The sequence below is a fragment of the Salipiger sp. PrR003 genome, from assembly GCF_010500785.1.
GTDB classification, from domain to species: domain Bacteria; phylum Pseudomonadota; class Alphaproteobacteria; order Rhodobacterales; family Rhodobacteraceae; genus Salipiger; species Salipiger pacificus_A.
In genome coordinates, this window is record NZ_JAAGOV010000028.1 from 1 (window position 1) to 56,972 (window position 56,972).

Below are 56,972 nucleotides of genomic sequence, written 5' to 3' on the forward strand. Positions count from 1 at the left end.
GTAGCTCGTCAGGCTCATAACCTGAAGGTCGCAGGTTCAAATCCTGCTCCCGCAACCAACACCACCAAAAAAACACCCCGCACAGCGCCCCAAGGGGCGCTTTTTGCGGTCAAGCGCGAAGGGCCCGGGCGATTTCTGTTGCCGAGCCTTGGCTCTGCACCAGGTGCTTTTTGGAACTCGTCCGTAAGGCCTCGAAGGCCTCGGGTTGCAAGAGTTCGCATCCACTCAGGTTTGTAAGCGCTGTCACCGCGGCACGCCTGTTCAGCTTGACGGGTTGAAGTTCCATGGCAGGAGCTCGTCGATCCTGCTGGCGGGGTGACCGGCGGCGATGGCTTCGAGGGTCGCCTTGATGTAGGCGAAGGGCTCGACGCCGTTGATCTTCGCGGTGGCGATGAGGGAGGCGATGCGGGCCCAGGTGCGGCCACCCTCGTCGTGGCCGGCGAAGAGAGCATTCTTCCGCGTGAGCGCAATCGGGCGGATCAGGTTCTCGACGGCATTGGAGTCGATCTCGACGCGGCCGTCGTGGAGGAAGGTCTGCAGCCCGCCCCACTGGCGGTGGATGTAGGTCAGCTTCTCGCCAAGGCGCGACTTGGCCGAGATACGCAGGCGCTGTGCCTGCAGCCAATCACCGAACTCGGCCACGAGGGGCACGCTGCGGGTCTGGCGGGCCGACAGGCGTTGGCCCGGGCCCATGCCGCGGATCTCGGCCTCGATGCGGTAGAGCTCGGCAATGCGGCGCAGCCCCTCGGCAGCGATCTCGGATCCATCCCGGTCGAAGACTTCCTTCAGCTTGCGGCGAGCGTGTGCCCAGCAGTGGGCAACCGTGATCGGCGCGCCGCCCTTGCGGGACGTGCGTGTGAGGCGGTCGTAACCGGTGTAGCCGTCGAGCTGGAGGGTGCCGCCGAAGCCCTGGAGGATCTGCTCTGCATGCGCCCCGGCGCGGCTGGGATGGTAGGTGAACACGACACCGGGCGGGTCTTCTCCGCCCCATCCGCGGTCATCTCGGGCAAGCGCCCAGAAGTATCCCGTCTTGGTTCGCCCTCGGCCTGGATCCAGCACCGGGGCCGTGGTCTCGTCCATGAACAGTTTGCCAGAGGATTTGAGATGCTCGGTTAGCCGATCGACCACGGGGCCAAGATGGAAGGCTGCAGTGCCGGCCCAGTCCGCCAGTGTGCTGCGGTCGACCTGGATGCCGGAGCGCGCCAGGATCTGGCTCTGCCTGTAAAATGGCAGGTGGTCCGCGAACTTCGAGACCAACACATGTGCAATGGCACCCTCAGTTGGAAGACCGCCTTCAATCAGCCAGGGCGCGGCAGGTGCCTGAGTGACGCCATCCGAACAGGTGCGGCAGGCATACTTCGGCCGGATGTCGACCAGCACGCGGAGCTGCGCAGGCACGATGTCCAGGCGCTCGGTGCGGTCCTCGCCGATCCGGTGCATCCGGCCGCAACCGCAGGGGCAATCGAGGCTGGTCGGCTCGAGGACCCGTTCGATACGCGGCAAACCCGCCGGCAAATGGCCAAGGTTGCGCTGACGCGTCCGGCGCGGCGGCGTGGTAGAGGGCGCGGCCTGCTCCTTGCGGGTCTCGACCTCGGCGACGGCTGTTTCCAGGTCTTCGAAGGCCAGTTGCCGATCGTCCTCGCTCAGCTTCTCGGAGCGTTTGCCATGCACGACATGGTTCAGCTCAGCGACGAGATGCTCCAGCCGCCGGTTGGCGTCCTTCAGTGCGCCGTTCTCCTGCAACAGCGCCAGCACGGCGGCGCGCTGGCTCTCGGGGATCGCGGACAGGTCGATGGGCGGGGCGCTGGACATGGGCGGATGATACTGCGCCCGGGGTGCCGATGTCCGGCTATTCAGCGCGGTGAGTCACTCTGCCACAGCCGGACGGCGGACCTCCAGTGACCGCACCCGGCGCCAGTCCAGGCCGGCGAACATGGCCTCGAACTGTGCGCGGTTCAGGGTCATGGCCCCGTCACGGATCGAAGGCCAGGTGAATGTGCTTTCCTCAAGCCGCTTGTAGGCCATGACCAAACCACTGCCGTCCCAGAACAGGATCTTCAACCGGTCGGCGCGCTTCGAGCGGAACACGAAGACCGTGCCAGTGAACGGGTCCTCGGCCAGCATCGACTGCACCAGCGCCGCGAGGCCATCATGGCCTTTGCGGAAGTCGACCGGCTTCGTCGCCACCAGGATCCGCACACCCTGCGAGGGCATTAACATGGATGCGCCTCCAAGGCGTGGACGATCTCGGCGATCCGGGCGGCGGGCGCATCCTTCGCGAGTTCGATGATGACCGTATTCCGCACAATCCTGATCGGCGTCTCGGCGCTTGGCGGTTCAGCCTCAGAAGCCGCCGTGATCTCGTCGCAGACCACCAGAGGTGCGAAGACAGCTTCGTTGACCTCCACCGCGGGCAAGACGAGCTTGCCCTCCTTGGCCAGCCGCCGCCACGCCGTCAGCTGGCTCGGCATGATCTCGTAGCGCGCCGCGACACCCGACACCGTCGCCCCGGGCTCCAGCGTCTCGGCCACCGCCTGCGCCTTAACGTGATCCGGCCAACGCCTCTGGCCGGAAGCGAAGACTTCAACACCAAGCGCAGTGAGAAACGAACTCTTTGCGAACATTGCGAAACGCACTCCTTCTCTTTGGATGCGTATCAACTCGCAATGGCTGATCCCGTCGGCAATGTGGGGCGGGGACAGCGTTTACTCAGGTTTCCGCGGCGCTCAGCTCCAAAGCGGGCATCGGTCAAAGGGCACAGACTCCGAACAATGACCTGCCTTCGGTAGGGGTGTGCTTTTCAACCTTCCGGATAAGAGGGGCCTTTCGGTTTCGAGATGTCCGCACCGCGAGGGAACAGGGCCTTCGCAGGCTCGTTAAATGGTAGTGTGCCACCCAAGGTTTGGCGCGGAGCCATTATTGACCACTGGTTTCTTGATTGATCGACTGCGGTGCAGGAGGCGATGGATGAAAGGCGAATGGTTTGGAAGGCCGGAACGTGCGATTGTGAAGACAGTCACACAAGCAGGCGAGGGTGTCTTGACCGAACAAGACCGACGCGGCGTTGTGCGGCGTCTGGAGCCGGAACTTTGGCAGCTGTTGTGTGCGGCCTGTTCCGAGATACGTTTGCTCGACTCACGCGAAGTGCTCTCGAAAGCGGGCGACAGGATCGACGTCAGCGCGCTGTTGCTGGATGGTCTGATGGCGCGATATGTCCGCAGCTCACAACGGGGCGAGTTGCAGAGCGCGATCGTCTCCATCAGCGTGCCGGGGGATTTCGTCGACCTGCACGCCTTGCCGCTGAAACGTCTGGACCACGATATCGGTGCCTTGACGCCCGCGCGTATCGCGGTCTTTCCACACGCGGCGTTGGACCAAATCATTGATCGCTCCTCCCGCCATGCACGGCAATTGTGGGGATTGACCATGATCGATGCCTCGATCCACCGCCATTGGATTTTCCGTTCAAGCCGGTTGCGCGCATTGGCGTCCGTGGCCGATTTCGTGAGCGAGATGGATCTGCGGCTTCAGGAGGCGGGGAAGATCAGGATCGACCGGCTTCCCTTGCCGCTTCTGCAGACCGATCTGGCCGAGATCGCCGGGCTCTCCCCGGTCCATGTCAGTCGCATCTGCAAAGAGCTTCGCGAGAGCGGCGCCTGCACGATCCGGGACGGACACGCCGAGATCCATGACAGGGAACTCTTGCATCATCTGGCGCATTTCGATCCGTCGTACCTCTACCCGCCCGAAGAGTGAGCGCCGTTGCAGGCGAAGGCCGCCGCGATCCAGGCACTCGCGGCATCGCGGCGGATAACATGATCCGGGCGGTCGGCCGAAAGCGCGGCCAGCAGTTTGGCCTCGACCTCTGGCGCGCTCAGCGTTGTTTCGGTCGGGCCGAGGTAGCCCGCTATAAGACAGGCGCCACCGGGGGCGAGGGTGTCGACAACCCTGCGGATGACCTCGTCCAGCGCGGCGGCGGAAAGGTAATAGAGAACTTCCGACAGCACGATCAGGTCCCAATGACCCTCCGGCCAGCCTTCGGGGACTGCGGCCACCTCGAAGCGGGCGCCCGGGATACGCCTCGCGCGGGCCCTTTCGACAGCCGTGGGGGCGAAATCGAGCCCGAGAAGACTGTCGCAGCGACGCGCGATCGCTTCGCTCATCACCCCGATCGAGCATCCGACCTCCAGCGCATGGCCGAAGCGGCGTGGCGGCAATAGGGCGAGGCACCGGGCGTATTTCTCAGCCTCGTAGGGGCTTGTCTCATAGTTCCAGGGGTCGGCGGTCTCGCGGTAGAGACGGTCGAAGGAGGCGGCATCGCGGCTCATGCTGGGATGAAGATCTCATCTGCCGCGACGAAATGCGCGGCGAGGTTCTGCGGCATCCGGAAGCCGGACGGGTCATCGTCGATAAGCCCGGTCATCTGGGACACGTGGGCAGCGACGGCGCGCGCCTTGAGATCGCGGAACGCCGCCGTTTGAAAGCGCCTGAGGCCGACGCTGGACGCTCCTGCCACAGGCGTTTGGACCCGTCCCCAGACCGGGCAGGCGAACATCGCGCACGTCCGCCGGTCCGCCATCCAGCGGGCAAGCCTCCATACGCGCTGGTGGTCACTGTGCGGATCGCCGTTCCAGGTGGTCCAGATCGCCGTGACCTCCCCAAGATGGGGATGCAGCCGGGTCTCGACTTCGGAAAAGGAGCCGGGATCATCCGGCGTGCCCTGATCGGGATAGCCCAGCCAGATCGGCGCCTCACGTCCTTCGGTGAGGATCCGGACCGCCGCCTCGACCTCCGCCCTGCGCAAGGCTGACAGTGCGGCGGCGGGATATGCCCTGGACCTGGGGTGCGACAGTGCTCCGTCCGAAACGACCGCTATATGTACGCGGTGGCCGGCTGCAGAGGCTGCCGCAATGGCCCCTCCCATCGCGAGCGATTCATCATCGGGGTGAGGGGCCAGAACCAGCACGGCACCGGGTCCGGTCAGGTCCGCAAGTTGGGCGTAGGGCGCGTTTTCCGCCTGTGCGACAATTCTGGTGAAGGTCATCACCCTGCCCAGACCTCTCCGATTGGGGCCTTGGCCGCGCAAAGTGCCGCGCCCACCTGCCGAAGCTTGCCGTCGAGGTCTGCCTGCCGCAGGAAGAACCCGAGGTCGCGGCGGACCAGCTCGGCCCGCTGACCTTTGACGAAGGACCGGGTGCCGAGAGCACGGTCGGCCAATGCGAGACCTTCGAGGCAGGCCACCTCGACCTCTTCTCGCGCGGCCAGGCTGAGCGCGACGGCCTCTGGCCCCGCGCCGGGCGCCTCGACCCGGGCGGCAGCATCTTCGACCATCAGGCGGGCACTATGGGCCAGGCTGGCGATCCGGGCCAGGCGGTGCAGTTGCGCCTCGCCCGGCGCATCTGTCGCGCTGACGGCGCGACGAACCTCTTCAGCCAGCGCCTCCAGCCCGCCGGTCTGAACGGCGGCATAGCGCCAGACACCGCCTTGGAAATGCGGCTCGCGCAGGTAGTCATCCGCAGCGCCAAGCGCCTCTGCCATGACACCGATGAAATCGTAGCTGCCCGAGGCCGTCGCCCGCATGCCGCAGGTGTCCCACGCGGCGGCATTCGCGCGCCCGGCGTGCCCCACCTCCGCGATGGCAAGGCGCAGGCCGTCGGCATGTTTCGCCGTCACCACGGCATGGCTGACGGTCCCGAGGCCCGAGGCAAAGCGCTTGCCCCCGGCGAGGCGGAGCCGACCGTCGAGGTCTGTCACGACGCTCACCGGTGGGTCGGCGTCAGCGCCCCAGACACCGTAGATCGCCCCATTCCGTGCAGAGGTGGTGTGGCGCCGCACCTGATCGGGCGTGCCGTAGAGGGTGACGAGTTTGAGGGCGTTCATATGCCCCTCGGCCAAGCGTCCAACCGACAGGCTGGCGCGGCCGATCCGGCGCAGCAAGGTGGCCTGCGCCTGTGTCTCCCGTGGGTGTCCCTCGAATGTGCAGAGCCGAGCGAGGATGCCGGAGGACGCCAGGCGACGCATGTCGTCCGACAGGTCGCAGCCGCCTGCGTCGGCCTTCAGCGCACCGTCCGCGACGGCCTTGAGGGCGTCGGCTTCGGTCAGCGTTGGCATTGCCGTTGCGGGGGCTTCTCTCATGCTGTCAGCCTTTCCGTGTCCGCCCGCGCTGCGCGAACTGCTGCGGCCAGAAGAGGCAATTCGCGCGCCACGTCCGACAGCCGCATTCGGGTGCGTTCCAGTCCGGCCAGTTGCTTGTCGATCCGCGCCACCTGCAGCGACCCGGGGCCGAACTGAGCCACGCCATCCCGCCGCGCCCTCTGCAGATGCGAACGCTGCACTGTCCGGTGGGCAGGCTCGAGCGCGCTGTCCACCATGGGATCAGGGTCGGAAATGCGCCGCGCCAGGGCTTCGGCCATGCCGCCCGGCGCTCGCCCGTCCAGTCGACAGGACGTCGAGACACGCACGAACGGGCTATGCCGGACGCGCCAGCCACGATCCTCTGCCAGTGCGGCAAAGGCGCGGTCCTCGTTTCCCGGCAGCGCCGGGATGCCGCCGGTATCGGTGTAGAGCGGCATCCGGAACGCAAGGCTGGCGCCCGCGGCACCGAGCCCGCACGGGGCGGGGTCATGCGCCATAGGGTCGATCAACGCACGGAGCGCGAGGGTCAGGCCGACGTACTCGCCCTCGGCGGCGCCGCGCTGCGCGATGATCGGAGGCAATTGCGCGAACTCATCACGATCCGGAAGGACAGAACCGCAAATGAGGTCGGCCCGCGTCAGCTCTGACAGGTTGGTGTCAAGCCAGTCGGGAAACACCCGGCTGTCGGCATCGGTGGTGAGCACGACGCCTCGGCTGGCGAGCCGGGGGGCCGCGGTGGCGACGGCCTGCCGCCGCACTGCGCCAACACCCCCCTCGGGGGTGTCAGCCAGATCGATCAGCAGCCCCGCCGTGCCCGTGGCTGCGAACCAGTCCCGGGCGCGTGGGAAGGTGGCGTCGCTAGAGCCGTTGACGACCACGACGATTCCTCCGCGCCTCCGCAAGGCCATGCGCGCCGCCTCAAGGCAGGGCACGATCCGCTCCGCCTCGTTTCGGGCCGGGACTGTGATCGCCGCAGGCCAAGGCGCCTCCGGACCGAACGCAAGGCTGCGCGCGGCAAGGGGGCGGCACTTCACGATGCCCGTTCCCAGAACCGAAGAGCTTTGCAGGCGGCGATGAAGTCGTCCGGTTCGCCGTCGAGACTGAAGACCCCGTCATCGGCCTTCTCCGGAACTGCGGCAGACCAGAAGCCGGATCTGGCCTCTTCCGTCAGCGCGATGAACTTCATGTGCGCGAAGGCGTCGGCGAGAAATGTGCGCGCGCCGTGCATGTTCGCCAGCTTGGCTGCGCCATCCTCGGAGGCGAGGACGGCCACTGCATCGAACAGGACCGACGGCGCGCCATCGAGCTTTTCATCCGCGGCGATGGTCTTGCCACGTGCGGTGGTCACGCCGCCGACCTTCTCGGCGATCACCGTGACCTGCGCGCCGGCGCTTTCGGCTGCCGACTTCAGCGCCTCGAAGGTGCCACCGTCGATCCCGTCGGTCACCAGCACGCCCAGCTTGCGGCCGGCAAAGCTGTCGGGCGGGTTGGCCAGCATGCTGAGCGCGGGCGAGGCGTCGGTCTGGATCACGTCGCGCGCGGGGGTGGCCGCGCTCGGCATCTCGGTCAGGCCCAGGCCATCGGCGACCGTCTTGGCAAGGTCCTCGTCGACGACCATCAGGTGGCCGACCATGCGCTGGCGGATCGACAGGCGCTCGACCTTGGAGAGCTCGAAGACGAAGGCGTCGGCGATATGTCCTTTTTCGACATCGGTCTGGCTGAGGTAGAATTGCCGGGCCTGGCTGTAGTGGTCCGCAAAGGTGTCTGACCGGATGCGCCGTTTCTCTCCCGCCTCCTCGGTCGGGTAGGAGATGAAGCCGCGCTCCGGGTCCTCGCGCGGGCCCTCACCAAGGCTGTTGGGCTCGTAGTTCACCCGACCCTTGGGATTGTGCATCGCCATGTGGCCGTCCTGTTGCAGGTGGGCAAAGGGACATTTCGGCGCATTGATCGGTATGTGGTTGAAGTTCGGCCCGCCCAGCCGCTTGAGCTGCGTGTCGAGGTAGGAGAAGTTCCGCCCCTGAAGCAGCGGGTCGTTGGAATGGTCGATGCCGGGGACGATATTGCCGGTCTGAAAGGCGACCTGCTCGGTCTCGGCAAAAAAGTTGTCGACCATGCGGTTCAGCGTCAGCGTGCCGACGCGGCGCACCGGGACGACTTCCTCGGGGATCAGCTTGGTGGCGTCCAGCACGTCGAAATCGAAGCTGTCGGCGAAGTCCTCGTCGAAGACCTGCAGACCGAGATCCCACTGCGGATAGTCGCCCTTCTGGATCGCGTCCCAAAGATCGCGGCGGTGGAAATCGGGATCGGCGCCGTTGATCTTGACCGCCTCGTCCCAGAGAACGGACTGCATCCCCAGACGGGGCTTCCAGTGGAACTTGACGAAGCTCGACTTGCCCTCGGCGTTCACCAGCCGGAAGGTATGCACGCCAAACCCTTCCATGAAGCGGAAGGACCGCGGGATGGTCCGGTCCGACATGATCCAGAGCGCCATGTGCATGGCTTCCGGCATCAGCGAGATGAAGTCCCAGAAGTTGTCATGCGCCGTCTGCGCCTGCGGGAACCCGCGGTCGGGCTCTTGCTTGGCGGCATGGATCAGGTCCGGAAACTTCATCGCGTCCTGGATGAAGAAGACGGGGATGTTGTTGCCGACGAGGTCCCAGTTGCCTTCCTTGGTATAGAACTTCACCGCGAAGCCGCGAACGTCCCGGGCAAGGTCGGGGGACCCCTTGTTGCCGGCGACGGTGGAGAAGCGCACGAAAACCTCCGTCTTCTCGCCCACTTCGGTGAGCACCTTGGCACGGGTGAGGTCCGAGAGGTCCTCGGTCAGTTCGAAGGTGCCGTGAGCGCCATAACCCCGGGCGTGCACGACCCGCTCGGGAATGCGCTCGTGGTCGAAGTGAAAGATCTTTTCGCGGAAGACCTGATCTTCGATGAGGTGCGGTCCGCGCTGTCCCACCTTCAGCGTGTTCTGGTCGTCCGAGATCGGCATGCCGACCTGCGTCGTCATGGTCTCGTGACTGTCACCGGCGACCTGGTGGGTCTCGCCGCCGTTGCCTTTGCGGATATCATTTTCGTCTTTCATGGTCATTCCTTTGGGGCTCAGTCTTGCATTGCGTGAAGGCGGGGTCGGTCCGCCAGATCGGTGTTCAGCAGCGCCGCCCACTGGGCGGTCACCTGGGACAGCCGGAACTCTGGCCGTCCGGTGGCAAGGGGGCGGCGCCCGATGGCGCTGCGCCAGTCGGCGATCCTTGCGGCGATGGCTTCCGGGTTGGCGGTGTCGATGCATTGCCTGGGGTCCGATGCGACCTCGTCATTTGCGCCAAGGCCGCGCTGCAGGAGCGCCGGGCAGCCGACGGCATTGGCCTCTGCAATGACCAGTCCGAAGGTCTCGGCAAACTGGTCCTGCGGATAGAACAGGCACAGCGCCCGGCGCATCCAACTGACCAGCCGGGGCTTTTCGAGCCGCCCGAGCGGGATGACCCCGGTCGGGACAGGACCGGCCGGCCAGGCCAGGTAGCCGGGATCCGCCACGGCAAGGCGCAGCGAAGGGATGCGATGTTTCAGCGCCTCGAACCGGCGGAACACCTGACCCAGCCCCTTGTGGGGGGAGGAAGCGAAGAGCATCAGGCCCGGATCGCGGGGCGTGTCGTCCGGGAAAAGATCATCGTCGATCGGGTTGTGGATATGGCCGATGGACGGCGCATCGGGCCCGAGAAAGGCGCGCAGCCAGTCGGCATGGGCGGCGGAGACGCATATCACCTCAACTCCGGCCTCGCGGAGGGCAGGGGCCAGCGCCCGGTTGTGACGGCCGGGAAAGACGTGCTGCCAGACAATGACCCGTGCTGCGGGATGCAGCCGTGCCAGCCGGGGTGCGATCTTCCAGGAATTCACCACGACGATGGTCGCCGGCGCTTCGGGCAAGGGCCGCCTGACGTCGAAACCGGCGTAGCGGACGCGGCCGGACAGCTCGTCGTGCTCATGCCGCGCGGATTGGCGCACGGTGACGCGGAGGCGGGGGGCCAGGCTTTCGGCGATGCGCACCAGGGTCGCTTCGGTTCCGCCAAGCCCGGCCAGATCACCCGGCATCCCGCTATAGGCACGCGGCGCGAGCACATCGACAAAGGTGATCCCGCCGCTCATGCCACCTGCTCCCGAAGGGGGGTCATCCCGCTCAGCGCAGCGCGGTCGCAGAGGGCGGGGTTGGTGCAGGACCGGATGGCGATGCCGGACAGATCAATGGGCACCGGATCGACCTCGCGCGTGGCGAACCAGCGGCCAACGGCGTCCCAGACCCGCTTGCGATCCGCGATGCGGCGCGGGCTGTCGTAATCCGTCGCACCCAGCTGGGTCAGGCTGTCGGGCGTCTCGATCTTGGTTAGCAGGATCTCGGGGATGACCCAGAGCACCTCTCCGGCCATGATCAGCCGGTTGCGGAATTCGCGGTCCTCCTCGATGCAGTCCAGAAAGCCGCCCAGCCGGTCGAAGACCGACCGATGGAACAGGCCGGAATTCACATGCGTCCAGTCCCCCGGCACCCCCGCGGCCATCTGCAAGTTCGGAAAGAAGTCGTCAACGAGGCTGAGGGTGCGGCGGATCTCGACCCGCTCGCCATCAGGCAGGATGAGTTCGTGATGGGACAGCACGCCCCCCACCTGGATGCGCGTTTCGGGCTCGCGGCCGGCGAGGCGCCAGTTGAGGCAGGGATGCGCGCCGATGGTTTCGTTCCCGAGCACGCGGGCCTGCCGCATGACCTTGTCGCGGTGGGGCAGGTCATCGGAATCGTGAAAGGTGATGGCGTCCGTTGTGCTGAGCGCGATGCCCACGTTCTTTGCCTGCGCGGTGCCGACGTTGCCCGCAAGGCTGACGCCGACGAAACAGGGGTGATCCGCGTAGCGTGCGATGATCGCCCCGGTCTCGTCCTGCGATCCATCATCAATGGCCATCACCGTGGTCTTGGGGTGCGACTGCCCCAGCGCCGCCTCGATGGCCTGCGGCAGCACGAGGGCGCGATTGTAGGTCGGGATGACGATTGTGACGCTGGGTGTCATTGGGCGTTCCTCAGGCGGGGTGAAGGGCGGAGCGGTAGGCGATCAGGCGGCGGCGCGTGGCGAGGGCCAGCGGATAGGGCAGCGCCATCAGGACGGCGCCGAGCGCGGCGGCGGCAGGCAAATGCGCGATGGCCAGCAGCGCGCCGCCGCAGAGGGCCAGCGCGGGCAGCATCGGCCCGACGGCATCGGAAGCCTGAGTGATGTCCTTCTCGGTCCGCTGGAAGCTGCCGGACCGGCCCATGAGGGCGTCCACCGTCCCGAGCGCCGAAGGCAGGATCATCGCGGCGCGCGCCGCCAGCGCCACCCCGAAGGCCTTGAACGGGGGGCGGCCGCGCACGGCCATAGCGATGACCATGGGCAGGCAGACCGACAGGTAAACCAGCACGAGGCCGATCCCCGACAGCGTGACCAGAAAGCGGCTTGCCTCGGCGTGGTGTCCCAACGACAACGCGGCGGCGCCGCCAATCAACGTGGCGGTACAGGGCAGCGCGAGGTTTGCCCACGCGGTGAGCTGCGCGAAGACCTGGAGCGTCGTGCGCGCCGGGAGCCCGCCGAATACACCCCGCGCCGTGTCCATGTTGCCGGCGGCCCAGCGATACCGTTGCAGGCTCAGGCCGCCAAGATCGAGGGGCAGCAAGCCGCGTCCGACAATCCTGTCTACGAACCGCCCGCGATACCCCGCACGGTGCAGGCGCAGGCCAAGCTCCGCATCTTCGGTGATGCTCCGCAAGCTCCATCCGCCGACAGCCTCGAGGGCGGGCCGACTTATGACGCTGAGTGTTCCGGTCAGCAACATCGCCCGTGCCAGGTTCGCCTGCCGTGCGTGGCGCAGGAAATAGTCCGCCAGTTCAAGCGACAGCCCCTGCGCTGGACCCGCGTCGCCATGATAGGCCTGCGGGAACTGGACGAAGTCGTCACCGCTGCGCTGCAGCTCCTGCGCCGCGATGGCGAGGAAATCCGGCGTGACCTCGTAGTCCGCATCGACGATGACCACGTGGGTGGCCGCGGGATTTGTGCGCGCGAGCGCGATGTTGAGCGCGCCTGCCTTGGCACCGGTGACGCCCTCTTCATGGTAGAAGCGAAACGCGGGGCCAAGTGCATCGCACAGCGCGGCGATCGGGCGCCAGAGTGCCGGATCGGCGGTGTTGTTGTCGAGCACGATGACCTCGAACTCAGGCGCATCAACCTGCAATGTGAAGGCGCGCAACGTGCGCGCGACGATGGCGGGAGGTTCGTCATGGATCGCCAGATGCACGGAGAAGTGCAGCCGCTGGGGTGTCACAAATCGCGACGCCGCATCGGTCCGTCGGCGCTTCAGGCCAAACCCGGCATGAAGGTTGAGCGCCCCGAGAACGGCCTGAACCAGCATGGCCAGTGCGACCACCGGAATTGCCAGTGTCGGCAGCAGCATGGCAAGCGCCATCAGACCGAAAAAGGCGCTACGCCCGTCGGGTGGTGACATGGTTTGGTTCCTTGTGAGGCAGGCCACCGTCGAGTGCGGCGCTGTGATGAAAACAGCGGACGCGACCCGGGGTTCCGGCAACATTTGTTATCCCGCGCTGCTCTGCGTGCAATCCTTCGGCGTCGGCAGGGGTCTTTTAGCGTTGCGCGTCCCATCCGGTTTTCGGTGCCGTGACACGTTCGCAACGACTTTCCACTTGCGACGATCACAGCGGCGACCATGCCCTGAAATCGGGCCCCGGGAGGGTCTCTGCAACTTGGGCTGTCCGGCGCCCTCCGCGGTGCTCAGCGCGCGCGGCGGACTTGGGGTGACCCGACTTGGTTGGCTATTTATTCAGCGCTCTGGCCGGTCAGCCAACGCGAGAACGTGCTCATCGCTGGTGTGGCTGGCCGGTCAGACGGCCAGGCGAGGTAGTAACGTCCGACCGAAACGGTGACCCCGAACGGCTGTGCCAGACGACCCTGCGTGATGTAACTCTCGAACATCGAGATCGGCAGCAGCGCCACGCCGACGCCCGAGGTTGCAAGTTCGGCGAGCGCCACCGAGCTGTCGAAGACCGGCCCGGTGACGGGCGGGCAGGGCACGCCCGCGGCCTCGAACCAGCCCGGCCATTCCGCGCTTCGGTAGCTGCGCAGAAGTGTGACCTGCCCGAGGTCCGAAGGATGCAGGAGCCGTGACGCGAGGCTCGGCGCGCAGAGGGGCGCCATCGGTGCTTCTGCCAATGGAATCGCATCGTGTCCCGTCCAGCCTCCGGTGCCGAAGCGGATCGCCATGTCGAGCCCTTCGCGCAGGATCTCCACGCGGTTGTTGTTGGTCGAGATCCTGAGGTCGATCTCGGGATGGGCCTGCCGGAAGGCCTCGAGCCGAGGCATCAGCCAGCCCATCGCGAAGGTCGTGTTGACGCCAACCTTCAGCACCTCGATGTCGCGCCGCCCGCCGAGCCGGTCGAGCACCCGCGCCATCGCGTCGAAGCCATGTTCGAGCACGGGGAAGAGCAGGCGGCCCTCGTCAGTCGGAACCAGTCCTTGTGATGTCCTCAGGAACAGCGCCGCGCCCAGAAGGTCCTCGAGGCGTGCGACCTGGTGGCTGACCGCGGCTTGGGTGACGCGCAGCTCGATCGCGGCCTTGGTGAAGCTGCCTTGGCGCATGGCAACCTCGAACACCCGGAGGGCATTGAGCGGCAGGTCAGGGCGATCCATGGCAGTGCCTCAGCTAATGGAAGGCCATAAGATTTGTCGTTTGATGGCTGGGATCAAGCCGAAATATACAGGGCGCATGACATCATGTGATGTCACACCTCAAGCGCCACTGGCGCAGATCCTGAAAGGAATGGTCCCATGCGGTTCACCGCTCCCATCCTGTCGCGTGTCGCGACAGGGCTCGCTCTCGGCCTGTCCATGGCCACTGCCGCCTTCGCCGAGACGCCTGTCGAGGCGCTCCGGGGCACCGTCGCCCGGATCGAGGAGCAGCTCGGCGCCCGCGTCGGTCTCTCGCTTCTGGACACCGGCTCGGGGAGGTCCTGGGCTCACCGCGAGGATGAGCTTTTCCTCATGAACAGCACTGTGAAGGTGCCCGTCTGCGGCGCCATCCTCGCGCGCAGCGATGCGGGCACGCTGTCGCTCTCCGATTCGCTTCCGGTGCGCGAGGCCGACCTGGTGCCCTATGCTCCGGTCATGGAGACGCGGGTTGGCGGCACCATGACCCTCGACGAGCTGTGCCTCGCGGCGGTCGACCAAAGCGACAACGTGGCGGCGAACATTTTGATCAAGCATCTCGGCGGGCCGGAGGCGGTGACGCAGTTCTTCCGCAGCGTCGGCGACCCGACGAGCCGTCTCGACCGCCGCGAGCCCGAGCTGAACACGTTCGCGCCCGGCGACGAGCGGGACACCACGAGCCCGGCCGCCATGTCCGAGACGCTGCGGGCGCTGCTGCTGGGCGACATGCTGTCTCCGCAAGCGCGCGGGCAGTTGGCGGAATGGATGCGCCACGGCGGCGTGACCGGCGCATTGCTCCGCGCCGAGGCCGAGGACGATTGGCTGATCCTCGACAAGTCGGGCAGCGGACGCCACACGCGCAACCTCGTCGCGGTGATCCAGCCTGAAGGCGAGGCACCCTGGATCGCGACGATGTTCGTCTCGGATACGGATGCGGCGTTCGAGGTCCGCAACGCGGCGCTGAAGGACCTGGGCAGGGCGGTGGTCGCTGTTGTTCGCGAGTGAAGCCTCTCGGGCGCGGCTTCCGTCCGGCGCCAGGTAGCGCTGGCGATGGCGCAGGAAACTTGCCAGCACTTTTCAGCGCCTCGACCACCGGGGCGCATCGAACAAGGCGCAAATGTCAGAATGGGACACGCTGCTCAGAGCTGGGCCGCGACCCCCAGGATCCGTCGTTTCAGGGGGCGTCGCGCCCCTTGAATTCGTCGGCTTTCACCGCCCCGCGCTTCCCGCGCGGCATGTCCTTGCCGGTGGTGGTGTCGTCCCAGGTCTGTGCTTCCATCTCGGCGTTGATCTCGGCCCCCAAGAGGATCACGTAAGCCGAAATCCACAACCAGAACAACAAGATGATAACGCCGGCCAGGGATCCGAAAGTTTCTTGGTAGGACCCGAAATGCTCGGCATATAGAGAGAAGGCGAGTGACCCGGCGAGCCAGAGCAGGCAGGCGACCAGGGCACCGGGGGTGATCCAAGCCCACTCCGCCGCCTTTCGGGAGGGGCCAAACCGGTAGATCAGCGCTATGCCGGCAACAACCAACAGGAGCAGCACGCCCCAACGCATCCACGATGCAAAGGCTTCGAGCGCTGGACCAAACTGGAAGATCGCGAGCATGCCGGGCAGAACGACAAGCGCCCCGATGGCCAAGAGAAGTCCGGCAATCAGCAGCAGCGTGAGGGCCAGCGTGGTGAACTTGAGGCGGGTGAAGCCGCGCTCTTCTGTTTCGTCATAGGCGACGTTCAGCCCCTCGATCAGGTGGGCAACCCCTTGGGAGGAAGAATAGAGCGCAAGTAGCAGACCCAGGACCGCCGCAAGACCAAGACCGCCACGCTGCGACCCCGCGACAGATTTGGCCTGCTCTATCAGGATCTCGGCGGCACGCTGCGGCAGCACCTCGGTAATCTGCTGGATCTGTGCAGTGACATCGGCGGGGGTGATGAACAGCCCGGCGATCGCCATGAGGGCGGTGATTGCGGGGAAGATTGCCATCAGCGCATAGAATGCGACACCCGCCGAAACCAGGCTGATCCGGTCTGCAGCCAACTCGGATTTCACGCGCATCGCGATGGCTTTCCAGCCGGTCAAGCTGATCTGGCGTGGCCGTGTGGCAAAGGATCCGTCGTTTGGCATCCACTCATCCTTGATCATGTCAAAGTCGCGCCGGTGCCACCCGGCACCGGCGCGAGGTCTCGGTTAGCTGATTTCAGCCCTGCTTCGGCGTATCCGATTTCGGCGTGTCCGAGGTCACGTCCGGACGGCCCAGCTTCTGCGCCTCCGCTTCGTCCCGTACCCGATCCTCGACGCGCTTGCCGGCAGATTTCGCGGCATCGGCAAGTGCGTGCTCGGCGGGCTTGTCGCCGGGAGTGCGCTCATCAGCCTCTGCGCGCGCCTCGCGGGCGATGCTTTGACCCTCGTCGAGGGCGGCATCGGCCACCGCTGCAAGCTTATCTCGCTCCTCGTGGAAGATCGCTTCGGCCTCGGCGAACAACCCGTCGCTGTACTCGCCCATGAAGTCGTCCTCGGCCTTGGTGCGCGGTGCGGCTCCGCCGAGGGCGGCGCCGGCCGCGATGGCAAGGGCGCCGGCCACGAGGGGATGCTCGCCAAAGAAATCGGCGGCGCTGGCACCGGCACGTTGCACCTTCCGGCCCGCACGCTCGCGGGCGATTAGCGCACGTTCGCGGGCTTCGATGACCCTGCGCCGGGCGCTTTCCGACATGCGCTCGGTCCCCGACGCGATACGGTCGTAGCCGTCTTCGAGCACCGACTGGGCCTGGGCCGACTTTGCCGAGATGGAGTCGCGGGCAGTGTGTCCGGCCTCGCCGGCCTTGGCGCGGGCTACACCTGCGGTGGCGGCCGCGTTGTGACGCCCCTCCTCGAAGCCCGCCTTCAGGCGGGCTTGCGTCCGGGCGACGCGGTCACCGAAGGTGTCGCTCTCCTCCCCGTCATCAAGGTGCAGATCGTCGTAGTAGCTGGGACGGTAGCTGGTGCCGTAGCCCGGCTTACGCGCGGCCCAGTCGGATCCGGACGGCGCGCGTTCGGTGGGCGCCGCGGGACGGCGCTTGCGGAGTTGGCGGCTCAGAGGGTCCCCCGCGAGACGCTTGTCCTCGTCATCATAGGAGCGACCGAACACCATCCATGCGAGGCCGGCGGCGGTCAGCGTGAGCCCGATGGGGTTTTGCTTGGCCGACTTCGAGAACGCCTGTCCCATCTCGCTGCCATGGGTCTGCAGGTGGCGGCCCACCTGTGCCACGATCTCGTCCGCCGAAAAACGGCTCTGGAGTTCGGAGACGGAAGCGCTGAGGCCCTCGCGCTCACGCTCGATCTCACGCTCGATTTCTGCCGCCGTCTTGCGATTAGCCATTGGTCGTCTCCCTGATTGCGGACACGTCACGACGGACGTTCTCGGTGGTGCGGGTCGGCGCAAGGCTGCTTGCCTTGAGCTTGCTCATCCCTCCCTTGATCATGATCAGCGCCGCAATGAGGGCGACGCCCCCGACGATCACGGCAGACCAGAAAGGATGCATGCCTGCTGCGGTCAGAGCGGCCACCAGCGCGGCGGCAATGACGTTGAGGCCAACAAGGGTGAAGACCACGCCGGCGACGATCACGCCCACCGCCGTCATGGCACCGTTGAGGTTCTCGCCCAGCTCGGCGCGCGCCAGTTCCATTTCCTTGCGCACCAAGGTGGTGACATGTCCGATGATGTTGCTCACCAGATTGGTGGTTCCGGTTGTCTGTTCGGTCGGCATCAGATGTCCTCCGGTTCCGGGCGGTGATAGGCTGGGGTGGCAGGGGTCGCCGCGGTCGGTGTCGGTGTGGGTTGCGCCGGGAAATCACGGGCGCGGGCCGCATCCACGGGGCTGGTTGGCGGCGCGGAGCGCGGGGCGGGCTCCGGCGCCGGACCCGAACTGCCTCCGCTCTTGCCAGCCTTGGCGAAGCGCGCGGCGGCAAGACCAAGAACTGCGGCACCGCCGAGATAGGCGATCGGGTTGCGGCGCGCGAAGTCCGAAAGGCTGCTTGCCATTTCGCCCAGATCCTTGTCTCGGATCGACTCCGATGCATCCGCCAGCGTCGAGGCGATCTGCGACATGGTCCGTTCCTGCGGAGAGCCGCTGCGCATCTCCTCGGCGGCCTTGCGAAGCGCGTTCGACACGTCCGAGACCTCGTCTGCCATTCGCCCGCGCTGCTGTTCCTCGAAGCCGCTGGCGCGCTCTTTCACTTCCTCTGCCGTGTCACGGGCCTTGGTGCGCAGATCATCACGCATCTCGCGTGCGGCACTTTCTGCGGCAGGTGTGGACGGAGTGTGTTGGGAAGGATCGGTCATCCTTGCCTCCTTCGGTTAGGTTGATCGGTGGCGCGCCGTCATTGCCTCACAACCCGCGACCGTTCGTCGCAGTTCCGTCATTTCCAATTATCTTCGCAGCACAGGTCCGAGCGGCTCTGGCGCAGCTTCTGCCGCGAGATTGAGTGCCATCATGCCTGGGACATCACGCCCAAGGCGTTCGATGCGTCAGGTGAGCGCAGGGGTCTCAGGATCCCGATCCATCGAGTTTGATCGCCGAGTTTGATCGCACGGCGTGGCCCACCTTCGTCACACCCGAGCGATGGTTCGAGCGGCGGGCTCACGCGCGCGCCTCGGCTCTCTACGGGGTGCAACCGGCGTTCCGCGCGCGGTTTTGCGTGAGCCTTTAGCCCTCGCCATTCCTCTCGAGGATGTTGGCGCGGTGGGTCAGGCGGTCAAGCAGTGCTGTCAGAACCGGCGTCAGATCCAGACGTCAGGTTCCGGCGCCGAAGTGGGCGATCACCCAGAGCAAGATTGCGGTGCCTGCCAGCAGTTCAAAGATCTGGGCCCTGCGCTGGCGCCGGGTGCTCTGGTGGCGCTCGCGTTCGATTTCGATCTTGGTCATGAAGCAATTCCTAAAAATGGGATTTAAAAGAATATTTGGTCCGCGGGCGCGGAGGAAATCGGTGCGTCGGTAGATATTATATGATCTAATATATTGATTTATTTAGAAAAACTATGAATACCTCTCTATTCGGATCGCTGCAATGGGTGATGGGCGTAGGGGCTCTGTTGCGACGTCCCATGCGTGGTCCACCGAAAGGGCCGCCCGCTCTCTGCGGTTGATCGGTCACGCAGGCCGGAGCGCTGCGTCGGCGAAGAGAGCGGCCCGCCCGGCGGTCAGTGGAGCGCGCGGGAGAGGGCGCGGCGCGATTCCGGCGTGGCCAGCTTGTCGTGGATGGCCTGAAACTCGACCCGGGCGCGGGCGCGCTGGCCGGAGTTGAGATAGGCATAGCCCCGCAGCAGCGCGATATCGCGCCGGACCACGCCGCTCAGCCGTTCGAGCTCGTCGAAATAGGCGATGGCTCGGCGGTAGTCGTGGCGTTCGTAGGCAGAGACGCCGCGCTTGTCGAGGATCTGCGTCTCGACTTCCAAGCGTTGCTGGTCCGAGAAATGGGTGGTGGCAGCGACGTTCGCGGCCTGGTCGACCATGTTCAGCTGCAGCATCACCAGCGCCATCCCGTAGCGGGCATCGCGTCGGCCTTCTGCCGTGGGCGACCGGCTTGCCGCAAGTTTGAAATCGTTCAAAGCCTGCATCGGACGCTTCGCGTTGAGCGCGCACCAAGCGCGCTGGGAGACGATCTCGGGGCTGGTGCCCTTGGCCGAGGCGGCAAGGCAGGTTGACCAATCGGCACGTTGCGCGGCGGTGCGCGCCTGCGACAGCGCTGTTGAGGCGCCGCCGGACAGGGTGCGGCGCGGCGAGGGGGCAAGCGGAGGCTGCGCCGACGGTCGTTGGGTTTTGTTCGAGGAGAGGGCGCCAGCAGACGCATCGAAGGCGGCGGGGGCGCCGCTCGGCGTGGCGGAGGCAAGAGGGCGTGGCTGAGTCTGCAGCCCGGCGCGCAGACGGTTCTCGACCGAGGTCAGGCGCTGGGCGGAGCCCGGCGCGCCGGCGCGGGCCGCATCTGCCATGGCGGCGAGCTCCTCGAGGCTGGCGACGGCCACGGATTTCTCAAGCGTGGCAACGAGGATGTTGGGATCGGAGCAGCTGCGGACGACGCCGTTGAGCGTCGTAAGGGCCAGCGCGGGCTCGCGCGCGGCCTGATACTGTTCGGCCAGGAGCCAAGCATTGTTCACCCGCTCGCAGCGCAGCAGCTCGGGGGTGGCGCGTGCGATCCTGATGGCGGCCTCGGGCTCTCCTCGCGAGACCGCCTGATCGAAGCTCGACTGGGCTTCGGCAATCGACAGGGCCGCAAGCAACTCGGGCGAGGGGGCCCAGCCCGGGGTTGCGCGGCCGGTTTCCTCGATGAGGGTGCGGGCGCGGACGAAATTGCCCGAGCGGATCTCGCGGTAGATGCTGGCGACCGCCTCGTCGGGTGCGATCTGCTGCAGCGTGGCGAGATCCTCGGGAACCACCCAGTCGGGATAGCGAAGTTGCAGCCGGCGAACCTCGGAGCGGACGGCCAAGTCATTGGCCTCGTTCATGTAGAAGCGCAGCGCCTGGAGATCGCTGTCGGAGGGCGACTGGGCCTGAGCGGACAGCGCGCCGAGGGCTTGGGTCATGGCGAGAAGGGCGAGGGTAAAATGGAACTTTTTCATAACGGTACACACGTGGGTAGGGCTTCGGCCTGCGCGATCAGGGCGAAGAGTTGCAGGGTTGCCGGATAATAGGGGGCGCTTGGCGAGAAGGGCGGGATCCGCGAGCCGATCTCTTGGCTCGCGGCACAGGTCGCGAGCGCGGCGATGGCCCGGTATCCCGGCTCCGCGCTGGTCGTGAGAGCCTCTCCGGAGCCGCGGCTGAGCCGGGTGGCGGCGAGGCCCGGGGGGACGCGAGACTGGGCCTCGGCGAAGCGCAGGACCGCGGGGTGATCCCCCAGGCCCGACCAGATCAAATAGAGTGGCACGCGCATCGCCTCGTAGCCGGCATCGAAGGAGAACCCCTGGGCCGGCCCAAGGGCCTGCGGTGTCACCTCCACCCAGTCGGGGACAACGCCGTCGAGCGCGAGCTGGCGGGCCAGTTCGACCGCACCGCGGGCCGCCGCGGCGAGCACCGGTTGGTTGAACTCGGCCGCCAACTCCTGCATCGCCAGCGGCATCGCGTAGCAGGGGTTGTAAAGGACCCCTGCCTCTGTCTCGAACCCACGGGCCGCGGGCAGCAGAAGCGGGTCGGCACCGGGACGGTGGACGATGCAGCTCCGGACGAGATCGAGCACGATGGCTTCCGCCGCGGTGCGGTATTCGGGGGCATCAAACCGCCGCGCCGCGCGCAGCAGGGCCCAAGCCCGGAAGAGGTCGCCGTCGCTGGCATTGTTTAGGTCGGGCACCCGTACCGGCGCGTCGGGAAGCCAGCGCCAGGCCATCAGGGCATCCTGCCGGATGGCGAGGTTGAGCCGGGTCCAGGCGTCCAGCCGCTCGAAGGTCGCCCGATCCCCTATCATCGCGGCCAGCAGCATGCCGTAGGCCTGCCCCTCGGAATGGCTCGACGTCTTCTGTAGCCGGTCGATCACGCGGCCAGTCGCGTCCATGTTGGCATCGCGCCAGGCCTCCCAGACATCGAAAAGGCCGGCCTCGAGGCTGGTTGAGGAGGTTGCCGCCAAGCCCGCCGCCGGCAGGGAAAGCGCGCCGAAAAGGCCAGTTGCGGAAAGGGAGGCGAGAAGATCGCGTCGGTTCATTTCTTCCTCCGTCGCGTGATGATCATGACGCCCATTGCGAGGATCGCGGAGACCAGGGACAGCGCCAGCATGGGGACGATGAACACGGGCGGTGCGAGGGAGGCGTAATTGCCGACCACCCTGCGCGCGTTGTCGAGGGTCAGCGGCTCGTGCAGCTTGAGCCTCCGTTTCGAGGAGTGCCAGCTCTGCCAGCCCGCGTCGGGCGTGAACAGCGACACCTGCCCGCGCGGGACGTCGAGACGCCCGCCACCGTCGATCAGAGACGCAACAAGCTTCTCGGGCGCGAGGTTGGGGCGGAGGATGAGCCAGATGTCCCCGGGGCGATCGAGGTCGGGCTGCAGCAGCATGGCGTCGGCGGCGCGCCCTTCGAGCCAGGCGTCCAGCTCGGACTGCGGGCCGCGCCAGATCGCGGCGAGCCGGTCTCGGAAGGCCCGGATCGCGGTGCCAACCTTGTCAGTGTCGTAGAAAGCGCGCCACCAGCGCCCATTGTCGACCTTGGCCCAGGCGTCGAGTTCCTTCTCCTCGGGATGTGGCGCGATCAGCATCGCCTCCTGCAGCGTCGAGGTGGCGTCCCCGAGGATGGCCCCGCCGAGGGTCGACAGGTCGGAGGGAACGCCGATGGTCAGAGATGCGGCTCCCGGTGCCCTGGCACCATGGCCAACGAAGACCGAGGCCAGGCGCGGCAGAAGACCAAGCGGCAGGGCGTCCGCGGCGGCCTCGCTCAGCCGGACGCTTTCGGGGCTCAGCGCATCCAGCACCAGGTCGAGCCGTGCGACGGACATGCTGGGCGCCGTGGGGATTTCCACCGTCGTCGTGTCGAAGATCTCGAAGATCGGCGTGCTGCGCGGCGCGCAGGCCTCGTCCGGTGCATCGCCGGGAACCAGCGCCTCGAAGGTCAGCTGATTGACACCGGGGTCGAGCATGTTCGCCGCGAAGGGAATGCGCAGGGTCTCAACCCGTTGTCCCGCCTTGTCGTCCTCGTCGAGCGGAAGAAGGTGGACGGTCGCGTCGTTGATCTTCACCAGAAGCAGGGCGCCCTTTGGCAGATCGCGGTCAAACCCATAGTCGAGCCGGAGCTCCGCACGCTGCGCCGATAGCACCAGCCAATCCCAGGGAAGCTGAAAGCGCACCGTCTCGCGGATGTAATTTCCCTGTCCGACCAGGCGCCCGGCGCCGAGGTCCGCTAGCGACCGTGGCACGCCGGGCTGAAGCAGCGGCACCGGGTTGGCGGGATGCCCCTCGTCAAAGGCGCTCAGCATCACCCGTGCGACCTGCTCGGGATGGGCGGCATTTGCCACAAGCACCAGCGCGCCATCTCCGCCACGGCGAAATTGCGGCAGGTCGGGAGGAGAGAATTCCTCGGGCAGCAGCGTCACCCGCGCCAGCGCCGGCGGGACCGTGGCGACCGCGTAGGGATCGGTGATCCGCATTTCCGGCGGCAGGCCTTCGAACAGGCTTTCGACCCGGGCCATGGCGGCGGTCATCGAAGCCACGTCGCCCGAGCCATGGCTCTCTACCACGACAAGCGGCTGTCCGCGCCCGAGTTGTGCCGCGACCGCCGCTAGGAAACCGGGGGCGTCCGCGCCGAAATCGCTCGGTGCGACTTTGATGCCGCTCTGCGACAGCAGGACATCGGTCCAGAGATCGAAGGCCGCGTCGGGGCCGCAAAACACGCGGTGAACCTGCTGGAAGCGCAGGGTCACCACGTTCCGCCCGGGCTTTAGTGCGCTGCCGGGAATGGCGAGGGCATCCGTCCCGAGTGCGTCGAAGTTATCGGGGATGACGGTGCCGATGGTGGTGCCGTTGACTTCGACCCGGATCTTTGACTGCTCTGGAAGAAGGTTGATCGAGCTGAGCGTGGTCAGCTCAAGCTCGGCACCCTCCGCCTTGCGCGGCAGAAACAGGACGAAGCGCGCTTCGCCGACTTGCCCCTGCACGCGGTAGCCCTCGGTTTCGGCGCCTTGCGGCACCACCGGGCGCAGCGGCAGCAGGACCGGCAGCCCGTCGGTGCGCTCTTCTGCCATGGGCGTGGCGGCTGTCCAGTCCATCCTGGGGACCGCGCTCTGCGCAAGGCGCTCGGCCGGCGCAACTGAAGCGTCCTGCGCCGGAAGCTCCGGCATGTCGTCCAGGAGAATTTGCTGTGCGCGGACGCCATGCGCGAAGGCAGGCAGGAGCGCGGCGGCAAGAAGGGGAAGGATCCACTGTTTCATGGCGTCACTCCTCGATCACAAGGTAATCTGCGGCACCGGCCACCGCGGCGGCCTCGAGCGGTGCCCGTGCCGGGCGGGGCTCCGGGCGGTCCATTGGCGCAACCACGAAGGCGGGTTCGCCACGCATGGCATCCTCGGTCGCTTCGCGGCGCCGGCGAGCTGGCTCGGTGAGAAAACCGATCACTGACTTCGGCACCGACATCAGGCTCTTGCCAGCGACGTAGGCGAGCCCGGCAATCAGTGTGCTGCCTTGGGGATAGACCTTCCGGAAGAAGTGCCACCGCAGGCTGTCGCCGTAGACCAGATGCGCGGTCAGCCGGCTTGCCGCGATCATCTGCGCGGGCGCGACGTCGAGCTCGATCAGTGTTCCTTCCACGTCGGAGCGCACGGCCTTCACCTTGAGAGGCAGGGGCGCTTCGAGCTCTGGGGCCTGCGGAAGGGTCGGTACGAGTTCGACCTTCAGGCCCGTCGAGGCCCCTTCGCGGAACACCCTCCCGTGGCGCGACCGCGTATCGTTGCCGAGATGCAGGGTAACGCTGCGGGGGGTGAAGGCGACGATCTCGGCTTGGACCTCCGCGGCCTGCTCGTCGTCGCCCGGCGCGGACTGGGACCAGCGCAGCATTGCCGGACTGGAGATCCCGCAGCGCGGCCGGTCGAGCTGGTCCGGGCGTTCGAAGACCGCGCGCAGCGCGTAGGCGACCAGCAGGAAGTTGTAGAGGTTCCACGCGCCAACGATCTCGACCACCGCACGGTCGCCGGGGAAGGCGGCCCAGCGGTACGCCCCCGCAACCAGACCCGCCAGCAGCAGCGCGGCGAGCACCGCCAGCGGCGCATAGACCGGCGACAGGAAGGCGTGGTCCAGCGTCTCGTCCTTGGCGGTGACCTTGAAGGAGGCATCGCGCGGCCGCAGCACCGTATGCACCACCGCCTTGAGCAGATAGGGCGTCTGGGCGATCTCGTAGACTTCCGAGATCTGCGGCCAGCGGACGCTGCCGAACAGCGCGTTCTGCACCATGAAGCCGATCAGCAGATAGGGAAGGATATAGGCCAGCACCTCCTGCGTCGTGACAACGTAGATTTCGAGACCGAAGAAGAGGTAAAGCAGCGGCATGAGGAGGAAGATCATGCGGATGGCCGGAAACAGCCAAAAGCTCATGGAGTTCAGGTAGCACAGGCGCTGCTTCAGTGAGAGGCCGCTGCGGAAGATCGGGTTCTTCAGCATCAGCATCTGGATCATGCCGGTCGCCCAGCGACCGCGCTGCTGGATGAACGAGGCGAAGGTCTCGGGTTGCAGCCCGGCCACCATCGCGTGATCGAGATAGAGGCTCTCCCATCCGCGCGCGTGAATATCCAGCGCCGTCTCGGCATCCTCGGTGATGGTCTCGCCGGCGATGCCGCCGACCTCGTCCAGCGCCTGGCGCCGCAGCAGGGCCGCCGAGCCGCAGAAGAAGGCCCCGCCGAAGCGGTCGAGGCCCCGGTGGATCTGTGCGTAGAACATCTCGTTTTCGGAGGGCGAGGTCTCGGGCAACGCGAGATTGCGCTCGATCGGGTCGCGGTTGGTGAAGAAGTGCGGGGATTGCACGAGAAAGAGCCGAGGGTTCTCGACCATGTAGCCGACGGTGCGCGCCAGGAAGTCGCGGGTCGGTACGTGGTCCGCGTCGAGCACCAGCACCAGCTCGCCATCGAGGTGCTGCAGCGCGGCATTGAGGTTGCCGGCCTTGGCGCGCTCGTTGCGGGCGCGGGCGGTGTATTCGACGCCGAGTTCCCTGCAGAGCGCCTGAAGGCTCGCCCGCCGCTCGCGCGCCCGGCGGCGCGTCTCGAGGTCGGTGTGGTTGCAGCGCGCGTCGGTGCCACCGTCGTCGCAGAGCACGACCCGCTTCTTGTCCGCGGGGTAATTGATCCGCGTCGCCGCCGCGAGGGTCACTGCAAGCAGCTCCTCGCTCTCGTTGTAGCTGGGGATGAGGATGTCGACCGTCGGCACATCTTCGAGGCGTACGGGGGCGGGCTTGGGCGGATCGACCGGATCGGAGTTGATCAGGGCGGTCAAAAAGAAGATGGCGACGGTGAAGCTCTCGGCCGCGAAGAGGACCAGCGCCGCGGCGAGCGAGACCGGGTCCTCGAAGGAGGGCAGCGTCTCGAAGAGGCGCCAAAGCCAGTAGCGGAGCACGAAGGTGCCGGCGATCGACAGGACGACGAAGCGCAGGGTCATGTTCGAGGTCACCCCGGGCTTCATCACGTAGATCAGACTGCAGGCCAGAAGCGACAGCAGCGCCTGCGTGGCGACGGAGGTCGGCACCGAGGCGAGGAACACCACCACGGCAAAAAGCGCGGCCCATGCGAGGGCGAGGGCCAAGGCCCCGGTTGCGGAAACGAGATCAAGGAATTTCATGGCAGCGGTCCTGCGAGCGGGGACAACATCTTGGGGGCGGCCTCTTCGGCGAGTCCCGTGGCGGCAAAGCTCGCCCCCTGCGGCGCGATCGGGGCGAGCGCCTCTTCCACGGTGCCGTGGACGCAATTGCGCATGGCGAGGTCCATGGCGCCTGCGCCGGCGGGAATGGTGCGGTTCGCCCCGTCGAAGCGGCGGAAGGCGAGCACACAGGTTAATCCTGAGTAATTGGTCCAGTGCGCCCAATCGATCTGGCCGAGCGCGTCGGTCTCCGTCGTCATGCCGCGGATTTCGGCGGCGGTGAACGGATAGGGGATGCCTCCGGCGGACTTCAGCAGTTCGAGCGGCTGGAACCGTCCGATGCTGGCGCGGCCGGTGCCATGCGAGCGGAGAAGAATGTAGTTCTCGCCCGAGATGGCGGTCGGGTTGGGAAGCAGGATGTGCTGTTCGCTGCGGCCGCGGAAACGTCGCTCCAAAACCACTTGGGCGCTTCGGGTCGACAGCCAGGCATCGGCCTGCGGTTGCAGCACGAAGGTCGCCTGCTGAAATTCCCTGTCGAACTCCGTCGGGGTGAGCGGGAAGGTATCGCAGGCTGCGATGAAGACCAGAGCGACGAACTCGAGTCGACATTTACGTCTCAATTGCGCAATGCGGCGCAACGATAGAAAATTGCCGGGCAAAACAAGGCACCCCTCAAACAAACACACCAATGTACTTCACAAATAGTCAGATCAATATATGTCCGGAGGGTCAAAATACCCCGAAGAGACGTTCACACTAAGAACACAATTCCCTGACGAATCCATGGAAAAAATTGGCGAGCAGCCAGATTTTTCCGAATGGTGCTCAAAGAACGAACACCCACGAGGGGCCGATCGGACAAATTATCGTCAAAATTTGGTACAGCCTCGGGGCGGTGAGCGGACTGCCCGGTGCCGGTCGCTTCAAGCCGGCCTCACACGATTCGGCGGGTTGCGCCGACAAGGGGCTTGGGGGGGTGAAGATGCGGCGGCAGGAAATTGACCGGAGAGGGCGCCCCTGGGGCAATGCGCGGACTGGCCTCCCAGGCGGCTCAGTCCCGCCGCGCTGCGACCAGCTGTTCTAGTGGAAATAAATCGACGTGAGGATGACGAGCAACGCGGCCAGCGGAAGACCGAGCAGCAAGGGCAAGGGCAGGCGGTTGATCCGCGGAGTGGGCTGGTAGCAACTCCCGCACTCGACGGCGCCGAGGCGCATCTTGTGGCCGCAGGATCGGCAATTGAACAGGCGGCGGTTGCGTAGGCTCATGATGGCCCTCCAAGATACTCGTAAAAATAAGGAACAATTAAGGCGATTCTCGTCATGAGGTAGCGTCATCTCCATTGCAATGGCAAGCGAAATGCGCGGAAACAATCGGTTGCCGAAGAATGAAGGGATATCCCCTGTATTTCGGTCTCCGCAGCAAGGGCTTTCTAACCCGTGCGCGTCCTGCGTGAATCGCGCACCCGAGCGCATTTCCGGCCTCGCGCCCTGGCGTGGCGTGATCCGTGTCAAGGAATGTCGCGGCAATGCAGCTAGAGTCGCGGTGATCGAGGAGACATCGCCATGCCCCCAACGCCGCCCAAGCGGCGCGGCCTGCCGCCGCTTGCCCTTGCGCTCTGCTACGCCGCAGTGATCGCGCTGCCGCTGCTGCCGGCGTTGCTGACCGGACAGGGGCATGGCCAGGGCGCAATGCGGCTGGCGACTGGGGCAGGGGTGGCCGCTGCGGGGATGATCCTGTTGCAGATGATTACGAGCGGGCGCTTCGAGGCGATCTCGGGGCGGATCGGGATCGACATCACCATGGCCTTTCACAAGTGGGCGGCGCCGGTGGCGCTGTTGCTGGCGCTGGTGCACGTTCTGGCGGTGATCGGGCTGCCGGACGCCGACCGCCCGGGCCGACTCGCCCGGCGTGTCGATCTCGTCCTGTCAGCCCCCGGCCTTTGGGAGGCGCGGCTCGCGCTCATTCTGCTCGCCGTCCTGGTCTGTCTCGCGCTGCTGCGCGATCGGATGGGGATGCGCTACCAGATGTGGCGGGCCGGGCACGCGCTCGGGGCCGTCACCCTCGTGGGGCTGGTGGTCTGGCACGCGGTGAACGCCGGCAGGGCAGGGGCGCTCGGCGCGGTGCTCTGGATCCTCTTCGCGCTCGCCGTGACCCTTCCGGCGCTTTGGGTTTACGCCGTCCGCCTCATTCGGCCGAACCGGCAGGGCTGGACGCTCCGCGCGACACAGCCCGCCGGAGAGCGCCTCTGGCTGCTGAGGGTCGCACCGCCCGAGGGCGGCGGGCTGCGCTTCGAGCCAGGGCAGTTCGCCTGGGTCGCCTTCGGGCGCAAGCGCCTGCCGTTGCACGATCATCCGTTTTCTATCGCCTCCGCCCCCGGCGAGCCGGAGCTGCGCTTTCTCGTGCAGGAGGCCGGGGATTTCACAGACGGGATCGGAGCGCTCGCGCCGGGGACACGGGTCTCGGTCGACGGCCCGCATGGCAGCTTCGTGCCGCGCGGCGAGGGGCCGCTGGTTCTCGTCGCCGGCGGGGTGGGCATCGCGCCGATCCTGTCCATCCTGGCGCATCTCGCGCGCAGCCAGAGCCGCCGGCCGGTGCGGCTCATCTATGCCGCGCGGAGCGCAGAGGCGATGGTGCCGCCAGATCTCTACCGTCCAGCCTGCGCGGCGCTCGGGGTGGTGCCGATGCTGATCTCCGACCGGGCCAATGACGGCGGCGCGTTGCTGCGCGGCCCCCTGATGCGGGGGCATCTCGCGCAGGCCTTCGAAGGGCTCGATCCCGCTGCCTGCGAAGTGATGACCTGCGGCCCCGGACCGATGATGACCTTCGTCGCGGACACGGCGTTGGAGATGGGGGTGCCGATGCAGGCGATCAGCTACGAGCGCTTCAGCTACGCAGCGGGTCGCGCCTCGGCCAAGGATCGCCGGATCTTGGCGGGCTTCGCGGCGCTCTGGGGAGGGGTCGTGGCCATGGTGCTGGCCTACTGGCTGGCCTGATCCTCTAGCCAGGCGAGGATCGCTGCGCGGGTCGCGGGGTCCTTAGCGTGATGATCGGCGAGGAAGCGGTCGAGCCGCGCCGCCCCCGTGGCGTCGCCCGCAGCAGGGACGGCCGAGGCGATACGTGCCGGGTCGCGATGGCACTTCGCGCAGTTGGCTGCCCAAGCCTGGGCCCCGGCGGAGAGATCGGCAGCAACAGCAGGGCGGGCGATCAGGACAAGTAGAACGAGAGCCGCGCGACGGCGGCAAGAGAGGAATGCGCGCATGAATTGCCTTTCTGGGGCGAAGGCTTGGAGTCAAATCCCCGAGATGATGCCGTTTGCGCCGATCCGCGGCAAGCATGGTGAGCGTAGACGCGCTCTGACCGCCAATTGATCTGGATCGTCCCGCGGCTCCCACACTCTTGGTAGGCTGGACGAAATCTGATGAGGGACCCCTGCGGCCACCATGACGGATATGGAACTCCTGCAAAGGCTCGGGCTCGCGCTGGCGATCGGGCTTCTGGTCGGTCTCGAGCGTGGTTGGCACGGAAGGGCCGAACGCGAGGGCGCACGGGTCGCCGGGGTCCGGACCTTTGCGCTCGTCGGTCTGACTGGCGGCGTGGCGGGCGCTCTGGTGCCGGTTTCGGGAGTCGTGCTGCCGGCCGCGGTGCTGCTGGCGCTGAGCGGCCTGCTCGCGGTGAGCTACTGGTTCACCCTGCGGGCAGAGGGCGATGCGGGGCTGACCACCGAGATCGCGATGCTTCTCGTCTTTTTGCTCGGCGCCACCTCGGTGCTGGGCGAAATGGCCCCCACCGCCGCGGCGGGCGTGATCTGCGCGCTGCTGCTGTCGCTGAAATCCCGGCTGCATGGCTGGGTGGCGCGCATGGACGGCGGAGAGCTTTCGGCGGTGCTCAAGCTCGCGCTCATCTCTGTGGTGGGGCTGCAGTTGATGCCGGACCGGGGCTACGGGCCCGGGGGAGTGCTCAATCCCTACGACCTTTGGTGGGCCGTCGTGGTGGTCGCCGGTCTCTCCTTCCTGGGCTACGTGGCGATCCGCCTCGGTGGGGCGAAGCTTGGCATGCTGCTGACGGGCCTCTGCGGAGGGCTCGCCTCGTCGACCTCGACGACGCTGGCCTTGTCACGTGTCGTGCAGGCGCAGCCCAGCCTTGCGCCGATGGCGGCGGTGGGCATCGTCGCGGCGGGTTCGGTGGCGTTCCTGCGCGTATTGGCGCTGGTCGCGGTCTTTGGCCCTGCGCTGCTCGGTGCGCTGGTGCTGCCCGTGGCGGTCATGGCCGGTGTCGGGCTGCTGGCAACCATAGGGCTTTCGGTGCGCGCGCCGACGGGCCCAGCGACGGACGAGCCGGTCGAGGGGCTCGCGAACCCGCTCGAGCTCGGGGCGGCGCTCGGCTTCGGCGGGGTACTCGCGGCGGTGCTGCTCGGGGTGCATTACCTTCGGCTCTGGCTCGGAGAAGCGGGAGTCTACGCGGCAGCGGCGTTGTCGGGGCTGACGGATGTGGATGCGCTGACCATCTCGGTGTCGCGGCTCGTCGGGGCGGACCTCTCGGTGTTTCACGGGGCGGTGGCGATTTTCATCGCGGTTTCGGTCAACTCGGTGGTGAAGGCGGCGATCAGCCTGGTTGTCGGGAGCCGCGCGCTGGGGCTGCGGGTGCTGCCGGTCTACCTGTTGACGATTGTCGCAGGCGGCGCGGTGCTGATGCTCGGAGCGCCTGCGCCGCCCTAGACGGCGCGCCGCGCGCCGAGACGCCGGAGCCGCAGCTGCTTCTCGCCCTCCAGCAGCATTAGAAAGACGATGCCGATCCCGAAGGCAAGAAGCCCGTCGGCCAAGGGGACCGGCGCGGTGTGGAAGATGGGCTGCATCACTGGCAGGTAGGTGATCGCGCCTTGCGCGCCGGCCACGATCAGCACGCAGGCCCAGATGACCGGCGTGCCCCGGGCGGCCTTCAGGGTGAGCGAGCTGCCGTGGATGTTGCGGATGAAGAAAAGGTGGAAGGTCTCGAGGATCACCATCGTGTTCATCGCGGTTGTCTGCGCAAGCGCCACGGGATGGCCGCGAGCGATGGCGTGGAAATACATCCCGAAGACGGCCAAGAGAAACAGCGCCGAAACGAGCACGATGTGCCAGACCAGCGTGCCCGAGAGCAGCGGCTCCGCGCGGGGACGGGGCGCGCGGTGCATGGCGGCTTCCTCAGGTGGCTCGAAGGCGAGCGCGAGCCCCAGCGTACCGGCGGTGATCAGGTTGACCCAGAGGATCTGCACCGGGGTGATCGGCAAGGCCATCCCGGCAAAGAGCGCGACCACGACCGTCATCGCCTCGCCGGTGCTTGTGGGCAGGGTCCAGCTGATGACCTTTTGAATGTTGTCGTAGACCGTGCGGCCCTCGCGGATCGCCGCCACGATCGAGGCGAAATTGTCGTCGGCCAGCACGACGGCGGCGGCCTGCTTGGCGGCCTCGCTGCCGGTCAGCCCCATGGCGATCCCCGCGTCGGCCCTTTTGAGAGCCGGGGCATCGTTGACCCCGTCGCCGGTCATGGCGACGGTCAGCCCCTGCGATTGCAGCGCGGTGACTAGGCGCAGCTTGTGGGCAGGCGAGGTGCGCGCGAAGATGTCCGTCCCGACGACTGCCGCGGCCAGCGCGCCATCGTCCATCGTCTCGATCTCAGCGCCGGTGAGCACCCGCGTGATGTTCTGCAACTCGATCGCGCGGCCGATGGCGCGGGCGGTCGCGGCGTGGTCGCCTGTGATCATCTTCACCCGGATGCCGGCGCTCCTGCATTCGGCGACGGCGGCGATGGCTTCGGGGCGGGGAGGGTCGATCAGGCCGATGAGACCGATGAAGGTGAGCTGCCCGTCGAGATCGGCCTTGTCGAGTACGGTTTGCGCGGGCGGCACCGCGCGCTGGGCAATGGCAAGCACCCGCTGCCCTTCGGCGGCGAGCCGTTCAACCATCGCCTGCCAGTGGTCTCGGTCGAGTGGCGCCACGCCGCCGAAGTCGCTGCGCTGGTCGCGGCAGAGCGCGAGCACCGCCTCGGGCGCGCCCTTCAGGTGGATCTGCGCATGTCCCTCGTGATCGTGGTGCAGCGTGGCCATGTAGCGGTGCGCCGCATCAAAGGGGATGGCGTCGGTGCGGCTCCACTGGTGGAAGCGGGCGAGGCCGGCGCCAGTGATCTTGCCCGCCAGCGCCAGCAGCGCGCCTTCCATCGGATCGCCCTCGACCTGCCAGCCGGTCCCGGCGTCCTGCAGCAGCGCGTCGTTGCAAAGCGCAGCGGCGAGGGCGACCTCGGTCAGAACGGTGTGCTCGTCCGCTGAGACCCGGTTGTCCTGCCAAAGGATCGCGCCCTCGGGAGCATAGCCGTCACCGGCCACCGTATAGAGCCGCCCGGCGGCGGCGAGGCTGGCGACCGTCATGGCGTTGCGGGTGAGCGTGCCGGTCTTGTCCGAGCAGATCACCGACACCGAGCCCAGCGTCTCGATGGCGGGCAGTTGACGCACGATGGCATTGCGCCGCGCCATGGTCCGCACCCCGACGGCGAGCGTGATGGTCAGCACGGCGGGAAGCCCCTCGGGGATGGCGGCCACCGAGAGGCCGACGATCGCCATAAAGAGATCGCCGAAGGGGAGGTGCCGCACGAGGCTGCCATAGCCCAGCAGCACCACCCCGGCGATGAGGATGATGCCGGTGAGCCACCGGGCGAAGCGGTCCATCTGCGCCAGCAGGGGCGTCCGCACGGTCTCGACGCGCGCAAGCATCCCGCTGATCTGCCCGATCTGCGTCGCGGGGCCGGTCGCGGTGACGACGCCTGTTCCGGTCCCGGCGGCGACCGTCGTTCCGGAATGCAGCATCGGGCTGCGATCGCCGAGCGCACTGTCCTCGGCCACCGGGGCGGTGCTCTTCTCGACGGGGACCGACTCGCCGGTCAGCACGGCTTCTTGCACCTTCAGCGCATGCGCTTCGAGCAGCCTTAGATCGGCCGGCACCAGGGCCCCCGCATCGACGAAGACGATGTCGCCGGGCACCAGCCCTGCCACTTCGATGCTTTTCCGCTTGCCGTCCCGCAACACCAAAGCCCGCGGCGCCAGCATGCGGCGGATCGCGTCCATGGCATCCTCGGCGCGTCCCTCCTGCACGAAGCCGATGACTGCGTTGATCAGCACCACCGCGAGAATGACGCCGGTGTCCACCCAGTGGTGCAGGGCTGCGGTGACCATGGCCGCGCCGATCAGCACGTAGATCAGCACGTTGTTGAACTGCCTCAGGAAGCGCAGGACCGCGGGGCGCTGCGCCGGTTCGGGGAGCACATTCGCGCCATACCTGGCCTGGCGCCGCGCAGCCTCGGCGGCGCTGAGGCCCGAGGCCGCGGTCTCGAGCCGGTCGAGCGCGGCCCCGGGCGGAAGCGCGTGAAGCGGGGGACTGGTGTCTTGCGGCTGCATCGGAGCGATCCTTCCGGCAGAAAGAGAGGCGTTCGCCCGCCCGCAGAACGGCAGTCCGCGGCGAACGAGGGATTGGCTAGGCCAATGGTACCCCGCGGCGGCGCTTTCGCACCTTTTGTCTCGGACTCGCGAAGAAGACTCGCAGCGCGCGATCGACGATGATGTCGCTTGGCCCGGTGATCCGCCGCGCGAAACTCGTCTAATCTTTCGGCTAATACGTCGCCCGAGGGCGTTTCTCCTTTCGATAGGGGCGCGCAGACTTCTTGCGCGCTCCGCGGGCCCGGTGCGCAAGGAGGCTCGAAAAGTCCTTTGAGTTGAGTGAGCTCCGAGCGCATAGGGGGCATCCGCTCCGCGGCCCAGGCAGCCCATATCGTAAGAGTCCGGGGGGTTTCGTTATTGCAGAAAAATTTGCGCCCATTCGCATTACCATTGTGTGCGACGGAATTGAGAGTATTCGAAGGAGGGGCGAATTGTATTGGGCAGCTTTAGCACGCGCCGGCAGGATGCTCCAAAAAGGAGATTGGTCCGAAAAGACGATCGCCATGGTCGTGGACTACCTGGAGCATCTGGCTGAAACAGTCGCAGGCGCACTGGGGGCGGCTTCGGAGCAAAGCCCCTCTGCCATGGACGTGGAGATCGGGGGCACCGCGGAGGCGGGGGGCGAACACACCCGGGCGAGCGCAGATTTGACCGCGGAACTCAGCGACACGGATTATGGGTCTTTCGCAGTTGGCAGCGGGACGTTTTTCGCTGCCGCCGAGGGTGGGGCTGAAACCGCAGCGACGAACGCATATTGCGATGTCGAGGGCGCGGACTTCGTCTTCACCCGGACGACGACCACGACGGGCGAAAACTGGTCAGAAACCAGGACCCAACTGATCGCGGTGGACTTTGCCTGCATCGACACTGGCAGCACCCTGATGATCACGCCCGAGAGCAGCTATCTCCTCGATAGCTACCAGCAGGTCGAAAGCGGGAATGTCGCGACGGTGAATTTCGATGTGGCCGTCAGCGCGACGCATACCGATGCCGACGTCAGCACCGGCGCGATCGCGATCGAGGATACCTATTCGGGTTCGTCGATCGATGCATCGCTGGCCATCGGTTGAGCGCGGCCGGCGAGTCGATTGAGTCGGGTGGATTGAGGGCCGCAGGCCCTGCGACGGAGGGCGCTGGCACAACGCGATGAAGCAAAGTGCGGGCAGAAGGTGCCTGTCGCACGCGGCGGACTACCCTGCGGCCGAGATTCTGGATTTCGATGCTTAGGCCACGAAGCGCCACCTTGAACGTCGGTCAATGATCCGAGGTAACGCACGAAACACAAACGATAAGCGATGTACCTATCCAATCCCAATTCCACGCTGGGCCGTCATGTCTAAAATTTTCGAGGGCCCGGCGCTCAGCGACAATCCGCCAAGGCCGCGCTGAGAGATATATTCCGAGGCGTTCAAATTCATCGCGGTGCTATACTTGAAGTTGTAGTGAGCTCTTCAAGAATTTGCATATTTTCGAGAAAGAAGATTCTGAAATTCATCTTTAATGAGATCCCGCTCAACAAGGGACACAGCACGGAAGATTGATGCAGTGAGCATTTCAAATTCAAAGGAGCCCATCCTCTATATCGTGGATGAGATGCCCCTGACGCGCGCACAGCTTTCCCAATTTCTTTCGGGGTTTGCGCGGCTCCACGGGTTGCGGATCGAAGAGATCGCCGCAAGTGAAGCCGGCGACATCTTTCCGCAGGCGACGGGCGGTATGTGCGTGATCAATACCGGCGCCAGCACCAGCGATGAGATATGGTTCGGCATCGTTCGCACGCTCAGCCAGACGGCACGGTTTGGACCCGTCGTGCTGTTCTGCGAAGCTGCAAGCGCAGAGTTCGTGCGCGGCGCGCTCCAGGCCGGGGCGCGGGGGGTGGTTCCGGCATCGACCAACCCGGCGGTCGCTCTGAAATCCCTGGACCTGACCCTGCACGGGGGCATCTTCGTGCCACCGTCGGTGCTTGATCTGCTGCAATCCTCGGAGCCTTCGAGAGAGCCGGGCGCCGCGCCGTCCGGCGATCCCGAGCAGTTGCCCGACCTGTCCGGGCGGACGTCCGGCGACCATGGCGCCGCGCCCCGCACCGTCGCGGCTGCCCCGCGTATGAGCCCGCGGCAGACACGGACCGAGCAGGCCGGAGACCCCGGCGACGCAGCAGAAAGCGACGAGCCTGACCTCGCCGATCTGACACCACGCCAGTTGGCCGTGCTGGACCACCTCGGCAAGGCCCGTTCCAACAAGGAGATCGCCCGCGTCCTCGACACCACCGAAGCGACGGTGAAGCTGCACGTCCGGCAGGTGATGCGCAAGCTCGGGGCAAAGAACCGCACGGAGGCCGCGCTGATCGCCGCGCGCCGCGAACTCGCCAAGCGTCCGACGCCGCGGCTGCGGAGCGTGCCGGTCCCGGACCCGGCGACGCCTGCCCGCACGCCGATCTACCAACCGCTGCCGAACCAGCGCAACCTGCATGCTGCGGCGCTGCTCGCCGACGGCAAGAACCCGGCGCCCGGATTTTTCACCGCCGCTCGGGAAAAGGACGGCGATACCCGCGCGGCCGAACATCTGCGTCGCATCGAAAAGAGCGCGACCATGCACTTCCCCGGTGTCTTTCCCGGCCCGGGCCGCTTGAGCTGAGGAGGTCTCCGCGCTGGCGCGTCTTGCGCTCTGGTTGCCCGGGGCGCGCTGAACGTGGCTGTGGGAGGCGTCAGACCGGCGTGCGTGCGGGCTCGCCGCGCGCCGTGATGGCGTGCAGGACCATCAGCCCGACCCCGAGGGCCAGCCCGAGCGTCATGAGCGGCACCGTCTTCCACAGGATGAGAACCGCAGCGACCAGCCGGAGCACCTGCTCCCAGCGGGCCAGGTCCCGGCGGTCGAAGCGGGTCAGCGCCGAGGCAAGCAGGTAGAGTGCCAAAATCAGCCGGGCGCCCAGCAAGAGCAGGGCGGTGATCTCGACCTCACCGCTGTAGCCTTCGATCAAGGCCCGCCGGCCCATGTCGTCGGTGATCGTCACCGCTTCTTCGATCAGCAGCAGCTCGGGGTACCAGGCAAAGACGAAGGGGATCGCGAACATGACGATGCCCACGCGCACGGCAGCAAGCCCGGTGCGCATGGGCTCGGTGCGGGTGATCGAAGCCGCGGCGAAGGCGGCAATGGCGACCGGCGGGGTGATCGCCGAAGCCACGGCGAAGTAAAAGACGAACATATGCGCGGTGAAGAAGCTGACGCCAAGGCTCGACAGCAGCGGGCCGAGCAGCAGGGCGACGTTGACGTAGGCGGGCACGGTCGGCATGCCCATGCCGAGCAGGATGGCGCAAAGCATGGCGCACACCAGCGCCAGCATCAGGTAAACGCCGCCGACGATGGGAATCTCGAGGCCGAAGAGATGCAGCACTTGCGCGCGCTCGAGCCAGGTGGTGACGGCGCGGGTCAGCTCTCCGGTCAGGCCGCTCTCGTTGAGGAAGGCCGAGATGATCGACACGGCAAAGAGCAGCAGAAACAGCCGCGATATGAGGATGCCGCCATCCGCGAGCGATAGCAGCACCTTCGAGGGTTTTGCGCGGGTCTCGGGATCGAGGAAGAGCAGCGGCAGCAGCACCGCGACCGCCCACCAGCCTGCCGAGACTGCGTCGCCGGTGGCATTGGTGATGATCTGGGTCACGAAGTCCGGCAGCAGCGCCGCCACCATGCTGTCCCCGATGGTGTCCTTGGAGCCGAGGAGCAGGAAAAGGATGGTCAGGATCGGCAGCACGATGATCACCAGGTTCAGCCAGTCCTGCCGGTGCATCACCAGGTCCTCGGGGAGCTCGCGCATGGCCTCGATCCGGTCTTTGCGGGCCTGGAACATCACCGCGAGGAAAATCGAGAAAAAGAACGCCAGCGCCGGCAGGAAGGCGGCGGTGATCACCTTGGTGTAGGGCACCGCCGTCAGCGCCACGAGGACAAAGGCCGCAACCCCCATCACAGGTGGCATGATCTGCCCGCCCGAGGAGGCGGCCGCCTCGACGCCGCCCGCGAACTGCGGCGAGAATCCGTTGCGCCGCATCATCGGGATGGTCAGCCGCCCGGTGGAAAGCACATTGGTCACCGGCCCGCCGGTGATCGTGCCAAAGAGGGCTGAGGAGACGATGGCCGCATGCGCCGGCCCGCCGCGCAGCCGGCGCGTCATCCGCACGGCAAGCTTGATCAGCGAGGTGCCTCCGGCCGAGGTGCCGAAGAGCGCGCCCAGCACCACATAGGGGAAGACCTGGTTGACCACGATGTCCATGAACCGCCCCATGAAGCCATCGGGGGTGACAAAGACATTGGTGGCTTTCTGGATGGCAGCGGCGCGCACGTCACCGCCGTCGGCGCCGAGCTTGGTGAGCAGGAAGCTGTTGTCCGACAGATCGAAAATCCAGATCAGCGCGGTCGCAACCGTATAGAGCACGACGACGCTTGCCACCGCCACCAGCGGCAGACCCCAGACCCGCATGTTGTAGAGAAAGAACAGCGTGATGATGGTGAAGAGCAGGGGGATGATCCAGATACCGAAGCGAGCCTGGCAGGCGGGAACCTCGGCCTCGAAGGAGATGCCCGGGATCACCCCGGCCGAGCGCTCGGCGGCCTCCTGGATGAGCCGCGCGCGCTCGCCGGTGATCTGGTCGATGAGGCAGATCGAGTCCACCTCCACCAGAAAGCCCACCGCCGCGAGCAGGGCGGCGAGGATCAGCCCCGCGTCGAGCAGCGCGCCGAGCCAGGCGCGCTCCGGGTGGTCCCATTTCCACTCTCTATAGACGCTGGAGTCGAGCGCCACGATCAGCATCATCACCAGGAAGACCGGCGGGTAGAAATACTCCGGCGGAAAGCCCGACACCCGGAAAAACGGCCGTCCGGTCGCCTCGCGCGCCCAGTCCTGCAGGCCGGGGATCTCGGGCATCGTGTTGATCATGCCGACGATCACCAGGATCACGGCGAGGACCAGGGCGATCCGCTTGCCCAGAGGGCGGGTGATGTCTTGCTGCGTCATGTCACCGAGGCCTTGCTGGGGCGGGGTCGGCGGGGCCATCGGGGCGGCCTCGCCGGATTTCTGGGATCAGGGCCTGTTCAGGGGCGCAGGCAGTCGGCGATGCTGTGGCCCGCCTCCTCGAACGCGCGGATGGCGCCGGGGTGCATCTTGATCTGCACCGCACCACAGGCACCCTGGCTTGTGCCGTCGATGTCGCCGAAGCTCATTCGGGCAAAGGGGCCACGTGGCGAGCCGGTGATGAAACGCTCCTCGCCGCCGAGGTAGGCCTTGGTGATCTGATAGACGAGCTCCTCGTCCAGCCCGGCGGGCACGATCTGGCCGAAGGCGGTGGCGAAGCTGTCGAAGGTGTCGTCGTCGGTGACCACGGTGATGTCGTTGCCCGCGTAGGCGGCGCGGAAGTCCTCGATCGGCACCGAATAGGGCGCATGGCCCGGCGCGGCGACGATTTGCTGCCCAAGCTCGCTGGCGAGAAGATCCGAGGGCACGTCGTGGATGGTGATCCCGCCCGCCGAGGCAATGGCGATCTGGCGACCCGAGGGCAGACCCTCGGGAATGGTCCAGACGTCCGCGCCGCCGCCGGTGATCGTCGGTACGGTGTCGGGCCAGTCGGTCTGGATGCCTTCGTAGCCCTCGCCGTCCTTGAGGCCCGAGAGCAGCTGGATCATTGCCCGGCCCGACGTCAGCGCGGCGCCGCGCGGCGGGCCGTTCCAGATGCGCTTGCCCGACATGTCGCGAATGTCCTCGACCGGGTTGCTGTTGTAGTAGCCGAGGATCTGCGCCGAGCCTGCGTTGAAGAAAATCGCGCGAATGTTCGAGGCCAGCTCGGCGCCCCGCTCCGGGCCGACCCCGGCGTAGGGGCCGATGCCCCGCGACAGCAGGAAGGGCAGGATCAGCGGGGCAGGGGCCATGTCGAGCCGGCCCTCGGCAACCGCGAGCACCGAATTGGTCAGCGTCGCGCCCTCTGTGATCTGCATGGTCGCGACACCGGCGCTGTCGAGCACCGCGGCAAGCGTGGAATCGATGTAATGCGGTGTCGAGCCGGGCGTCGTGGTTTCGGCGGTCAACGTGGCCTGGGCCGAGGCCAGCACCGGCGCGAGCGCCAGAACGCCGCCCATGAGCATCTGTTTGAGCATGGTTCCTCCCTTTGGTCACCGCCCTCCTCCAAAGGCGGACGCCCCGCGGTTCCCGGGGACGTAGGGGAAACGCTCGCAGAATATATATGACTTGTCACGTATTATTTATTCGGGCTTTATCGGGGCAACGGGAGGCTCATCATGACCAATGCGAGCAAACGGGATGCCGCACGCATCGCGCAGCGCCGGGCGCGGGAGGACTACAACGTCTTTTCCCGCCTGCCGGCGATCTACGCCGCGTCGCGCTCGCAGGGGCAGCAGTTCCTGCAGCGGGGCGGCGGGCTCTCGATCGTGGAATGGCGCACGCTTTGGGATCTCCACGAGGTCGGGCCGATGACCATCCGCGATCTCGCGGCGACCCAGCGGGCAGATCATTCTCTGCTGAGCCGGGCGCTGCCCGAGATGCGGCGCAAGGGCTATGTGACCATGCGCCGGGATGAGGGCGACGGGCGGCAGACCATTGTCGAGATCGCTCCGCCGGGCCGCGCCGCCTATGCCCGTGCGGCGCCGGTGATGGCGCGCCGCCGCGCCGCCCTGCGCGAGGTATTTTCCGAAGAGGAAATCAGGATCTTCGTGGGTTATCTCGACCGGCTCGAGACCTTCCTGCGCAGACCCGTGGACGACGTGCTGACGGAGGAAAGCGCAAAGTGACCAAGCCCCCCAACGTTCTGTGGATCATGGCGGACCAGCTCCGCTTCGACTATCTCAGCTGCACCGGCCACCCTTACCTGCATACGCCGCATATCGACGCCCTGGCGGCGCGGGGGGTGCGCTTTTCCAACGCCTACGTGCAGTCGCCGGTCTGCGGCCCGTCGCGGATGTCGGCCTACACCGGTCGCTACGTGCGCAGCCACGGGTCGACCTGGAACGGCATGCCGTTGCGGGTCGGCGAGCCGACGCTGGGCGATCACCTGCGCGAGGTGGGCGCCCGCGCGGTGCTGGTGGGAAAGACCCACATGACCGCCGATGCCGAGGGAATGGCCTGGCTCGGCATCGATCCGGACAGCGAGATCGGGGTGCGTGTTTCGGAATGCGGCTTCGAGCCCTTTGAGCGCGACGACGGTCTGCACCCGGACAGCCCGCGGCAGAACTGGTCCGCCTATGACGACTACCTCGTGGCGCAGGGCTACAGCTCCGAAAACCCCTGGGAGGATTTTGCCAACTCGGGGCTCGACGACGATGGCGAGTTGCTCTCGGCCTGGCTGCTGAAGAACTCGCGGCTTGCCGCCAATGTCCCCGAGGAGCATTCGGAAACCGCCTATATGACCGACCGCGCGATGGACTTCATGCGCGAGGCGCAGGCAGACGGCCGCCCCTGGGTGTGCCACCTGTCCTATATTAAGCCGCACTGGCCCTATATTGTGCCCGCGCCCTACCACGACATGTATGACGAGAGCCACATCGTGCCGCCCGTCCGCTCCGAGGCAGAGCGCGAGACCGATCACCCGCTGCTGCGCGCCTACCACGGCGCAAGGGTCTGCCGCAGTTTCTCGCGCGACCCTGTCCGCGAGCACGTGATCCCGGCCTATATGGGTCTGATCAAACAGCTCGACGACAACCTCGGGCGGCTGTTTGCCTGGATGGACGCGGAGGGGCTGAGCGAGACCACCATCGTCGCCTTCACCTCGGATCACGGCGATTACATGGGCGACCACTGGATGGGCGACAAGGATTTCTACCACGAGATGGCGGTGAAAGTGCCGCTGATCATCGCCGACCCGCGCCCCGAGGCCGACGGCACGCGCGGCCTTGTGTCGGACGCGCTGGTCGAGATGATCGACCTTGCGCCGACCTTCATGGCCGCGCTCGGCTGTCCGCCCAAGCCGCATGTGATCGAGGGCCGCGACCTGACGCCGATCCTGCACGGCACCGGAGACATCTCGCGCCGCTATGCGATCAGCGAACACGATTATCACTGGTCCGACATGGCCCGCACCCTCGGCCAGCCGCAGGAAGAGGCGCATACGGTGATGATCTTCGACGGACGCTGGAAATTTATCCGCTGCGAGGGGTTCCGGCCGGTTCTTTTCGATCTGGAGACGGACCCCGGCGAACTGGTGGACATTGGCGCCTCGGAGGCACCGGAGCATGTTCAGGTCCGCGCGCGACTGGAGGCGGCGCTGCTCGACTGGTCCCGGCGGCACCATACCCGTATCACCGCCACGCCCGCAGTGCTGGCGCGGCAGAAGGTTGCGGCGGAGACCGGCATCCTGATCGGTTTCTGGGACGAGCAGGAGTATCACGAGGCAACGGGCAAGGCCTTTGACAGCCTGAGGCCCGTGGGCCGCCGGTAGCGGCTCGGCACGCGCGCAGGGTCTTGCGACCTGCGCGGCGGTTCGCCTTGTCCGGGGGCCTTGGATGCGCTAGCCCGGCCTGCGTGTATAGGGGGAAGCGCCATGGCAAAGGCGATCGAAACGCTCGAGGTCGGCGAGCTGCGGTTTCTGACCACGCACCGCACGCTGGCGCTCGTGGCGCGCACGCTGAGCGGCAGTCTCGCCACGCTCTCCGAGAGTTTCGGCCCCACCGACATCTGGCTCGGCGCGCATCGCGCGCGGCGGATTCCACGGAGCCGGGGGCGGCGGCTCGTGGTGGTGCAGACCGAACAGATCCTCGACGCGGACGGCCGCGCCATAGAAACCAAGCTGACCCGCAGGCGCATCGCGCGGCTGGCCCTGCAGGCCGACCTCTTCGTCGATTGGAATCCCCAGAACCGGCCATTCTACGGCCTTCTGCCGCGGCTTCTGCCCCGGCGGTTCCTCTTCGGCCCCTATGTTTTCGGTCCGGGTCCGCGGGCGCAGAGCCCGGGCGAGGGGCTGGTCTTTGTCGGCAATCTCAACGCCGAGCGGCAGGCCAAGCTCGCGCAGATCCGGGATGTCCGCGCGCTGCCGATGAAGGCGGGCATCGACGAGATTGACCAAGCCATTGCCTCGGGGGCGGCGATGCTCAACCTCCACTCGCTTCCCGGGGCCTATACCGAGGTGCCGCGGGTTCTGATGGCGCACCTCGCGGGCAAGCCGCTGGTCTCCGAGCCACTCGCGGCGCCCTTCGCGGCAGGAGAAAGCTACCTTCTGCCAGACGCCCCCCTCACCGCCGAGGCCTTGGCCCAGGTCTGGCAGGGGCTGAACACCGTGGCGGCGCGCTATCCGATCACCGAGATGCTCCGCACCCCGCGCCGGTGATTTGGGCGCAGGTGCGAGGAGGCAACTCCCATTTCATGAAGAAGGGCCCCGCGTGAGGCGCCACGTTCCATCCTGAGATGCGGTCTCGCACCGCCGAAGATCGGCTCTTCGAGCGGCGCATCGACTCATGTTTTGTAGCCCGCACCCGCGAACCAGGCGCGGGCCCGCATGTCCTACGCCTCCACGCCCATGGGCAGGTGACGGCGGCGCTCGCCGGTCGCGGCGAAGAGCCCGTTCGCGATGGCCGGTGCGACAGGCGGCACCCCCGGCTCGCCCACGCCGGTGGCGTGCACCGAGAAGGGATGCGGCACGATGTGGGTGACCACTGTCGGGAAGTTGTCGGAGCGGACGACGTCGTAGTCGTAATAGTTCGACTGCATCACTGCCCCGTCCTCGAAGGTGATCCCCGAATGCAGCGCCACTGTCATGCCCATGACCGCCGCGCCCTGCAGCTGGCTCTCGATGCGCTCGGGGTTCGCCGCAAAGCCGCAGTCGATCGCCATGTGCATCTCGGGCACGGTGATCCGCCCGTCCGCCACCTTTACCCGCGCCGCGCAGGCCACGTAGGAGACGAAGCTTCGGTGCACCGCGAGGCCGATGCCCTCGCCCTCGGGCAGTTCCTTGCCGTAGCCGATGCCATCGGCGGCGATATTGAGGACATCGGCGAGCCGCCCGGTCTCGATTGGGAATTCGGCGATGGGCTCTCCGTAATTCCAGAAGTCCTCGGGCAGGCCAGCCGCCTTGAGGTCGAGGCTGCGCGGCGCGCCGATCAGCTCGAGCCACATCTGCCGCTGGTCCTTGCCGAGTTCATGCGCCAGTTCACCTACGCAGGAGCCGATGGCCCAAGCGTGCGGAATGTTCGAGACCGAGCGGAACCAGCCGATTCTCGTGTGGGCCAGCGCCTTGCCATGTTCGCAGCGGATGTTGGGCAGATCGAAGGGCAGGTCGGTCATCCCCATCGCCAGCTCGAGCGGCAGCACGTTGCCCTCGTCGGGGGCGAAGGTCGATAGGATCGACGGTGCTACCGAGCGGTGCCGCCAGCCCGTGACCCTGCCGCTCTCGTCGAGCGCGACGTCGATGCGCTCCGCCGAGGTCGTGTGGTAGAAGGAGTGCTTCACGTCGTCCTCGCGCGTGCATTGCACGCGCACCGGGGCGCCGATCTCCTTCGAGAGAAGCGCCGCTTCGGCGACATAGTCAGCCTTGGATTTCCGGCCGAAGCCGCCGCCGAGCAGCGTGACGTTCACCCGTACCATCTCCGGGTCGAGCCCGACCGCCTTGGCGGCATCCTTGCGCGTGGTGTAGGGGCTTTGCACCGGCGCCCATATCTCCAGGCCTTCGGCGGTGTAGTTGGCGATGGCCGCCGGCGGCTCCATTGGGATATGCGCGACATGGTCCTGCGTGTAGGTGCCGGTGAAGGTCTTCGCGGCACCGGCAAGCGCGGCATCGACGTCGCCCTGGTCGCGGGCAACGGTGCCGGGCTGCTCGGAAGTCGCGACCATCTCGGCCATGTAGGGCTCGGAGCTGTATCCGCCGTGCGGCCCGGGCTCCCATGCGACTTTCAGCCGTTCGCGTCCCTGCGTTGCGGCCCAGGTGTTGCTGGCCACCACGGCGATCCCGCCGAGAGGGGCGAACTGCGTCGGCATCGAGGCATAGGGCAGTTCGTGCACGCTTTCGACTCCGGGCACTTTCAGCGCTTCGGCGGCGTCGAAGGAAAGCGCCTTGCCGCCAACCACCGGAGGTCGGGCGATCACCGCGTATTTCATCCCGGGCAGGATCACATCGGCACCGTAGACCGCACTGCCGGTGGTGATGTCGTGAAGGTCGGTGATCTGCACCTCGCCCCTGCCGACGTAGCGGAACTGGGCTTCGGTCTTGTAGGTGACCTCCTCATGCGCGGGTACCGGCTGGGCCATCGCCGCCGCGGCCAGTTCGCCGAAGCCGAGGCTCTGGCCCGAGGGGCCCTTCACCTCATGCATCTCGACGGTAACTTGCGCCGGATCGACGCCCCACTCCTCGGCGGCGGCGCGGGCGAGCATGGTACGCACCGCGCCGCCGATCTTCCGCGCCATCTGTATGTGGTGGCGCATCGAGCGCGAGCCGTCGGTGTCCTGGTTGCCGTATTTCGGCTCGTCGCCAGGGGCCTGCACGATTTTCACGCGGGACCAGTCGGCCTCCATCTCGTCGGCCATGACCATCGGGATCGACGTCCGGCTGCCAGTGCCCATCTCGGAGCGATGGGCGACCAGCGTGACCGTGCCATCTGGGTTGATCGACACGAAGACCAGCGGATCCTCGACGATCCCGTGCTCCATGCCCGAGCCACCGGTGTCATAGGTCTCGAAGGCGCGGGCAGGCATCGCATAGGCGGCCAGCGCAAAGGCGCCGGTGGTCCCCAGAAAGCCGCGGCGGGTCACCTTGGCGAGCCGCACGCTGGCGGCGCCTGTTTCGAGAAGCGGTTCAAGATATTTCAGCATGGCTCAGATCCCCGTGCTGGCGTGGCGGACGGCATCGACGATGCGCTGGTAGCAGCCGCAGCGGCAGACGTTGCCGGACATGGCGGCGAGGATCTCCGCGTCGGTCGGCTTCGGGGTCTCGCCAAGAAAGGCCGCGGCCTGCATAATCTGGCCTGGCTGGCAGAAGCCGCATTGCGGCACGTTGAGATCGCGCCAGGCAACTTGGACGGGGTGGTTGCCCTCGGCGTCGAGCCCCTCGATCGTTGTGACCGCCTTGCCGTCGACAGCGCGCAGGCTGGTCTGGCAGGCGCGCACCGCCTTGCCCTCGACATGCACGGTGCAGGCCCCGCAGAGCCCGGCGCCGCAGCCGTATTTCGTGCCGGTGAGCCCGGCGATATCCCGGATGGCCCAGAGAAGCGGCATGGTGGGATCTTCGTCGAAGACCTGCTCGACGCCGTTCAACGTAATCGTGGTCATTTCTTCCTCCCGCGGTGCAACTCTTGGCGGCCGGAATGAAACGGGCGATCGAAGAAGAGGGAGACGCTCAGTTCAGAATCGCCGCCTGGTTGCGCAATACTAGCATAAAACGGGCGCTCACTCAGCAGTCGCAAGGTCCGTGGCGACCGGTGTTGCCAGCCCTTTCGGGTCTGGTCATCCCGCCTTCGCCTTCCCATCGCGAAAAAATGACTTTTTCAGTAGGGAATTATTGTTGATTCATTTAGTCAAATAACTTAGGCCCGCCGCGAGTTCGACCTGCGTACAGGATAGTTCGATGATGCACCGTCTTGCCGGCCTCGCGGCCCTGATCTTCACCCTTCACGCCGGTGCAGCGCTGGCCGATCCCGTGACCTTTACCGACATCGCCGGGCGCGAGGTCACCGTCGAAGCTCCTGTGGAGCGCATGATCCTCGGCGAGGGGCGGCAGGTCTATCTGCTTGGCATTCTCGACCGCGAGGATCCCTTCGAGCGCGTCGTCGGTTGGCGTCAGGACCTGCTGGAGGCGGACCCCGCCAGCTACCACATCTACGCCGAGAAATTTCCGCAACTGAAGGATCTGCCCACATTCGGCGGTTTCAAGGACGGCACTTTCGACGTCGAGCAGGCTGCAGCGCTGAAGCCGCAGCTGGTGCTGATGAACCTCGAAGCCAAGGCGGCGACCGAGGACGCGGGCTACGACGAGAAATTGGCCAAGCTCGGCATCTCGATTGCCTATGTCGATTTCCGCGAGGATCCGATGGCGCATAGCGTCGAGGCCATGCGCATCATGGGTAAGGTGACCGGCAAGGAAGCGCAGGCGGAAGAGTACATCGACTTTGTCGAAGCGCAGATGGCCCGGGTGACCGACACGCTTGAGGGTGCAGAGTTCGACCGGCCCAAGGTCTTTGTCGACCGCGCGGGCGGCTACTCGGACGATTGCTGCATGACCTTTGGTCCCGGCAACTTCGGCGACTACGTCGAGATCGCCGGGGGGACAAATATCGCGGGCGATATCCTGCCCTCGACCTTTGGCACGCTGAATCCCGAGCAGATCATTGCCGCCAATCCCGACCAGGTGATCGTCACTGGCGGCCAGTGGGACGCTTACGTTCCCGGTGGCAACTGGGTCGGCATGGGGCCGGGCTCTGACATGGACGTGGCGCGCGGCAAGCTCGAGGCGCTCACCCAGCGCACCGCGATGACCGGCATCAATGCCGTCGAGACCGGCGAGTTCCACGCTATCTGGCATCAGTTCTACGACAATCCGTATTACTTTGTTGCCGTGCAGAAGATCGCCACATGGCTGCATCCCGAGCTTTTCGCGGACCTCGACCCCGAGGCGACGCTGAAGGAACTTCACACGCGATTCCTGCCGGTGGACTACACGCCTGGCTACTGGGTCTCGCTGAGCGATGACTGATCTCGGGACCGCAACCGGATCGGAGACCGGGCGCGATTTCTATCGCGCCCTCGTGCTTCGCAGGCAGTTGATCCTGCTGGGCCTCGGCCTTGCCCTCGGGCTGGCCTTCTGCGCCGATCTCGCGCTTGGCCCGGCGCGCTATGCGCTGGCCGATGTGGCCCGCACGCTGGTCAGCCCCGGCTCGGTGGATGAGCGCATGAAGGTGATCGTCTGGGATATCCGCATGCCCGTGGCGCTGATGGCGCTGGTGGTCGGCGCGAGCCTGTCGGTCGCAGGCACGCAGATGCAGAGTATCCTCAACAACCCGCTCGCAAGTCCCTTTACGCTGGGCATCTCGGCGGGGGCGGGCTTCGGCGCCGCGCTGGCGCTGGCCTTTGGCGTGGCGCTCTTTCCTTTCGCCGTGGACTACATCATTCCGGTCAACGCCTTTCTGATGGCGATGCTGACCGCGCTGGCGATCTACGCGCTGAGCCTGCGGCGCGGTGTGACCAGCGAGACGATTGTCCTGCTCGGTATCGCGCTTGTCTTCATCTTCAACGCGCTGATGTCGCTGATCCAGTTCTTTGCCAGCCAGCAGGCGGTGGCGGCCGTGGTCTTCTGGACCATGGGCAGCCTCACCAAGGCCACCTGGCCAAAGCTCGCCATCGCCTCGGCCGCCCTGGCGCTCTCGCTGCCGCTCCTGACTCGACGGGGCTGGGCGCTGACCGCCATGCGGCTCGGCGATGCCAAGGCCGAGAGCATGGGGGTGCGCCCGGGCCGGGTGCGGCTTGAGGTGCTGATGATCGTCAGCCTGCTGGCCGCGATCTCGGTCTCCTTCGTCGGCACCATCGGGTTCATCGGGCTCGTCGGCCCGCACATCGCGCGGATGCTGTTGGGCGAAGATCAACGCTTCCTGCTGCCCGGTGCGGCGCTGTCGGGTGCGCTGATCCTGTCGGTAGGCTCGGTGCTGTCGAAGATGGCCATCCCCGGCACGGTGATCCCGATCGGCATCGTCACAGCGATCGTCGGCATCCCCTTCTTCCTCTACCTCATCCTCAGCCGGAGGGGCAGCGCATGGTAAGCCTCGAGCTGCGGGATTTGGGCGCCAGCTACGGCGGGCGCGAGGTGCTGTCGGGCATCACGACGCCCAAGCTGACCGGCGGGCAGGTGGTTTCTCTGCTGGGGCCGAACGGGGCGGGCAAGTCGACGCTCTTTCGCCGTATCTTCGGCATTTTGAAGGGGGCGGGCGAGGTCCGCATCGAGGGTGCGTCGTCACCCCGTCCCATCGCCTACATGCCGCAGGATGACGGCGGGCGCCCGGCGCTCTCGGTTTACGAGGCGGTGCTGCTGGCGCGCATGCAGGGGCGGCGGCTGCAGGTCTCGGGCGAGGATCATGCCGAGGTCGACCGGGTGATCGCCCTGCTTGACATGGGGCGACTGCGCGGCCGTCCTGTGGGCGACCTCAGCGGCGGCCAGCGGCAGATCGTGGGCGTGGCGCAGGCGCTGGTGCAGCGTCCGCAGATCGTGCTGATGGACGAGCCGACCTCGGCGCTTGACCTGTCGCGGCAGATCGGACTGCAGACGCTCATGCGCAGCCTCGCACGCGAGCAGGGGTTGCTGGTGATGATCGCCCAGCACGACCTCGGTCACGCGCTGCGCTTCACCGACGCCTGCCTGGTGATCGCCGAGGGCGGACTCGCGGCCTGCGGGCCGACGGGCGAGGTGATCACGCCCGCGCTTTTGCGCGACATCTTCGAGGTCGAGGCGCGGGTCGAGCGCTGCTCGAAGGGCATCCCGCAGCTCATGGTGGATCACCGCCTCGGGGATCTGGGCGTGAGTGCTGGACGTAATCTCCCCAAAAGCGCTGGATAAAATTTCCCCAGTTTGGCGCTGTTGACGATGGTCCGGGGGGCATGCCCCCCGGACCATCGGCGACGCAGAATTATCCCTGCTGATGCCAATGGAAGGGCGCGCGGGTGGTGGAACTGAGGGAGATCGTGATGATCTTGGAATTGAAACGGCAGGGCCTCGGCGTCAGCGCGATCGCGCGGCAGACCGGGCTGGATCGCAAGACGGTGGGGAAACACCTCGAGCGCGGGCTCGAGGTGCCGGTCTAGGGGCCGCGCGAGCCGGAAGCGCGGCTGGCGCAGGAGTATCGCAATTGCCTGGCCGGGGTTCTCTGCCCGGCGGTTGCACCGCGCGATCAAGGCGACGCTCTCCGAGGAGGCCCGGCACCGGATCGAGGCGCTTCAGTGGTGCTACGACCCTGCGGGGCTCTTCCGAAGTGCCCGTGTCGACGCGGCTCTCTCCCTGGCATGAGAGCGCCCCCCGGCCTTTGCGCCGGGCGGATGCCGACGGGGCGAGCCCTGCAGTCACGACATTCGAGCGCCCCGGCAGCGCCGGGGCTTTTGCTCTTCGACAGGGCAGATCGAGTGCGGGACCCCGCGTCTGCCACCGACCAGAGGCCATTTCGATGGTCCGCCTTGACCGAGGTCAACGGGAAGAGCGCGCGCGCGTGGTCTCATGCGGGGATCCCCGAGACGGACGACGCCAGGGGATCGAAGCACGTCAGGCAGACCAAGGGAGGGCTGGGTCATGGCGACGCAACTGAAGGTCGTATCGGTGGAGCGGGTTTCGGTAGGTGGCGACGGCGAGCAGGGCGAAGGCGCGAGCATTCGCGGGGTCTTCAGCGCGGACGGTGCCAAGCTGCTGATGCAGTCCGGCGCAGGCTTCGTCCCCGATGATCGGAATTCCTACGGCGACATCTATCTCAAGGAGATGGCCAGCGGCGCGATTGAGCGGCTCACGCTTGATCCGGGCATCGCGGACCCCGAATCGGGAGGCTACGAGCCCGCGATTTCCGCCGATGGCTCCCGCGTGGCCTACACGTCGACCTTCGCTGTCACGATCGGCGGAATTACAGGTCCGCAGGAGACGGTGGTCTTCAAGGACCTGATCACCGGCGTGGACAAGCTGGTCTCTGCCAGCGCCGCCGGTGAGCCGGGGAATGACGCCAGCTTCTACGCGCATTTCTCGCCCGACGGGACGCAGATCGCCTTTACCAGCTACGCCACCAACCTGGTGCCGGGCCTTCCCATGGTCGGTGACGCGGTCTTCCTCAAGGACATCGCCAGCGGCGATATCCGGATGCTCTCGAGCAACGCCGCGGGCGAGGCTGCCAACAACTACAGCGTCGGGGTCGGTTTCACGCCGGACGGTTCGAACTTCGCCTTCTCGAGCCTTGCGGACAACCTGATCGAAGGTGACGGCAACGGCGTGCGCGACATCTTCACAAAGGATCTGACCACCGGCGCGGTGCGGCGCCTTTCGGTCGGGGCGGATGGGACCGAGGGCAATGGCGACAGCTCGGAAGGCAGTTTTTCGCCCGACGGCAGCAAGCTGCTGTTTGCCAGTCGCGCGACGAATTTCGTCGCAGGCGACCGCAACGGTTCGCAGGACCTCTTCATCAAGGACCTCGTGACCGGAGAGATCACGCTGGCCTCCATCGACAGCCTCGGCAATCAGTGGGAGGCCGACAGCTATGGCGGGGTGTTCTCTCCGGACGGCACGAAGATCGCCTTCTACAGCGATACCGCCGAGCTCGCGCTGCGCGATGACAACGGCGCGCAGGATGTCTTCGTGAAAGACCTCGTCTCGGGCGCGCTCGCCGTGCTGTCGGCCAATGTCGCGGGCGAGATCGGTGACGCGCAGAGTTTCTGGCCGCAATTCGTGCCGGATGGGTCGGGCGTGCTGTTCACGAGCTACGCGAGGAACCTCGTCCCGGACGACACAAACGGCGAGCGTGATCTCTTCATTGCCCGCTTCGAGGAGCAGCAGCTCGGAGGGCCCGTGCAATGGAGCAAGGCCGAGGGCGGCAATGGCCATTGGTATGAATTTGTCGAGGAGCCGCTGGCTTGGGCCGAGGCCCGGGCCGACGCCGAGGGTCGCAATCACCTTGGCCTGCCGGGCTACCTGGCGACGATCACCTCGGAGGAGGAGAATGCCTTCGTGCTGTCGATGACGCCGCCCAATGTCTGGGTTGGCGGGTCTGATGCGGCGCGCGAGGGGATCTGGAGCTGGACCGGCGGTCCCGAGGTGGGGCAGGTGTTCTGGAGCAGCTCCGGCGGCGCCACCGGCTACGTCGACTGGGGCGGGGACGAGCCGAACGACGTGGGGGGCGAGGACTACCTGCTGGCCCATGCGCTTTATCCGTCTGGCACCTGGGCTGACGCCGGGGTGCCGCCGAACCCCAATTCGCGCTTCGGCTACGTGGTCGAGTACGGCGCGCAAGGCCATTGCTTCGCCGAGATCGCGCCCGGCCGGACCGAGGCCGAAGCGCTCGGCATCGAAGGCGGCTTCGCGCCGTCGCACAATGTCTGGGCCTCGGGCGGGGCCTATCTGCAGGCCACGGGGTCCGGCGAGGCGATCGCCACCGGCAGGTTCTCGGGGCCCAAGGGCACCTACAGCCTGACGATCGGCTATTTCGACGAGACCGATGGCGCGAGCCGGATGCGCGTCCTCGTGAACGGCGTCCAGGTCGACGACTGGCTCTGGAACGGGACCTGCGGCGACGCCATCGTCACCGGGGCCGGCGCTGCCGAGCGCGTCATCGAGGACCTCGATCTATCCCCGGGCGACAGGATCGAACTGGTCGGCACGCCCAGCGGGGGCGAGCCGCTGCGGACCGACTATCTTATCCTCACGGACAGGCTGCTCGATGTGGTCGGGAGCGAGGGTGCCGACCGGCTGAAGGGAAGCGATGCAGACGAACGGCTGCTGGGGTTCGGCGGCTCGGATCGGATCGAGGCGCTCGGCGGCGAAGACCTGATCTTCGCCGGTTCCGGGGCGGACACGGTCCGCGCCGGAGAGGGCGACGACACGATCTTCGGGGGGCCGGGGCTCGACGTGATCTATACCGGACCAGGGGCCGACGTGGTCGTGCTTTCCGATCTCAAGCATTTCGACAAGCTCTACGATTTCGAGGTCGGCGTGGACAGGTTGCGCGTTGAGATTGACGGCGTCGAGACCGATGATCTCTACGTCAGGAACTGGCGGCTGATGGCACGGAGCTGCGGCGAGGACGTTCTGCTCGCCTATATTCCCGATGCCTATACTGCGCGCGCCAGTGTCGCCGACCTTTTGCAGCCCGAGGTTCCCGCGGATGGCACAACGCTGCACCGCCTCGAGTTCGGCACCGACCAGAAGGGAGAACTCTCGTTCCTGGAGGATGTCGACCGGTTCCGTTTTGAAGCGGAGGCCGGGAAGTTCTATGTCTTCACGATGACCGGTGATCCGGCGTCGGACCGGCCGATTGCCGCGCCGCGGCTCGATCTGCATTCGGCGGAGGGGGCGTTCCTTGGCAGCAGCAACGATAGCGGCGCGCCGGTGGCGCAATTGCCTTTCCTCGCGACGGGGAACGGACCGCTTTTTGTCGACGCCTATGATCTCTACGGCGGAGAGATCGGGGGCTACATCCTGTCGGTTGGTCTGGCCGAAGATCTCGACCGCATCGCGGGGCATGTAAGCACCGATGCGGTGCTGGGGGTGACCGCGGCAGTCGAGAGCGATCTTGGCTACCCCGGTGACATCGACTGGTTTCGCGCGGAGATGGCGCCGGGCTCGCTCTACCGCGCGGAACTTTCCAGTGCGCCGGGAACGAACCCCTACCTGTCTTTTGTCGACGCATCGGGCGCGGTGCTCGCGCGCGGCTACGGCGGCACATTGGCCACGGTCTACTTTCGTGCCCCGGCCGAGACACCGGTCTTCGTGCAGGTCGACGCGGATTCCGGCCACGAGGCTGGAACTGGAGTCGGCCCCTACCAGCTGACGCTCGCGCGCGCCGATGCGATCGACGCGATCCCCGAAGATGCTTCGACCTCGACCACGCTGGATGTGGGAGAGACCCTACGCAGCGATATCGCATATGCCGGGGACGAGGATTGGGTGCGTGTGTCGCTCGAGGCCGGGCGAAGCTACCAGTTCGACCTGAGCGGCGTCGCGGACCGGGACGACCCGCTGAGCTATCCGGAACTCGCGCTCTACGACAGCACCGGCGGGCTGCTTGCGGCGGACGACGGCGACGCCGGCAGCGCTGCGCACCTGTCGTACATGGCCGAGGCGGATGCGCTGGTCTTTGCGGCGGCGCGCAGCGTCTATGCGTATTTCACCGGAGATTACGCGCTCGGGGTGTCATGACCGGCAGCGGCGACGGCCCATCGGTCGGTCGCCGCGGGCTCCCTGCTGCAGGCCTGCCACGGGCCCGGCCGCGAAACACCCATACCGTGCAAGGGGCAGCCCTCGGTGATCGCCTGCAGGCGGTCAAGGAGGACGGCAGATCTTGCAATCATGACAGCGGGATCGGCCGCTGCTCCTCAATAGCTTCCATGGCAAAGTAGGAGGTCACAGTCTCTAGTTCGACCTTCGAAATGAGTTGCTTGTAACATTCGTCATAACTGGACATGTCACGCGTCACGATCTTCAGCAAGTAATCGTATTCGCCTCCAATGCGGAAGAAATCGACCACGTCCTTGATCGTCGAGACATGTTTGCGGAACTGGTCGAGCCAGCCTGCCGAGTGATGGCGCGTACGGATCATCACGAAGACAACCAGCCCGGCGCCGAGCCGTTCGCGGTCGAGAAGCACCGTGTAGTTGCGGATCACTCCAGCCGCTTCGAGCGCCTTGAGGCGCCGCCAGCAGGCGTTTTGCGACAGACCCACCCGATCAGCGAGTGCCCGCTGCGACTGCGAAGAGTCGCGCTGGAGTTCCTCCAATATGCGGCAATCGATTTGATCGAGTTTGTGGTCCATTTTTCGATCATACGAGCGAAAATTTCACCAGCAAAGGTAAAAATAGGTGGTGAGTTTCCAGATTTGTTGGTCAAGTATCAACCTACGTGTTCTGAGAGGTTGCGGGCGGCGCATGCTCTAGTACTCGGATCATGGGAGTGGTGGGAAATATCCGCAAAACCATGGCATAACCGGACGTTTGCAGTTGCTTTTCTTTCGCATAAATTCAAGGCGTTTGAGCTGGGGCTCTGGTCGACATTACCTTGGGCTTGGAGTTAGCTGCATGTCTGAAGCAAACCGAGAGACAAAGGGGCAGGGTCATAGCCGGAATGTCGTATGATATCTCCGAGGAAATGCACTTCGTTTGCTTGGCGTCTTCGGCTCGGTTCTATCTTTGGCAATCGCATCGGGGCCCTTTGACATGATCGCGCGGAGTTCGCCACTTCGACTGCGGAACTTCCGCTATCTCTTCATCGCCCACATCCTGTCGCTGGTCGGAGTGGGGGTGATGACCGTTTCTCTCTCGCTCACCGCCTTCGAGGCCGGGGGCACGGAAGCTGGGGGCACCATTCTCGGTGGCATTCTTGCGCTCAAGATGATCTCCTATGTGCTGATCGCGCCGCTGGCCGAGACAGTGCTGTCGCGCCGGCCCCGCAGGGCGACGTTGGTGACCATCGACATCCTGCGCCTCGGCATCGTTGCCCTCATGGGGTTGGCTTTTTCGAGCTGGCAGATCGCGGTTTTGGCCTTCTTGTTCTTCGCAATCTCTTCCGGGTTCACGCCGCTCTTCCAGTCGGTGCTTCCGGACCTGCTCGAGGACGAGGACAGCTACTCCCGCGGTCTGGCGCTGTCGCGCATCGCCTACACGCTGGAAACGATCCTCAGTCCGGTCATCGCGGCTGCGGCGCTGAAGGTGCTGACTGCGGACGATCTTTTCTTCCTCGCCTCGGGCTGCTTCCTCGGCTCGGCGGTCTTCCTCTTCACCACACGCTTCCCGGCGAGCCACGTTTCGCACAAGGCGCCCTTCCTTGAGCGTGTCTCGAAGGGCCTGCGCATCTACGCGCTCACGCCGCGGTTGCGCGGGCTCTTTATGCTGAACTTCGCGCTGTCGTTGTCCATGGCCTGGGTGTTGGTCAACACGGTGGTCTTTGCCGGGGGGCGCCTTGGAGACGCCGAGCATTACTACACGCTGTTGATGACCTGCTATGGCGTCGGGGCTGCGATTGGCGCGATGACCGTGCCGCGGCTGGTGCGACGCCTCGATGAGCGCCGCTGCATGTCTGCGGGGGTCTTCCTTTTCGCCACGCTCGGGATCTTTCTGAGCCTCGTGTCGGCGCCGCCGGTGGCCGGGCTGATGTTGCTCTGGAGCGGTTTCGGGCTGGCTTCCTCGCTGGTGCTGACCCCGGGTGGGTTGGTGCTGGCGCGCTCGGCCCGGAGCGGCGACAGGCCGGCGGTCTTTGCCGCGCAGTTCTCGCTCAGCCACGCCGGCTGGTTGCTAGCCTACCCCGTCGCGGGCTGGCTCGGCGCTTCGATCGACCCGGCCCACGCGATGGGTATACTCTCGCTGGCGTCGATCGCCGTGACCCTGCTCGCGTTGCGCGTCTGGTCCGCCGCCGATCCGCTGGTCCGGGCGCACAGCCACCCCGACCTGCCGGCCGACCATCCGCATCTGCGCGACCATCCGGGGCAGGGCGCGGAGCAGGTCCACGCGCATGACTTCCACATCGACGAACTGCACCGACACTGGCCGCAGCGCGCCTGATTCACGACTTCCAGACGATAGGGACAGAACCATGACCGAACACGCCACCCCCGCCATCGACGGACAGGGCCTCGCCGCCCTCGAGGCGCGGCTGCAAGAGGACCTCGAGTTCCTCTGCTACCCGGGAAAATCCTGGGTGCCGGCCCGGGAGGTGCATGGCGAGAAGGTTCATGACGTGGTGATCATCGGCGCAGGCATGTGCGGCCTGGTCTCCTGGCTGGCGCTACGCATGGGGGGCATCGACAATGTGCGTGTGCTTGACCGCAGCCCGGCAGGGCTGGAAGGGCCGTGGCTGAACTATGCGCGCATGGTCACCTTGCGCTCGCCCAAGACGCTGACTGGCCCGGCCTTCGGGTTGGGCGCGCTGACCTTTCAGGCGTGGTTTCGCGCGCAGTTCGGTACCAAGGCTTGGGAGAAGCTCGACAAGATCCCGCGGCCGCAGTGGATGGAGTATCTGCGCTGGTATCGCAAGGCGCTGAACGTGCCGGTCGAGAACAAGGTCAGCGTCGACCGGGTCGAGCCCGAGGGCGACCTGCTGCGCCTGCACCTGAGCGGCGCACCCGAGAAATCCATCCTGACCCGCAAGCTGATCTCGGCGACCGGCCGCGACGGCACCGGCAAGCCCAATATCCCTGGCTTCATGGCGGGGCTGCCGCGAAAGCTGTGGGCGCACAGCGCCGACGACATCGATTTCAACGCGCTGAAGGGAAAGAAAGTCGGGGTGATCGGCGTCGGCGCCTCTGCCGTCGACAACGCCGCCGAAGCACTGGAGCATGGCGCGGCCGAGGTCCGTCACCTGATCCGCCGCAAGGACATGCCGACGATCAACAAGATGATGGGCATCGGCTCCTACGGATTCACATGTGGCTATGCCGATCTGCCTGATGCGTGGCGCTGGCGCTTCATGCAGTACAGCTTCGCCACCCAGACCCCGCCGCCACATGGATCCACGGTGCGCGTGAGTCGCCATCCAAACGCGCATTTCCACTTCGGCAAGGCCACGGATTCTGTCGAGCAAGTGGGGGATCAGGTGCGGATCAACTTCTCCGACGGCAGCAGCTACACCGCGGAATTCCTGATCCTCGGCACCGGCTTCGTCACCGACCCCGAGATGCGCCGCGAGTTCGGCGAGGCGGCCAACGCGATACAGCTCTGGCAAGACGTCTACACGC

At 66.4% G+C, this 56,972-nt stretch carries 45 protein-coding genes and 1 pseudogene (1 of these 46 running past the window's edge); 16 read left to right on the forward strand and 30 right to left on the reverse strand.

Annotated elements, in window-relative coordinates; translation table 11 throughout:
• Positions 1-261 precede the first annotated feature (261 nt).
• Genes G0D83_RS05255 through G0D83_RS05265 form a run of 3 tightly spaced genes read right to left on the reverse strand, consistent with a single transcriptional unit; the run spans position 262 to position 2,624 of the window.
• On the reverse strand, positions 262-1,812 hold the full coding sequence (locus G0D83_RS05255; protein WP_164190271.1) for an IS66 family transposase: 1,551 nt from the start codon (positions 1,810-1,812) through the stop codon (positions 262-264).
• A gap of 54 nt (positions 1,813-1,866) precedes the next feature.
• Positions 1,867-2,220, reverse strand: a complete 354-nt coding sequence (gene tnpB, locus G0D83_RS05260; protein ID WP_076623781.1) for an IS66 family insertion sequence element accessory protein TnpB — start codon at positions 2,218-2,220, stop codon at positions 1,867-1,869.
• The gene (locus tag G0D83_RS05265) at positions 2,214-2,624 is read right to left on the reverse strand and encodes a transposase (protein ID WP_164190274.1); all 411 of its coding nucleotides are present in this window, start codon (positions 2,622-2,624) and stop codon (positions 2,214-2,216) included. The genes tnpB and G0D83_RS05265 overlap by 7 nt, the downstream gene beginning before the upstream one ends.
• A 343-nt stretch (positions 2,625-2,967) precedes the next feature.
• On the opposite strand from G0D83_RS05265, the gene G0D83_RS05270 reads away from it, so the two are divergent.
• Positions 2,968-3,756: a Crp/Fnr family transcriptional regulator gene (locus G0D83_RS05270; protein WP_164190276.1), complete on the forward strand. Its 789-nt coding sequence runs from the start codon at positions 2,968-2,970 to the stop codon at positions 3,754-3,756.
• On the opposite strand, the gene G0D83_RS05275 is transcribed toward G0D83_RS05270, so the two are convergent.
• The 9 genes from G0D83_RS05275 to G0D83_RS05315 all read right to left on the reverse strand — a co-directional run bounded on the left by G0D83_RS05275 (position 3,738) and on the right by G0D83_RS05315 (position 13,844).
• Positions 3,738-4,328: a class I SAM-dependent methyltransferase gene (locus G0D83_RS05275; protein ID WP_164190278.1), complete on the reverse strand. Its 591-nt coding sequence runs from the start codon at positions 4,326-4,328 to the stop codon at positions 3,738-3,740. The genes G0D83_RS05270 and G0D83_RS05275 overlap by 19 nt on opposite strands.
• Positions 4,325-5,044, reverse strand: coding sequence for a PIG-L deacetylase family protein (locus G0D83_RS05280; RefSeq protein ID WP_164213011.1), 720 nt, complete (start codon positions 5,042-5,044; stop codon positions 4,325-4,327). Before G0D83_RS05280 ends, G0D83_RS05275 begins: the two co-directional genes overlap by 4 nt.
• A complete protein-coding gene (locus tag G0D83_RS05285; RefSeq protein ID WP_164190282.1) occupies positions 5,044-6,135 on the reverse strand; it encodes an acyl-CoA dehydrogenase family protein in 1,092 nt (363 codons plus the stop codon). The genes G0D83_RS05280 and G0D83_RS05285 overlap by 1 nt, the downstream gene beginning before the upstream one ends.
• Complete coding sequence (locus tag G0D83_RS05290) at positions 6,132-7,169, reverse strand: glycosyltransferase family A protein (RefSeq protein WP_164190284.1); 1,038 nt, start codon at positions 7,167-7,169, stop codon at positions 6,132-6,134. Before G0D83_RS05290 ends, G0D83_RS05285 begins: the two co-directional genes overlap by 4 nt.
• Positions 7,166-9,217 (reverse strand): catalase, encoded by a 2,052-nt coding sequence (locus G0D83_RS05295; protein WP_370457166.1) that lies wholly within the window; start codon positions 9,215-9,217, stop codon positions 7,166-7,168. Before G0D83_RS05295 ends, G0D83_RS05290 begins: the two co-directional genes overlap by 4 nt.
• A 17-nt stretch (positions 9,218-9,234) precedes the next feature.
• Positions 9,235-10,275 (reverse strand): glycosyltransferase family 4 protein, encoded by a 1,041-nt coding sequence (locus tag G0D83_RS05300; RefSeq protein ID WP_164190289.1) that lies wholly within the window; start codon positions 10,273-10,275, stop codon positions 9,235-9,237.
• A complete protein-coding gene (locus tag G0D83_RS05305) occupies positions 10,272-11,183 on the reverse strand; it encodes a glycosyltransferase family 2 protein (protein ID WP_164190292.1) in 912 nt (303 codons plus the stop codon). The genes G0D83_RS05300 and G0D83_RS05305 overlap by 4 nt, the downstream gene beginning before the upstream one ends.
• A 10-nt stretch (positions 11,184-11,193) precedes the next feature.
• Positions 11,194-12,645, reverse strand: coding sequence for a glycosyltransferase family 2 protein (locus G0D83_RS05310; protein WP_164190294.1), 1,452 nt, complete (start codon positions 12,643-12,645; stop codon positions 11,194-11,196).
• A 329-nt stretch (positions 12,646-12,974) separates the two neighbouring features.
• Positions 12,975-13,844, reverse strand: a complete 870-nt coding sequence (locus G0D83_RS05315) for a LysR family transcriptional regulator (RefSeq protein WP_164190296.1) — start codon at positions 13,842-13,844, stop codon at positions 12,975-12,977.
• A 138-nt stretch (positions 13,845-13,982) separates the two neighbouring features.
• On the opposite strand from G0D83_RS05315, the gene blaRCP reads away from it, so the two are divergent.
• The gene (blaRCP, locus tag G0D83_RS05320; RefSeq protein ID WP_164190298.1) at positions 13,983-14,864 is read left to right on the forward strand and encodes an RCP family class A beta-lactamase; all 882 of its coding nucleotides are present in this window, start codon (positions 13,983-13,985) and stop codon (positions 14,862-14,864) included.
• Positions 14,865-15,033: 169 nt separating this feature from the next.
• Here the strand turns inward: blaRCP and G0D83_RS05325 are convergent, their stop codons facing one another.
• The 11 genes from G0D83_RS05325 to G0D83_RS05370 all read right to left on the reverse strand — a co-directional run bounded on the left by G0D83_RS05325 (position 15,034) and on the right by G0D83_RS05370 (position 27,408).
• Complete coding sequence (locus G0D83_RS05325; protein ID WP_164190300.1) at positions 15,034-15,984, reverse strand: YihY/virulence factor BrkB family protein; 951 nt, start codon at positions 15,982-15,984, stop codon at positions 15,034-15,036.
• 73 nt (positions 15,985-16,057) lie between these two features.
• Positions 16,058-17,215, reverse strand: coding sequence for a DUF3618 domain-containing protein (locus G0D83_RS05330; RefSeq protein ID WP_164190303.1), 1,158 nt, complete (start codon positions 17,213-17,215; stop codon positions 16,058-16,060).
• Positions 17,208-17,603 carry a phage holin family protein gene (locus G0D83_RS05335; protein WP_164190305.1) on the reverse strand — a complete coding sequence of 132 codons (396 nt, stop codon included), beginning with the start codon at positions 17,601-17,603 and terminating at the stop codon, positions 17,208-17,210. Before G0D83_RS05335 ends, G0D83_RS05330 begins: the two co-directional genes overlap by 8 nt.
• Positions 17,603-18,178 carry a hypothetical protein gene (locus G0D83_RS05340; RefSeq protein WP_164190307.1) on the reverse strand — a complete coding sequence of 192 codons (576 nt, stop codon included), beginning with the start codon at positions 18,176-18,178 and terminating at the stop codon, positions 17,603-17,605. Before G0D83_RS05340 ends, G0D83_RS05335 begins: the two co-directional genes overlap by 1 nt.
• 451 nt (positions 18,179-18,629) lie before the next feature.
• Positions 18,630-18,761 (reverse strand): hypothetical protein, encoded by a 132-nt coding sequence (locus tag G0D83_RS32455; RefSeq protein ID WP_255455530.1) that lies wholly within the window; start codon positions 18,759-18,761, stop codon positions 18,630-18,632.
• A 275-nt stretch (positions 18,762-19,036) separates the two neighbouring features.
• A complete protein-coding gene (locus G0D83_RS05345) occupies positions 19,037-20,452 on the reverse strand; it encodes a hypothetical protein (protein WP_164190309.1) in 1,416 nt (471 codons plus the stop codon).
• Positions 20,449-21,525, reverse strand: a complete 1,077-nt coding sequence (locus tag G0D83_RS05350; protein WP_164190311.1) for a glycosyl hydrolase family 8 — start codon at positions 21,523-21,525, stop codon at positions 20,449-20,451. The genes G0D83_RS05345 and G0D83_RS05350 overlap by 4 nt, the downstream gene beginning before the upstream one ends.
• On the reverse strand, positions 21,522-23,735 hold the full coding sequence (locus G0D83_RS05355; protein ID WP_164190313.1) for a cellulose biosynthesis cyclic di-GMP-binding regulatory protein BcsB: 2,214 nt from the start codon (positions 23,733-23,735) through the stop codon (positions 21,522-21,524). The genes G0D83_RS05350 and G0D83_RS05355 overlap by 4 nt, the downstream gene beginning before the upstream one ends.
• A gap of 4 nt (positions 23,736-23,739) precedes the next feature.
• Positions 23,740-26,124: a UDP-forming cellulose synthase catalytic subunit gene (gene bcsA / locus G0D83_RS05360; RefSeq protein ID WP_164190322.1), complete on the reverse strand. Its 2,385-nt coding sequence runs from the start codon at positions 26,122-26,124 to the stop codon at positions 23,740-23,742.
• Positions 26,121-26,762 (reverse strand): hypothetical protein, encoded by a 642-nt coding sequence (locus G0D83_RS05365; protein WP_164190324.1) that lies wholly within the window; start codon positions 26,760-26,762, stop codon positions 26,121-26,123. Before G0D83_RS05365 ends, bcsA begins: the two co-directional genes overlap by 4 nt.
• A gap of 460 nt (positions 26,763-27,222) precedes the next feature.
• Entirely contained in the window at positions 27,223-27,408 is a 186-nt protein-coding gene (locus tag G0D83_RS05370; RefSeq protein ID WP_164190326.1) for a hypothetical protein, read from the reverse strand.
• Between the two features lie 297 nt (positions 27,409-27,705).
• Between G0D83_RS05370 and G0D83_RS05375 the strand changes: the two genes are divergently transcribed.
• Entirely contained in the window at positions 27,706-29,136 is a 1,431-nt protein-coding gene (locus G0D83_RS05375) for a ferric reductase-like transmembrane domain-containing protein (protein WP_164190328.1), read from the forward strand.
• Here G0D83_RS05375 and G0D83_RS05380 read toward each other — a convergent pair.
• The gene (locus tag G0D83_RS05380; RefSeq protein ID WP_164190330.1) at positions 29,121-29,402 is read right to left on the reverse strand and encodes a hypothetical protein; all 282 of its coding nucleotides are present in this window, start codon (positions 29,400-29,402) and stop codon (positions 29,121-29,123) included. The two genes, G0D83_RS05375 and G0D83_RS05380, sit on opposite strands and share 16 nt — an antisense overlap.
• Positions 29,403-29,583: 181 nt before the next feature.
• Here G0D83_RS05380 and G0D83_RS05385 point away from each other — a divergent pair, with 181 nt between their 5' ends.
• Positions 29,584-30,858 (forward strand): MgtC/SapB family protein, encoded by a 1,275-nt coding sequence (locus G0D83_RS05385; RefSeq protein WP_164190332.1) that lies wholly within the window; start codon positions 29,584-29,586, stop codon positions 30,856-30,858.
• On the opposite strand, the gene G0D83_RS05390 is transcribed toward G0D83_RS05385, so the two are convergent.
• Positions 30,855-33,566 carry an HAD-IC family P-type ATPase gene (locus tag G0D83_RS05390; RefSeq protein WP_164190335.1) on the reverse strand — a complete coding sequence of 904 codons (2,712 nt, stop codon included), beginning with the start codon at positions 33,564-33,566 and terminating at the stop codon, positions 30,855-30,857. The genes G0D83_RS05385 and G0D83_RS05390 overlap by 4 nt on opposite strands.
• A gap of 542 nt (positions 33,567-34,108) precedes the next feature.
• Between G0D83_RS05390 and G0D83_RS05395 the strand changes: the two genes are divergently transcribed.
• Positions 34,109-34,675 carry a hypothetical protein gene (locus G0D83_RS05395; protein WP_164190337.1) on the forward strand — a complete coding sequence of 189 codons (567 nt, stop codon included), beginning with the start codon at positions 34,109-34,111 and terminating at the stop codon, positions 34,673-34,675.
• A 523-nt stretch (positions 34,676-35,198) separates the two neighbouring features.
• On the forward strand, positions 35,199-36,239 hold the full coding sequence (locus G0D83_RS32700; RefSeq protein WP_370457170.1) for a response regulator transcription factor: 1,041 nt from the start codon (positions 35,199-35,201) through the stop codon (positions 36,237-36,239).
• A gap of 70 nt (positions 36,240-36,309) precedes the next feature.
• Here G0D83_RS32700 and G0D83_RS05405 read toward each other — a convergent pair whose 3' ends face one another.
• Both G0D83_RS05405 and G0D83_RS05410 read right to left on the reverse strand, forming a co-directional pair.
• Positions 36,310-38,610, reverse strand: coding sequence for a TRAP transporter fused permease subunit (locus tag G0D83_RS05405; RefSeq protein ID WP_164190341.1), 2,301 nt, complete (start codon positions 38,608-38,610; stop codon positions 36,310-36,312).
• A 77-nt stretch (positions 38,611-38,687) separates the two neighbouring features.
• On the reverse strand, positions 38,688-39,743 hold the full coding sequence (locus G0D83_RS05410) for a TAXI family TRAP transporter solute-binding subunit (RefSeq protein WP_164190343.1): 1,056 nt from the start codon (positions 39,741-39,743) through the stop codon (positions 38,688-38,690).
• Positions 39,744-39,884: 141 nt separating this feature from the next.
• Here G0D83_RS05410 and G0D83_RS05415 point away from each other — a divergent pair, with 141 nt between their 5' ends.
• The 3 genes from G0D83_RS05415 (at position 39,885) to G0D83_RS05425 (ending at position 42,922) form a co-directional block, all read left to right on the forward strand.
• Complete coding sequence (locus tag G0D83_RS05415; protein ID WP_164190345.1) at positions 39,885-40,394, forward strand: MarR family winged helix-turn-helix transcriptional regulator; 510 nt, start codon at positions 39,885-39,887, stop codon at positions 40,392-40,394.
• On the forward strand, positions 40,391-42,037 hold the full coding sequence (locus G0D83_RS05420; protein ID WP_164190347.1) for a sulfatase-like hydrolase/transferase: 1,647 nt from the start codon (positions 40,391-40,393) through the stop codon (positions 42,035-42,037). The genes G0D83_RS05415 and G0D83_RS05420 overlap by 4 nt, the downstream gene beginning before the upstream one ends.
• Positions 42,038-42,139: 102 nt before the next feature.
• Positions 42,140-42,922, forward strand: coding sequence for a hypothetical protein (locus G0D83_RS05425; protein WP_164190349.1), 783 nt, complete (start codon positions 42,140-42,142; stop codon positions 42,920-42,922).
• A 173-nt stretch (positions 42,923-43,095) separates the two neighbouring features.
• On the opposite strand, the gene G0D83_RS05430 is transcribed toward G0D83_RS05425, so the two are convergent.
• Positions 43,096-45,396, reverse strand: coding sequence for a molybdopterin cofactor-binding domain-containing protein (locus tag G0D83_RS05430; RefSeq protein ID WP_164190352.1), 2,301 nt, complete (start codon positions 45,394-45,396; stop codon positions 43,096-43,098).
• Positions 45,397-45,399: 3 nt separating this feature from the next.
• Positions 45,400-45,852: a (2Fe-2S)-binding protein gene (locus tag G0D83_RS05435; protein ID WP_164190354.1), complete on the reverse strand. Its 453-nt coding sequence runs from the start codon at positions 45,850-45,852 to the stop codon at positions 45,400-45,402.
• A 295-nt stretch (positions 45,853-46,147) separates the two neighbouring features.
• Between G0D83_RS05435 and G0D83_RS05440 the strand changes: the two genes are divergently transcribed.
• The 5 genes and pseudogenes from G0D83_RS05440 (at position 46,148) to G0D83_RS05460 (ending at position 53,446) form a co-directional block, all read left to right on the forward strand.
• Positions 46,148-47,272 (forward strand): ABC transporter substrate-binding protein, encoded by a 1,125-nt coding sequence (locus G0D83_RS05440; protein WP_164190357.1) that lies wholly within the window; start codon positions 46,148-46,150, stop codon positions 47,270-47,272.
• Complete coding sequence (locus G0D83_RS05445; protein ID WP_164190359.1) at positions 47,265-48,332, forward strand: iron ABC transporter permease; 1,068 nt, start codon at positions 47,265-47,267, stop codon at positions 48,330-48,332. Before G0D83_RS05440 ends, G0D83_RS05445 begins: the two co-directional genes overlap by 8 nt.
• Complete coding sequence (locus G0D83_RS05450; RefSeq protein WP_164190361.1) at positions 48,326-49,123, forward strand: ABC transporter ATP-binding protein; 798 nt, start codon at positions 48,326-48,328, stop codon at positions 49,121-49,123. Before G0D83_RS05445 ends, G0D83_RS05450 begins: the two co-directional genes overlap by 7 nt.
• Before the next feature lie 104 nt (positions 49,124-49,227).
• A pseudogene (locus G0D83_RS32705) lies at positions 49,228-49,365 on the forward strand (IS21 family transposase); the annotation flags it as partial.
• 481 nt (positions 49,366-49,846) lie between these two features.
• Complete coding sequence (locus G0D83_RS05460) at positions 49,847-53,446, forward strand: PD40 domain-containing protein (RefSeq protein WP_164190366.1); 3,600 nt, start codon at positions 49,847-49,849, stop codon at positions 53,444-53,446.
• A 148-nt stretch (positions 53,447-53,594) separates the two neighbouring features.
• Here G0D83_RS05460 and G0D83_RS05465 read toward each other — a convergent pair whose 3' ends face one another.
• Positions 53,595-54,059, reverse strand: a complete 465-nt coding sequence (locus G0D83_RS05465; protein WP_164190368.1) for an Lrp/AsnC family transcriptional regulator — start codon at positions 54,057-54,059, stop codon at positions 53,595-53,597.
• A gap of 400 nt (positions 54,060-54,459) precedes the next feature.
• Between G0D83_RS05465 and G0D83_RS05470 the strand changes: the two genes are divergently transcribed.
• Both G0D83_RS05470 and G0D83_RS05475 read left to right on the forward strand, forming a co-directional pair.
• Entirely contained in the window at positions 54,460-55,800 is a 1,341-nt protein-coding gene (locus tag G0D83_RS05470; protein WP_164190370.1) for an MFS transporter, read from the forward strand.
• A 31-nt stretch (positions 55,801-55,831) separates the two neighbouring features.
• Positions 55,832-56,972 carry the 5' portion of an NAD(P)-binding domain-containing protein gene (locus G0D83_RS05475; protein ID WP_164190373.1) on the forward strand. Its footprint extends 344 nt past the window's final position, so the window shows 1,141 of its 1,485 coding nt (coding positions 1-1,141); the start codon lies at positions 55,832-55,834; its stop codon lies off the right edge, out of view.

What these genes read in the sequence shown, in the direction of transcription:
- G0D83_RS05255 (WP_164190271.1), bottom strand. Translation starts at nt 1,812, where the DNA reads ATGTCCAGCGCCCCGCCCATCGACCTGTCCGCGATCCCCGAGAGCCAG.
- tnpB (WP_076623781.1), bottom strand. Translation starts at nt 2,220, where the DNA reads ATGTTAATGCCCTCGCAGGGTGTGCGGATCCTGGTGGCGACGAAGCCG.
- G0D83_RS05265 (WP_164190274.1), bottom strand. Translation starts at nt 2,624, where the DNA reads ATGTTCGCAAAGAGTTCGTTTCTCACTGCGCTTGGTGTTGAAGTCTTC.
- G0D83_RS05270 (WP_164190276.1), top strand. Translation starts at nt 2,968, where the DNA reads ATGAAAGGCGAATGGTTTGGAAGGCCGGAACGTGCGATTGTGAAGACA.
- G0D83_RS05275 (WP_164190278.1), bottom strand. Translation starts at nt 4,328, where the DNA reads ATGAGCCGCGATGCCGCCTCCTTCGACCGTCTCTACCGCGAGACCGCC.
- G0D83_RS05280 (WP_164213011.1), bottom strand. Translation starts at nt 5,044, where the DNA reads ATGACCTTCACCAGAATTGTCGCACAGGCGGAAAACGCGCCCTACGCC.
- G0D83_RS05285 (WP_164190282.1), bottom strand. Translation starts at nt 6,135, where the DNA reads ATGAGAGAAGCCCCCGCAACGGCAATGCCAACGCTGACCGAAGCCGAC.
- G0D83_RS05295 (WP_370457166.1), bottom strand. Translation starts at nt 9,217, where the DNA reads ATGAAAGACGAAAATGATATCCGCAAAGGCAACGGCGGCGAGACCCAC.
- G0D83_RS05300 (WP_164190289.1), bottom strand. Translation starts at nt 10,275, where the DNA reads ATGAGCGGCGGGATCACCTTTGTCGATGTGCTCGCGCCGCGTGCCTAT.
- G0D83_RS05305 (WP_164190292.1), bottom strand. Translation starts at nt 11,183, where the DNA reads ATGACACCCAGCGTCACAATCGTCATCCCGACCTACAATCGCGCCCTC.
- G0D83_RS05310 (WP_164190294.1), bottom strand. Translation starts at nt 12,645, where the DNA reads ATGTCACCACCCGACGGGCGTAGCGCCTTTTTCGGTCTGATGGCGCTT.
- G0D83_RS05315 (WP_164190296.1), bottom strand. Translation starts at nt 13,844, where the DNA reads ATGGATCGCCCTGACCTGCCGCTCAATGCCCTCCGGGTGTTCGAGGTT.
- blaRCP (WP_164190298.1), top strand. Translation starts at nt 13,983, where the DNA reads ATGCGGTTCACCGCTCCCATCCTGTCGCGTGTCGCGACAGGGCTCGCT.
- G0D83_RS05325 (WP_164190300.1), bottom strand. Translation starts at nt 15,984, where the DNA reads ATGCCAAACGACGGATCCTTTGCCACACGGCCACGCCAGATCAGCTTG.
- G0D83_RS05330 (WP_164190303.1), bottom strand. Translation starts at nt 17,215, where the DNA reads ATGGCTAATCGCAAGACGGCGGCAGAAATCGAGCGTGAGATCGAGCGT.
- G0D83_RS05335 (WP_164190305.1), bottom strand. Translation starts at nt 17,603, where the DNA reads ATGCCGACCGAACAGACAACCGGAACCACCAATCTGGTGAGCAACATC.
- G0D83_RS05340 (WP_164190307.1), bottom strand. Translation starts at nt 18,178, where the DNA reads ATGACCGATCCTTCCCAACACACTCCGTCCACACCTGCCGCAGAAAGT.
- G0D83_RS32455 (WP_255455530.1), bottom strand. Translation starts at nt 18,761, where the DNA reads ATGACCAAGATCGAAATCGAACGCGAGCGCCACCAGAGCACCCGGCGC.
- G0D83_RS05345 (WP_164190309.1), bottom strand. Translation starts at nt 20,452, where the DNA reads ATGAAAAAGTTCCATTTTACCCTCGCCCTTCTCGCCATGACCCAAGCC.
- G0D83_RS05350 (WP_164190311.1), bottom strand. Translation starts at nt 21,525, where the DNA reads ATGAACCGACGCGATCTTCTCGCCTCCCTTTCCGCAACTGGCCTTTTC.
- G0D83_RS05355 (WP_164190313.1), bottom strand. Translation starts at nt 23,735, where the DNA reads ATGAAACAGTGGATCCTTCCCCTTCTTGCCGCCGCGCTCCTGCCTGCC.
- bcsA (WP_164190322.1), bottom strand. Translation starts at nt 26,124, where the DNA reads ATGAAATTCCTTGATCTCGTTTCCGCAACCGGGGCCTTGGCCCTCGCC.
- G0D83_RS05370 (WP_164190326.1), bottom strand. Translation starts at nt 27,408, where the DNA reads ATGAGCCTACGCAACCGCCGCCTGTTCAATTGCCGATCCTGCGGCCAC.
- G0D83_RS05375 (WP_164190328.1), top strand. Translation starts at nt 27,706, where the DNA reads ATGCCCCCAACGCCGCCCAAGCGGCGCGGCCTGCCGCCGCTTGCCCTT.
- G0D83_RS05380 (WP_164190330.1), bottom strand. Translation starts at nt 29,402, where the DNA reads ATGCGCGCATTCCTCTCTTGCCGCCGTCGCGCGGCTCTCGTTCTACTT.
- G0D83_RS05385 (WP_164190332.1), top strand. Translation starts at nt 29,584, where the DNA reads ATGACGGATATGGAACTCCTGCAAAGGCTCGGGCTCGCGCTGGCGATC.
- G0D83_RS05390 (WP_164190335.1), bottom strand. Translation starts at nt 33,566, where the DNA reads ATGCAGCCGCAAGACACCAGTCCCCCGCTTCACGCGCTTCCGCCCGGG.
- G0D83_RS05395 (WP_164190337.1), top strand. Translation starts at nt 34,109, where the DNA reads ATGGTCGTGGACTACCTGGAGCATCTGGCTGAAACAGTCGCAGGCGCA.
- G0D83_RS32700 (WP_370457170.1), top strand. Translation starts at nt 35,199, where the DNA reads ATGCCCCTGACGCGCGCACAGCTTTCCCAATTTCTTTCGGGGTTTGCG.
- G0D83_RS05405 (WP_164190341.1), bottom strand. Translation starts at nt 38,610, where the DNA reads ATGACGCAGCAAGACATCACCCGCCCTCTGGGCAAGCGGATCGCCCTG.
- G0D83_RS05410 (WP_164190343.1), bottom strand. Translation starts at nt 39,743, where the DNA reads ATGCTCAAACAGATGCTCATGGGCGGCGTTCTGGCGCTCGCGCCGGTG.
- G0D83_RS05415 (WP_164190345.1), top strand. Translation starts at nt 39,885, where the DNA reads ATGACCAATGCGAGCAAACGGGATGCCGCACGCATCGCGCAGCGCCGG.
- G0D83_RS05425 (WP_164190349.1), top strand. Translation starts at nt 42,140, where the DNA reads ATGGCAAAGGCGATCGAAACGCTCGAGGTCGGCGAGCTGCGGTTTCTG.
- G0D83_RS05430 (WP_164190352.1), bottom strand. Translation starts at nt 45,396, where the DNA reads ATGCTGAAATATCTTGAACCGCTTCTCGAAACAGGCGCCGCCAGCGTG.
- G0D83_RS05435 (WP_164190354.1), bottom strand. Translation starts at nt 45,852, where the DNA reads ATGACCACGATTACGTTGAACGGCGTCGAGCAGGTCTTCGACGAAGAT.
- G0D83_RS05440 (WP_164190357.1), top strand. Translation starts at nt 46,148, where the DNA reads ATGATGCACCGTCTTGCCGGCCTCGCGGCCCTGATCTTCACCCTTCAC.
- G0D83_RS05445 (WP_164190359.1), top strand. Translation starts at nt 47,265, where the DNA reads ATGACTGATCTCGGGACCGCAACCGGATCGGAGACCGGGCGCGATTTC.
- G0D83_RS05450 (WP_164190361.1), top strand. Translation starts at nt 48,326, where the DNA reads ATGGTAAGCCTCGAGCTGCGGGATTTGGGCGCCAGCTACGGCGGGCGC.
- G0D83_RS05460 (WP_164190366.1), top strand. Translation starts at nt 49,847, where the DNA reads ATGGCGACGCAACTGAAGGTCGTATCGGTGGAGCGGGTTTCGGTAGGT.
- G0D83_RS05465 (WP_164190368.1), bottom strand. Translation starts at nt 54,059, where the DNA reads ATGGACCACAAACTCGATCAAATCGATTGCCGCATATTGGAGGAACTC.
- G0D83_RS05470 (WP_164190370.1), top strand. Translation starts at nt 54,460, where the DNA reads ATGATCGCGCGGAGTTCGCCACTTCGACTGCGGAACTTCCGCTATCTC.